The 57,671-nt window shown below is 47.3% G+C and carries 47 protein-coding genes (2 of these 47 cut by a window edge); 21 read left to right on the forward strand and 26 right to left on the reverse strand.

Annotated elements, in window-relative coordinates; all coding sequences use genetic code 11:
• From NDI33_RS04670 to NDI33_RS04680, 3 genes are all read right to left on the reverse strand, one after another.
• Positions 1-3,179, reverse strand: the 5' portion of a protein-coding gene (locus NDI33_RS04670) for a hypothetical protein (protein WP_190676900.1). It extends 253 nt beyond the left edge of the window; 3,179 of the gene's 3,432 nt are visible here — the first part of the coding sequence; it begins with the start codon at positions 3,177-3,179; its stop codon lies beyond the left edge, outside the window.
• 563 nt (positions 3,180-3,742) lie between these two features.
• Positions 3,743-4,864 (reverse strand): response regulator, encoded by a 1,122-nt coding sequence (locus tag NDI33_RS04675; protein WP_190676901.1) that lies wholly within the window; start codon positions 4,862-4,864, stop codon positions 3,743-3,745.
• Positions 4,842-7,790: a PAS domain S-box protein gene (locus NDI33_RS04680; protein ID WP_348245620.1), complete on the reverse strand. Its 2,949-nt coding sequence runs from the start codon at positions 7,788-7,790 to the stop codon at positions 4,842-4,844. Before NDI33_RS04680 ends, NDI33_RS04675 begins: the two co-directional genes overlap by 23 nt.
• A 395-nt stretch (positions 7,791-8,185) precedes the next feature.
• On the opposite strand from NDI33_RS04680, the gene NDI33_RS04685 reads away from it, so the two are divergent.
• A complete protein-coding gene (locus NDI33_RS04685) occupies positions 8,186-8,659 on the forward strand; it encodes a DUF4383 domain-containing protein (protein ID WP_190414619.1) in 474 nt (157 codons plus the stop codon).
• A gap of 277 nt (positions 8,660-8,936) precedes the next feature.
• Here the strand turns inward: NDI33_RS04685 and crtD are convergent, their stop codons facing one another.
• Positions 8,937-10,466 (reverse strand): C-3',4' desaturase CrtD, encoded by a 1,530-nt coding sequence (gene crtD / locus NDI33_RS04690; RefSeq protein WP_190676905.1) that lies wholly within the window; start codon positions 10,464-10,466, stop codon positions 8,937-8,939.
• Between the two features lie 48 nt (positions 10,467-10,514).
• Positions 10,515-12,194 (reverse strand): ATP-binding protein, encoded by a 1,680-nt coding sequence (locus NDI33_RS04695; protein ID WP_206753687.1) that lies wholly within the window; start codon positions 12,192-12,194, stop codon positions 10,515-10,517.
• A gap of 614 nt (positions 12,195-12,808) precedes the next feature.
• Here NDI33_RS04695 and NDI33_RS04700 point away from each other — a divergent pair.
• Both NDI33_RS04700 and NDI33_RS04705 read left to right on the forward strand, forming a co-directional pair.
• Positions 12,809-14,107 carry a pitrilysin family protein gene (locus NDI33_RS04700; protein ID WP_190676909.1) on the forward strand — a complete coding sequence of 433 codons (1,299 nt, stop codon included), beginning with the start codon at positions 12,809-12,811 and terminating at the stop codon, positions 14,105-14,107.
• A gap of 89 nt (positions 14,108-14,196) precedes the next feature.
• Positions 14,197-15,060: a fructosamine kinase family protein gene (locus tag NDI33_RS04705; protein WP_190676910.1), complete on the forward strand. Its 864-nt coding sequence runs from the start codon at positions 14,197-14,199 to the stop codon at positions 15,058-15,060.
• Positions 15,061-15,230: 170 nt separating this feature from the next.
• On the opposite strand, the gene NDI33_RS04710 is transcribed toward NDI33_RS04705, so the two are convergent.
• From NDI33_RS04710 to NDI33_RS04725, 4 genes are all read right to left on the reverse strand, one after another.
• Entirely contained in the window at positions 15,231-16,514 is a 1,284-nt protein-coding gene (locus tag NDI33_RS04710) for a S41 family peptidase (RefSeq protein WP_190676912.1), read from the reverse strand.
• A gap of 275 nt (positions 16,515-16,789) precedes the next feature.
• On the reverse strand, positions 16,790-17,395 hold the full coding sequence (locus NDI33_RS04715; RefSeq protein WP_190676914.1) for a glutathione S-transferase family protein: 606 nt from the start codon (positions 17,393-17,395) through the stop codon (positions 16,790-16,792).
• A 415-nt stretch (positions 17,396-17,810) separates the two neighbouring features.
• Positions 17,811-18,713 (reverse strand): S1 RNA-binding domain-containing protein, encoded by a 903-nt coding sequence (locus NDI33_RS04720; RefSeq protein WP_190676916.1) that lies wholly within the window; start codon positions 18,711-18,713, stop codon positions 17,811-17,813.
• Positions 18,714-18,776: 63 nt separating this feature from the next.
• On the reverse strand, positions 18,777-19,523 hold the full coding sequence (locus NDI33_RS04725; protein ID WP_190676918.1) for a dienelactone hydrolase family protein: 747 nt from the start codon (positions 19,521-19,523) through the stop codon (positions 18,777-18,779).
• 367 nt (positions 19,524-19,890) lie between these two features.
• Here NDI33_RS04725 and NDI33_RS04730 point away from each other — a divergent pair, with 367 nt between their 5' ends.
• The 6 genes from NDI33_RS04730 (at position 19,891) to argH (ending at position 26,531) form a co-directional block, all read left to right on the forward strand.
• Positions 19,891-21,045 carry a polysaccharide deacetylase family protein gene (locus NDI33_RS04730; protein WP_199291965.1) on the forward strand — a complete coding sequence of 385 codons (1,155 nt, stop codon included), beginning with the start codon at positions 19,891-19,893 and terminating at the stop codon, positions 21,043-21,045.
• A gap of 232 nt (positions 21,046-21,277) precedes the next feature.
• Positions 21,278-22,261 carry a GntR family transcriptional regulator gene (locus tag NDI33_RS04735; protein WP_190414628.1) on the forward strand — a complete coding sequence of 328 codons (984 nt, stop codon included), beginning with the start codon at positions 21,278-21,280 and terminating at the stop codon, positions 22,259-22,261.
• Positions 22,262-22,390: 129 nt separating this feature from the next.
• On the forward strand, positions 22,391-22,651 hold the full coding sequence (locus tag NDI33_RS04740) for a hypothetical protein (RefSeq protein WP_190676921.1): 261 nt from the start codon (positions 22,391-22,393) through the stop codon (positions 22,649-22,651).
• A 466-nt stretch (positions 22,652-23,117) separates the two neighbouring features.
• Positions 23,118-24,536 carry a PP2C family protein-serine/threonine phosphatase gene (locus NDI33_RS04745; RefSeq protein WP_190676923.1) on the forward strand — a complete coding sequence of 473 codons (1,419 nt, stop codon included), beginning with the start codon at positions 23,118-23,120 and terminating at the stop codon, positions 24,534-24,536.
• A 158-nt stretch (positions 24,537-24,694) separates the two neighbouring features.
• Positions 24,695-24,940, forward strand: a complete 246-nt coding sequence (locus tag NDI33_RS04750) for a hypothetical protein (protein ID WP_199300650.1) — start codon at positions 24,695-24,697, stop codon at positions 24,938-24,940.
• 205 nt (positions 24,941-25,145) lie between these two features.
• A complete protein-coding gene (argH, locus tag NDI33_RS04755; protein WP_190676925.1) occupies positions 25,146-26,531 on the forward strand; it encodes an argininosuccinate lyase in 1,386 nt (461 codons plus the stop codon).
• Positions 26,532-26,697: 166 nt separating this feature from the next.
• On the opposite strand, the gene NDI33_RS04760 is transcribed toward argH, so the two are convergent.
• The 3 genes from NDI33_RS04760 to NDI33_RS04770 form a co-directional block, all read right to left on the reverse strand.
• Positions 26,698-26,892 (reverse strand): hypothetical protein, encoded by a 195-nt coding sequence (locus tag NDI33_RS04760; protein WP_190414631.1) that lies wholly within the window; start codon positions 26,890-26,892, stop codon positions 26,698-26,700.
• Positions 26,893-26,894: 2 nt separating this feature from the next.
• Positions 26,895-27,290 (reverse strand): hypothetical protein, encoded by a 396-nt coding sequence (locus NDI33_RS04765; RefSeq protein WP_190434159.1) that lies wholly within the window; start codon positions 27,288-27,290, stop codon positions 26,895-26,897.
• A 282-nt stretch (positions 27,291-27,572) separates the two neighbouring features.
• Positions 27,573-27,866, reverse strand: a complete 294-nt coding sequence (locus NDI33_RS04770) for a hypothetical protein (RefSeq protein WP_190414633.1) — start codon at positions 27,864-27,866, stop codon at positions 27,573-27,575.
• Positions 27,867-28,012: 146 nt separating this feature from the next.
• Between NDI33_RS04770 and NDI33_RS04775 the strand changes: the two genes are divergently transcribed.
• Positions 28,013-28,468 (forward strand): NUDIX hydrolase, encoded by a 456-nt coding sequence (locus tag NDI33_RS04775; protein WP_190426228.1) that lies wholly within the window; start codon positions 28,013-28,015, stop codon positions 28,466-28,468.
• A 73-nt stretch (positions 28,469-28,541) separates the two neighbouring features.
• Entirely contained in the window at positions 28,542-29,381 is an 840-nt protein-coding gene (locus NDI33_RS04780) for an alpha/beta hydrolase (protein ID WP_190676927.1), read from the forward strand.
• A gap of 162 nt (positions 29,382-29,543) precedes the next feature.
• Here the strand turns inward: NDI33_RS04780 and NDI33_RS04785 are convergent, their stop codons facing one another.
• Positions 29,544-30,338 (reverse strand): pantothenate kinase, encoded by a 795-nt coding sequence (locus NDI33_RS04785; protein ID WP_190528111.1) that lies wholly within the window; start codon positions 30,336-30,338, stop codon positions 29,544-29,546.
• 141 nt (positions 30,339-30,479) lie between these two features.
• Here NDI33_RS04785 and NDI33_RS04790 point away from each other — a divergent pair, with 141 nt between their 5' ends.
• The 5 genes from NDI33_RS04790 to NDI33_RS04810 all read left to right on the forward strand — a co-directional run bounded on the left by NDI33_RS04790 (position 30,480) and on the right by NDI33_RS04810 (position 39,126).
• Complete coding sequence (locus NDI33_RS04790) at positions 30,480-32,198, forward strand: diflavin flavoprotein (protein WP_190414637.1); 1,719 nt, start codon at positions 30,480-30,482, stop codon at positions 32,196-32,198.
• Between the two features lie 108 nt (positions 32,199-32,306).
• Positions 32,307-34,076: a diflavin flavoprotein gene (locus tag NDI33_RS04795; protein ID WP_190677101.1), complete on the forward strand. Its 1,770-nt coding sequence runs from the start codon at positions 32,307-32,309 to the stop codon at positions 34,074-34,076.
• A gap of 315 nt (positions 34,077-34,391) precedes the next feature.
• Positions 34,392-36,428 (forward strand): CHASE3 domain-containing protein, encoded by a 2,037-nt coding sequence (locus tag NDI33_RS04800; protein ID WP_190676929.1) that lies wholly within the window; start codon positions 34,392-34,394, stop codon positions 36,426-36,428.
• Positions 36,422-36,877, forward strand: coding sequence for a response regulator (locus NDI33_RS04805; RefSeq protein ID WP_190414639.1), 456 nt, complete (start codon positions 36,422-36,424; stop codon positions 36,875-36,877). Before NDI33_RS04800 ends, NDI33_RS04805 begins: the two co-directional genes overlap by 7 nt.
• Before the next feature lie 71 nt (positions 36,878-36,948).
• The gene (locus NDI33_RS04810; RefSeq protein ID WP_190676931.1) at positions 36,949-39,126 is read left to right on the forward strand and encodes a response regulator; all 2,178 of its coding nucleotides are present in this window, start codon (positions 36,949-36,951) and stop codon (positions 39,124-39,126) included.
• 2 nt (positions 39,127-39,128) lie between these two features.
• Here NDI33_RS04810 and NDI33_RS04815 read toward each other — a convergent pair whose 3' ends face one another.
• The 5 genes from NDI33_RS04815 to NDI33_RS04835 all read right to left on the reverse strand — a co-directional run bounded on the left by NDI33_RS04815 (position 39,129) and on the right by NDI33_RS04835 (position 44,510).
• On the reverse strand, positions 39,129-39,668 hold the full coding sequence (locus tag NDI33_RS04815) for a phycobiliprotein lyase (RefSeq protein WP_190427680.1): 540 nt from the start codon (positions 39,666-39,668) through the stop codon (positions 39,129-39,131).
• A 683-nt stretch (positions 39,669-40,351) separates the two neighbouring features.
• Positions 40,352-42,046: a uroporphyrinogen-III C-methyltransferase gene (cobA, locus tag NDI33_RS04820; RefSeq protein WP_190676933.1), complete on the reverse strand. Its 1,695-nt coding sequence runs from the start codon at positions 42,044-42,046 to the stop codon at positions 40,352-40,354.
• Between the two features lie 30 nt (positions 42,047-42,076).
• Positions 42,077-42,538, reverse strand: a complete 462-nt coding sequence (locus tag NDI33_RS04825; protein WP_190676936.1) for a tetratricopeptide repeat protein — start codon at positions 42,536-42,538, stop codon at positions 42,077-42,079.
• A gap of 73 nt (positions 42,539-42,611) precedes the next feature.
• Positions 42,612-43,583, reverse strand: a complete 972-nt coding sequence (locus NDI33_RS04830) for a homogentisate phytyltransferase (protein ID WP_190676938.1) — start codon at positions 43,581-43,583, stop codon at positions 42,612-42,614.
• A 54-nt stretch (positions 43,584-43,637) separates the two neighbouring features.
• Entirely contained in the window at positions 43,638-44,510 is an 873-nt protein-coding gene (locus NDI33_RS04835) for a methyltransferase domain-containing protein (protein WP_190536554.1), read from the reverse strand.
• 92 nt (positions 44,511-44,602) lie between these two features.
• Here NDI33_RS04835 and NDI33_RS04840 point away from each other — a divergent pair, with 92 nt between their 5' ends.
• The gene (locus NDI33_RS04840) at positions 44,603-45,937 is read left to right on the forward strand and encodes a TrkH family potassium uptake protein (protein ID WP_190414646.1); all 1,335 of its coding nucleotides are present in this window, start codon (positions 44,603-44,605) and stop codon (positions 45,935-45,937) included.
• Positions 45,938-46,117: 180 nt separating this feature from the next.
• Complete coding sequence (locus NDI33_RS04845) at positions 46,118-46,816, forward strand: NAD-binding protein (RefSeq protein WP_190414647.1); 699 nt, start codon at positions 46,118-46,120, stop codon at positions 46,814-46,816.
• Between the two features lie 61 nt (positions 46,817-46,877).
• Here NDI33_RS04845 and NDI33_RS04850 read toward each other — a convergent pair whose 3' ends face one another.
• Both NDI33_RS04850 and queA read right to left on the reverse strand, forming a co-directional pair.
• A complete protein-coding gene (locus NDI33_RS04850) occupies positions 46,878-48,137 on the reverse strand; it encodes a tetratricopeptide repeat protein (protein WP_190676940.1) in 1,260 nt (419 codons plus the stop codon).
• 125 nt (positions 48,138-48,262) lie between these two features.
• Positions 48,263-49,498, reverse strand: coding sequence for a tRNA preQ1(34) S-adenosylmethionine ribosyltransferase-isomerase QueA (gene queA / locus NDI33_RS04855; protein ID WP_190676942.1), 1,236 nt, complete (start codon positions 49,496-49,498; stop codon positions 48,263-48,265).
• Between the two features lie 157 nt (positions 49,499-49,655).
• Between queA and NDI33_RS04860 the strand changes: the two genes are divergently transcribed.
• Positions 49,656-50,045, forward strand: a complete 390-nt coding sequence (locus NDI33_RS04860) for a hypothetical protein (protein ID WP_190414650.1) — start codon at positions 49,656-49,658, stop codon at positions 50,043-50,045.
• On the opposite strand, the gene NDI33_RS04865 is transcribed toward NDI33_RS04860, so the two are convergent.
• Positions 50,046-50,636 (reverse strand): YraN family protein, encoded by a 591-nt coding sequence (locus tag NDI33_RS04865; protein ID WP_190414651.1) that lies wholly within the window; start codon positions 50,634-50,636, stop codon positions 50,046-50,048. It lies immediately after the preceding gene.
• Positions 50,637-50,650: 14 nt separating this feature from the next.
• Here NDI33_RS04865 and NDI33_RS04870 point away from each other — a divergent pair, with 14 nt between their 5' ends.
• Positions 50,651-51,157: a pentapeptide repeat-containing protein gene (locus tag NDI33_RS04870; protein WP_190414652.1), complete on the forward strand. Its 507-nt coding sequence runs from the start codon at positions 50,651-50,653 to the stop codon at positions 51,155-51,157.
• A gap of 220 nt (positions 51,158-51,377) precedes the next feature.
• Here NDI33_RS04870 and NDI33_RS04875 read toward each other — a convergent pair whose 3' ends face one another.
• The 4 genes from NDI33_RS04875 to NDI33_RS04890 all read right to left on the reverse strand — a co-directional run bounded on the left by NDI33_RS04875 (position 51,378) and on the right by NDI33_RS04890 (position 55,100).
• On the reverse strand, positions 51,378-52,778 hold the full coding sequence (locus NDI33_RS04875; RefSeq protein WP_190676944.1) for an amidohydrolase family protein: 1,401 nt from the start codon (positions 52,776-52,778) through the stop codon (positions 51,378-51,380).
• Positions 52,779-52,906: 128 nt separating this feature from the next.
• Positions 52,907-53,230, reverse strand: coding sequence for an Mpo1-like protein (locus NDI33_RS04880; RefSeq protein ID WP_190434130.1), 324 nt, complete (start codon positions 53,228-53,230; stop codon positions 52,907-52,909).
• A 316-nt stretch (positions 53,231-53,546) separates the two neighbouring features.
• A complete protein-coding gene (locus tag NDI33_RS04885) occupies positions 53,547-54,047 on the reverse strand; it encodes a sterol desaturase family protein (RefSeq protein ID WP_190414655.1) in 501 nt (166 codons plus the stop codon).
• A gap of 78 nt (positions 54,048-54,125) precedes the next feature.
• Positions 54,126-55,100 (reverse strand): cupin-like domain-containing protein, encoded by a 975-nt coding sequence (locus NDI33_RS04890; RefSeq protein WP_190676946.1) that lies wholly within the window; start codon positions 55,098-55,100, stop codon positions 54,126-54,128.
• Between the two features lie 356 nt (positions 55,101-55,456).
• On the opposite strand from NDI33_RS04890, the gene NDI33_RS04895 reads away from it, so the two are divergent.
• Complete coding sequence (locus tag NDI33_RS04895; protein WP_190676948.1) at positions 55,457-57,142, forward strand: GH3 auxin-responsive promoter family protein; 1,686 nt, start codon at positions 55,457-55,459, stop codon at positions 57,140-57,142.
• Here NDI33_RS04895 and NDI33_RS04900 read toward each other — a convergent pair.
• Positions 57,117-57,671, reverse strand: partial view of an MFS transporter gene (locus NDI33_RS04900; RefSeq protein ID WP_190414658.1) — the 3' end only. The gene runs 627 nt beyond the window's last position; only the last 555 of its 1,182 coding nucleotides appear in the window; the start codon falls outside the window, past its right edge; its stop codon occupies positions 57,117-57,119. The two genes, NDI33_RS04895 and NDI33_RS04900, sit on opposite strands and share 26 nt — an antisense overlap.

A 57,671-nucleotide genomic window follows, 5' to 3' on the forward strand; every position in this document is an offset into this window, starting at 1 on the left:
CGTTCATAGTTCTTGGCGCGGTAGAAACAAGTTCCCGCACGGTAGAGCATCCCATTCCAGCCTTCTCCTAAAGCTTCGAGAACCTCTCCAAATCGCTGCCACTCATTCGGGTGGAGGTTTGTCCCGGCAATTAAAGTCCCAATTCCCGTCGCATATTCCTCCAAGGCTAGTTTCCACTGTCGGCTGTTGCGGTGAATCTCCAACTGGTTGCTTTTGATGCAGTATTGGAGGAAGTGAGTGAACTCCTTTAAAGAAGGTTGGCTCAATTTTTTGTCCATAAATTGGGCAATTTGCCGCTCTGATTCCCGACCTGGCGGAGCCTTGTCAAACTGCTTCAACAATGCTGACCAACACATCCCCTGCCAAAAACAATCCCAAGCGTCTTCTGTTTTGCCAAGCACAAGAAAACGTTGACCAGCTTCGCTAAATTTCTGCTCAAATTTGAGTGCCCAAGCTTCACAAATTTCTGCTTTTTTAGCGTAGGCGCGATCGCTGTAACACTGTCGGGCACGTCTCATGAAATCTGGATCTTCCGAGTTCATTCCCCGACTCTCGAACTCCTGTGCGATCGAGTACCAGTCATCTTCTTGCAGATCCCGTGCGCTTTCAGGTTTTCCTAAACGGATGGGTTGAACGTTTTCTCGCCAAGCAGGGTTTTGTGACTGCTGTAACAGCACTTCTAAATAAGTTTCTGTGACCCCCCAAAGCCGCTGGTCTCCGATTTGAGAATCAACAACAAATAGACGTTCTTTGGCTCTGGAAGCAGCTACGTAGAGTTTATTAAAGAAGAATTCAAATTCGTATAAACGATCTGCCAAAAGGTCTTTTGAGTCTTCCCGACGATTGACCAGATTCCAGACGGCTTTGTTACATTCCTCGCCAAATTTGTAGAGAACGACTCGTTTAAATTCCAATCCTTTAACTGCACTAGCACTCAATACATTTTTGAGCGGTTCTGACTCTGGAATTTCTGCCAAAATTTGAGAAAGAACCGCATCGTTTTGAGCATAGGCAAGCTCTCCTCCTTCCTCACAAGGCACGATAATAATCGTGTCTCTCAGGTAGCGTTTGAGTTGCTCAATTTGAATATTCCGACCAATAATAAATTTTTGTGGAGTGGGAAATTGACCTTGTTTCCAGGCAGTTTGCGGCTGAAGTGCCGGAATTTTAAACAGAACCTGACGACACAATTGGATTAGGTTAATCACTTGCACCACCGCAGTACAAGAGCGATAGTTAGACTTCAGCTCCGGGAAATTCATCCGCAGATTTAATCGCTGTGTGGGATCGAGTGCTGCGATCGCTTCATTGTAAAATGCTGCCTGTACGCTCTCCCAACGAAATCCCGTCGGGTTCAAGGTTTGGAAAGGATCTCCAGCAAAAGCAAAAGGCAAATTACGCATAGGCTGGTATCCCAGATCGCACTGAGAGAATGCAGACAGCCGCATAATTAACTGAAGCTCCAGCCGCGTAAAATCTTGCGCCTCATCGCAGAAAATAGCAGTGTACTCAGCACGGTAACACTTGAGTTCCAGCACCAATCTAATCAAGTCTTGATCGTCCCAGTACCCTAGCTCGGTTGTTAGCCGCTTATACCAACGTCCCCAGATGGTTTTATAAATTTCTTGGAACTGAGCGGCTGGAACAGTGCGTTCCTGAGTCGGCACTTCATCCTGGTAGTCTTCTGGAGTCATGTACCGGAGACTGTACCCCTTGATGAAAGTTCTAATAACGTGCCAGGAAAGTTCTGGGGAATACACCTGTGCTTGTGGCAGCTTTGAGTCTCGGTAAAGCTGTCGAAAGCGATGGAAAGAAATGTATTTCTGAGAATCGAAACGTTCCTGGAGTGTATGCCGGTAGCCGGTAGGGTTTCCCGCAGAGTAAGGTTGCTGGCTCATCCGGTTAGTCAGCGACGCATCGTCTGCTTCTAAAGGGAGTAAGTTTAAGAGAAATGTCCCAAACGGCTGAAAGAAGGCACTGACATCGGGGATTTCCGAACCTTCTGTTCGATCTGCAACAAAGCGGTGATGGAATGTATGCAGACAGCGCACGAACTCTTTCGCAACCTCTAATAGTCGCTTATTATAAGTTAGAAAAAGTGGCCTTCCAGGAAGTTCTTTTCCCGGCTCGTAATAATATTTTCGATAACAATAATCTGCAAACAAATACAATAGCATAGTAGATTTACCGCTGCCCGCCCGCCCATTTAAGAAAAGCGGCAGACAATTATTTCCCCGTGCTGATGTTGTTGACACAGAGTTAAGAATTGCCTCTTCTTCTGCTGAAAGAGCTAGATTTACTTCTGCGCCTCTTTGAATTGCAAGCCAACTTTGTTGATCTGTTACTAAGTAACTCGGATAAGACCGTCGCGCAAAGGGAGTGAGTTCATCCAGCGTTAAAGGCTTAGATAAAACATTTTTAGAACCATTAAATAAATTAGTTGCCTCCCCTATTTGGGCTATTTCTTCTGTAGAAGGTCGATGAGCAAAAGATGCTAGGAGAAATAATACTTTTCGAGGCGGTTTATCGGCGGTCTCAAGTTGGCTAAATAGCACATAGCAATTATTTTCACCGCACAAATACACACCAGGCCATGCAGCAATTTTCTCAGCGTTCCTCGATTTTTCTTCTATTCCAGAGATAATTTGATAGTAAATTTCCCAGTCTTCTCCGATTTCTGGACTCTTGAACTTGGCAATCCACTCATCACTTTCGTAGAGGATTGCCCAAGAGTCTTTATCCTTTTCTATCTCCCAGCCTGGAGGTTCTAGCCAGGGAAGCAAATCGTCTGGAAGCGGTTCGCGTCTTGAAGACACGTTGCTGGCTGACGGTTGCTGTTGTTGAAGCCAACCAGTTAGCGCTTCCTCATCTAATTGGCAGTCGAGATTCTTTTTGCCGTACTCTTCTGGGGTTCGCAGGAACTTTTTGTATTCTTTAGAGCCACGGAGAAAAATGTCTAGTAGACATAGCACCAGGTCGTCCTGTACGGGTCGAATTCTGGCAATGAGGCGTAAATTGTTTTCCCCTCTCCGCTTTAAGTAGGGATAAACCCTCTCAAAACGTGCCTGTGACTCATCAATACTCAAAGGCTCAAGTTCGTTGCATAATTTATCTACTTGAGCCTGAACACCATAGCACAGAGTCTTTCGGTTAAATTGGGAGGTGCGATAGACGTACATAAACTTGTCTGTAGCTGTTTCTGAAAAAAACAGGCTGAAGCCACTATTACTTATTGTTATGCAGTAGAGAAATTGCTGTGTAGAATTTTTGTTACATCTTACACAGAATCGCAGTTTTTGCCTCAAATAGTTCTAATTTGCCTATCCTTCCAGGTCGTGTCATTATCCACTTGTGTTGAAACTTGAGCTTTGTTTCAATCCCGCCAGAGAATAAAATTTCCCTTCTAATTGCTCAGAGAATGGTTTAAAAACTGAATTTTTCTAACATTAGTCTGTTTCAACTCACATTTTGCACCAGTCGCATTACCTGTCTGTAGTTCCAACCCCTTGCTAACAGAAACAAGTCTTCTCTTAGAAGACTAAGTAGAAATTTAAGTCCATTTCAATGAACTTAAGCTATGAGCTTTGGACTGAATTTCAAAGCAGACTCTCAGCTTCCTGCGAATGGTGCAATATGTCCTTATGCTTAAGGTAATGACAAACCTTCCAGGGTGAGCCAGGAAAGGAGAAATCACCGATATCCTAGTACCTATGTCAATTGGTATTTAATTACGTTTTTCTACTTAAGCACTTGTCTGAATGGGTAGTTGCACGGTAAATGTAGTCCATCCTTGTGTGCTTTGAGCCTGAATGGTTCCTCCTATTTTTTCGACCAAATTTTGCACTAAATATAGCCCTAATCCACTTCCTCCCTCTTTCCAGATATCACCATTAGGAATGCGGTAAAATTTTTCAAAAATTCGAGGTAATTCTGTATTTAAAATTTCTGCTTGATTGGTAATTTCAAAGCTTACTCTTGGATTTGAGTTTAAATTAATATTTATTGAATAACCCACATAGACACTAATGGATATTTCACCAAAAGATGGGGTATATTTACAAGCATTCCCAATCAACTCTATTAATATTTGCTCCAGACAAATCCGGTCTGAAATCAGTGGAGGAAGATCGGGAGAACAATCAATATTAAAAATTTGTTGTCGCTGAGCTATTCCTGGTTTAAATGGCTCAATTAAAGTCGGAAGCCAGTATTTTAGAATTAAAGTTTCTGGAGAAATTAATTTTTTTTCCGCTCCTAAACGATGCAAATCTAAGATATTATTAACTAGCTCTATTTCCCGAATACATTCAGCTTCTAATAGCGCTCTATAGTGTTGCTGTTGTTCTTCATTAGAAATGATTTCCAACATTTGGATAATCAGCTTCATGTTGGCTAGAGGGGTTCGCAAATCGTGAGAAGCTCTAGCAAGCAAATCATCTTTTTGAATATTGAGCTGCTGGAGTTCTTGGATTTTCCCTTGCAGGAGTGTCACAGCTTCTTGTTTTTTTAGCCGAGTAGCGATCGCGCCTAGCAATTCTGCTCTGGTAAACGGCTTCGTCAGATAATCATCGGCTCCCAGTTGCATCCCTTGGCGCAAGTCTTCTCTCTCCGTTTTAGCGGTGAGAAAAATGAACGGAATCATTGCCGTTATCTGGTCTTGGCGCAATTGAGTTAGCACGCTGTAACCATCAAAATTGGGCATCATGATATCACAAATAATTAAATCGGGTTCGTGTTCCCTCGCTAACTGCACTCCCACCAAACCGTTTTCCGCACCAATGGCATCAAACTCCTCAGCCTTGAGGAGTTTGAGAAGGTTGCTTCTAACTGCTGGCTCATCTTCAATCACCAGAATCTTTTTCACAGGTCTGACTCGTCAATCTGTTATTTAAAGGAAGAACGACTTTAAATGTCGTGCCAATCCCAATTTTACTGGCTAATACGATCCTACCCTGATGTAAGTCTACACACCTTTTAACAATTGCCAGTCCTAATCCCGTACCATTGATGTTACTAACATTTGTGCCCCGGTGAAACGGTTCAAACAATCGGGAGCGATCTGCTAGAGGAATCCCGATTCCTTCATCTTGTATTTCCAAAATAGCCTCTCCGTCTTGGGAAGTAACTTCAAAATAAATATTGCTGTTATTTGGTGAATAATTAATAGCGTTCGAGAGCAAATTATTTAAAATTTGTCGCAGCAACATTCTATCCATACCAACACTCAGAAATTGGTATCGACTGGTAAAGATAATCTTATGCCCACGGCTCGCGGTAAGTTGTATTTCGGCAATAATTGTCCGACAAAATTCAATTAGGTCAAGGGGTGCCGGATTAAAGTTTAATCTTGCTGCGTCGGCTCTCCCTAATGTCAGCACATCATTTAACAGATGGGTCATGTGGTTAACAGAGGATTGAATGAGATGAAGTTGTTCTAATCTTTCTTCTTGAGTCCAGCGATCGCCATAATATTCTAGTAATTCGGAAGAAGACAGAATAATGCTTAAAGGCGTGCGGAACTCGTGAGAAGTCATAGAGACAAAGCGAGATTTCAGTTCGCTCAGTTCTTTCTCTTTTGCCAAAGCATTCAAAATCTCTTCTTCTGCCTGTTTGCGCTCCGTAATATCTATGCACGAGCCGATGTAACCCGCAAAGCTGTCATCAGGTGTGAAGCGCGGAATCCCCGTATCTAAAACCCAGCGATAATTCCCATCTGCACGCTTGAGGCGGTATTCCACTCGCACTGGTTGGCGAGTATTGAAGGCTGATTTATAGGTGTCTAAACAACGTCGTAAATCATCAGGATGGACACTTTCTAACCAACCGTTGCCCAGTTCTTGTTCAAGGCTGCGTCCTGTAAAATCTAACCAAGCTTTGTTGAAAAATGTTCCCTTGTAATTAAGGTCTGACATCCAAATCAAGGCAGGCACGTTGTCAGCCATAATCCGGAAGCGGGTTTCGCTTTCCCGCAACGCTTCCTCCATCTGTTTGCGCTTAGTTACATCCAGAGTTAGAGACAGCACCGATACTAAATTGCCCGATTTATCTAGTAGTGCCGAGTTGTACCATTCGCAATAAACAACCGAACCATCCTTGGTGTAATTGCGGTTTCGGGAAACATTACGCTGTTCGCTGCTATCGATTAGCCGCTGAATAACGCTATCGACAGTTGGCACGTCTTCAGAAAAGACAAACTGCCACTCAGCGGGATGTTTGCCAATGACTTCCTCCGCTTTCCACCCGAAGATTTTTTCTGCTTCCGACGACCAACGCGACACCCGAAAATTACAATCCCACTCTATGACCGCTAGGGGTGAGTTTTCAAAATGAAAGTTTAGTCTCTGAAGTGCATCCCGGAGCGCTTCCTCTGTCTGCTTTTGCTCAGTAATGTCACGAGCGACACTTAACACAGACTCCACTGACCCATCTAAAGCAAATTCCGGGACGATACGAGCTTGATAGCATTTTCCGCTGACTGAGGACTTGCTTTCAAAAACGTGTGGCTGACCTGTTGTAAACACATCTTGAAGAATTTGTTGAAAAGGAATATAAATTTCTGGTTGGATTCCTAACTCTGGATGAGTTTTTCCGATAAAGATTTGTGGGGATATTCCGATTGCTCGTTCTACAGCGGAATTGACATATAAATGTTGCAATTGTTTGCCAAATCGGGAAATGATATCAGGGGAATTGTCAGCCAGTGCTTTAAACTCTTGTTCGCGGCGATGGAGTGCTTCCTCTGACTGCTTGCGCTCGGTGATATCGACTGCAATCCCGGTTGTTCCGATTACCTCCCCGGTGTTATTAAAAATTGGGGTTTTAATTGTTTCTGTCCATAGCATCTTTCCTTCTTGGTAGACTGCGGGTTCTTCGACACGCTTGCGCTTGCCGATTTTCATCACCTCTCGATCGTCCTCTCGATATCTTTCGGCTAAATCTGGATGCCAAATATCTAAATCTGTCTTCCCAATTAAGTCTTCTGGTTCGAGTCCGCAGGCTTTGCCAAATGCTTCGTTGACGGCAATGAATCTGCTTTCTTTGTCTTTTAACCAAGCTAAATGGGGAATATTATCGAGGATGGCTTTCTGCTGGCTGCGTTGCTGTGTTAGCTGTTCCTCTGCTTGCTGGCGTAGCGTAGCGTGTCGCAGGCTTTCACTAATGTCTTCTAAAATTCCAACATGACCGATAAATTCTCCTCGATCGGAGAACATCGGTGAAGACTGAACGCGAACCCAACGCACAATTCCTTCCTTAGTTTGAAAGCGAAACTCGTCAGAGTATTCTCTCCGTTCACGAGTATGTGTTAACCAATCTGCAAAGACGCGATCGCGATCGCTTGGATGAACAAACTGCAACCACCCTTCTTGCAAACTCTCCTCCAAGGTGAAGCCACAGATGGCTTGACAGCGGAGATTTGTGTAGATGCAGCACCCCTCCATATTTGCCAAAAAAATCCCCACTGGCGAGTAGCTACTCAAACAACGGAACCATTCTTCACTTTCTCGCAACGCATCCAAAGCTTTTTTGCCTTCGATAATTTCTTGCCGCAATTGCTTGTTGGTTTGTGTTAATGCAGTGGTACGTTCCTCGACTCGAATTTCTAAGGATTCGTTCGCTTGATTCAGTGCAGCTTCGGCAGCTTTGCGTTTGGTGGTATCGCGGGAATTAACAACAATGTCTGCGCTCAATGGGTTAGCCAGCAAATTATGATATTTGTGCAGTAGTTTAGCTTTTTCAGCTTTGAGTTGCCGGATTAATTGTGGTTTTAGCGCAGCCTGCACGGATCTCACTCGTCTTCCCAATCTACGCATATTCTTTTGACCTTCGGAGTAAGTTTAATTGTTGCCAGTGGTGATATTTTTACCTACCTTAACCGCCTCAATACCCAGAATTATCTAATTGTAGTGAAGGGTACACTGCTATCTAATTTGCGTTAATTAATTTCTAACAGCGCCTCTTTGTATTCATCGAATTTACAAATCTAATTTACAAACACTTACTTAAATTAAGACAAGCCAAGCGATCCGTGTAGGTTGGTAGTCTAAGTTGGCTACAGTTGTACGATCGGCTACATTCGCCTTTAACATAAACCCTTTCTCTGGGTAGATTCAAGACCTCTTCCTTAGGAAAGTCGAATGAGCTGATAATCCTGCTTAGATTAAATACAAATTTGTACGGGAATTTAATGATGAAAGGCATGAACCCAGCGCAAAAATTTGCGTTAATTATCGGCATTTTCTTTTTCCTTTGTGGTGTAATGGGATTTATTCCCGCCTTTGTGAAAGCGCCTACGGTTACGCCTGATATGGCGGGTCTTGGATACACAAGTGGATACGGTTACTTACTGGGGTTATTCCCCATCAATGTCTTACATAATGTTGTTCACCTTGTCGTAGGACTTCTGGGAATTTTTGCATCCATCGCCTTAGACAGTTCTCGTCTCTATAGTGGAGTTTTGGGAATTTTCTATGGGGTGCTAACGCTAATGGGGCTTTTTCCGGCTACCCAGTCAACCTTGGGCTTGATCCCAATCTTTGGCAACGATGTCTGGCTTCATGCAGTCACCGCCGCGATCGCAGTGTACTTTGGCTTTTTTGCTACACCGGATTTGTTGGAACTAAGCACGCCACAACAGGGCGGTACTCGTAACGAGGGCTAAAAAAGGGTAGCGTTTAATAGCGGGTCGATTGTCGAATCCGATTGAGTTTTACGTCGCTGATTGCCTTACAGAAAATCAGTATGCCTTTACCTTAGCCGAGGTATTCTGGTTTTCTGTAAGCTTTAAACGGAATTACCGCGCATATTAATAACACTTAGATCCAGTCCTAAATGATTCGTAAACGCGAGATCCCCGACTTCGAGAAAGAAGTCGGGGATCTGAAAGGCTGGCTCACAACTCAAATAGGATTGCTATATTTTTAACACTTGCATCTGAATCAATTCTTGGTATTTTCGATTTGGCGCACCACGGTGAGAGCGGAGTAGCTGACGCCTGCGGTTCCTTCGCCGGGATGGGTGGAATCTCCTACTAGCCACAAATGATTAACAGGTGTGCGATTGGCAAAGCCAAAGGGGCCAAAGGTAGAAACTCGCTGACCAATTCCGCCAACAATACCGCGATCGCGTGCTGTGAAGCGGGCAAAGGTGCGGGGTGTAGCGGCTTCTTGATGAACGATGGTTTCTGGTGTCAAGTGAAAAAATTGACTCAGGCGGGCGATCGCTTCCTCGGTATATTGTTGCTTTCGCTGTTCATAATCTTCCGATTGCCACCAATTCCGAGTGTCAACGAAGGAAGACGCAATGATAGTTGCTTTACCTTCTGGGGCGCGACCATCTTTAGGGTGGCTCACTGAGACAAATAGGGAGTTATTTTCTCCAATCGGGCCGTCATAATCGTAGAGAAACTGCAAATGAGGCGGACATCCTGAGGGAACCGCACTTCGATCGACACCGAGATACACCACAAATGCTCCCGACGATGGGGGAAGTTTATCGACTCGACGACGATAGCGATTTTGGGTTTTGGGTTGCGAACTAGGAATTCCCTCTGGTGTCTCTGCTTCCAAAAGTTGCACCAAATTTTGGGCGGTAACATTGGCAACAACATGGTCGGCGGGTTCCGTCCAGACAACGCCGGTTTTTTGATTGCGAATGACGACACCAGTGGCTTTGCCATTTGTGGTGTGGATACGTTCAACTGTGTGGCGCATCAACAGCTTGCCACCATCTCTCTCTAAAGAGGAGACTAGGCGATCGCTCAACACCTGCATACTGCCTTGAAGATGAAAGAGTCCCTGCGGCTCCTGGGAAACACTCAAAGCTGTTGCTGCATAGAGCAGAGCCGTTTCTTCAGCATCTACCTGAGAATAAAGCTTGAGCTGCAAATCGAGAAACGTCCTCAGACGCTGATTATCCCCCAATCCATATCCCCGCAAAGCGTCCCCCACTGTCAAAAAAGTGTAAGGCAAAGTAATCAAGGTATCGGGACGAACCGCCGATACCATCTGCCATAAGTCCCACAAATTTCGCGGCGGTAGCACCGGATCGCGCGATTGAAAAGCAAAGCTGGCTCGGAATAAAGTCGCCAATAGTTGCCAAAATGGTTCGCTTCCGGGAAACTGCCGAATTCGCTCCGCCTGCCACTTTTGGGGGTCGCGCCAGACGTTAATCGGTTCGGTTTCTCCCGGTAGATACACGGCACAAGCTGGATCGCAAGGCGTCGCTGCTGGGATTTCAATTTCTAGTTCCTGAAAAATCCGGTGATGAATCCCCCCCGGTTCCAGTCCAGCCACCTGAGTCGCTCCCACATCAAAGGTAAATCCTTTGCGTTTGAACGTGGAAGCACATCCCCCAGGCACCAGAGCTTGATCCAAAACTAAGACTGAGTAGCCTCGACGAGCGAGTAATGCCCCAGCCGTGAGACCACCAATTCCAGCACCGATAACGACAACATGACAGCTTGGCATGAATTGAGAACGAGGATTCCCTCTTCCGAGACTTAATATTACGTTACATTAAGTTTCGGCTTCCTGACAGGTTCGCGCTCGACGATGAACAACCGGGATTTCAATGTAAAACTCTGTTCCTTGTCCGGGTTCTGAGGAACACGTTAGAACCCCGCCGTGCTTCTCGACCACAATTTGATGGCTAATGGATAAACCCAAGCCTGTCCCCTTGCCAACAGGTTTAGTGGTGAAGAAAGGGTCAAATAGTCGTGTTATCGCCTCTGGGGGGATGCCAGAGCCATTATCTCGAATCCGAATCACCACCTGAGGACAGTCATTAATTTCGACAACCTCAGTGCGAATTCTAATCGAAGCAACTGGCACTTGAGTATTGGAAACGGGGGGAGTTTGGCCTAATTGAAGAGAGTGCGTATGCAAATTCTCGATGGTTGCGATCGCTAAGTGCTGATAGCTGTACGCCTCTAAAACATCAATCGCATTGTTGAGGATATTCATAAACACCTGGTTCATCTGTCCAGCATGACACTCCACAAGCGGAAGATCGCCGTACTCTTTGATCAGCTCAATTCCCTGATTTCCCCCTTTTGCTTTCATTCGATGCTGTAAAATCAGCAGCGTACTATCTAACCCCTCATGAATATCGACCGCCTTCATTTCTGCTTGATCGAGCCGAGAAAAATTCCGCAAACTCAGAACAATCTGGCGAATGCGGTCTGCTCCTAGCTTCATGGAAGAGAGTATCTTCGATAGGTCTTCTATGACAAAAGTTAGATCGATATTTTCCTTATACGCTTCGATTTCTGGGACTGGATCGGGATAATAACGCTGGTAAAGTTGTAGAAGATGCAGCAAATTTTGGGTGTATTGATCTGCGTAAGCGAGATTGCCGTAAATAAAGCTGACTGGATTATTAATTTCGTGAGCAATACCCGCAACTAACTGCCCCAGACTGGACATTTTCTCGTTCTGAACCAGTTGGGATTGACTGCTTTGCAACGTCTGCATCGCTTTTTTCATCTGGACTGCTTGTTGTTGCAGAGCTGCGATCGCGCTGCTTTGTGCAGCTTCCGATTCTCCTAAAGCCTCCAGCGCTTGCTTGCGCTCGGTGATATCTTCGGAAATGCCCAACAAATATTGGGGAGTTCCCGCTTCGTCGAAAATCGGGATTTTTTTAGTGTGCAGAATCCTCAAACCTTGATGTTTTGTCTGGATTGGCTCTTCCAGAATCTCCAGAAGTTTCCCAGATGCCAACACTTCGCGATCGCGACTTGTGAAGAAATCAGCTTGCTCTGGCGGGAAAATGCCATAGTCGTTCTTGCCTAACGCTTCTTCCTGAGAATAACCAGTGAGTTCCTCGTTGGCTTTGTTCCAGAATACAAATCGCAATTCATTCACTTCTTTAATAAAAATTCCAATTGGCAGATTTTCTACGATGGAATTCAATAAATTATGAGTATTTGCCGTTGCTTTTTGTGCCTGTTTGCGTTCAATTATTTCCCTTTCTAATTGTTGATTTGTCTGCAATAAGTTTTTAGCACGAGCTGCCAAAACTTCCAAATTGGCGTTCGCTCTTTCCAACTCAGCCTTAGCCTGAGCTAGTTGATTTTTAGTGTTATTTTGGATTCGGAAATTTTCAACTAGGAGCGAGAAATAACGCCTTAGCGCAATGAAAGCTCCCGCGACTAAAGCCATGAGTGGAACCATACCTCCCTGAATTGTCAGTATCATTGGGGAGCCGTTTTGCCCACCAAAGACTAATGTTAAAAGCTGCACTGAATGTTCTATAGCACAGCTCAAGAAGATTGCTACAGTTACGAGTACTAATGGATTGCTGAGTAGATGCTGCCCCCGGATAAAACCGCGATAAATCAAAAACGCAGTTGTATAATAACCAGCTGCAATGATGGTATTTGTACTTCCTGAAACTACACTCAGCATGAGTACAACTGACTCCAGTTAAATGAAGCTTCAGTCTGATCTACCCGACTAAACTATAGTATCTGTCTCTAGACTGATAAAGCCTTTTAAATTCTTAAATTTATATAAAAATACAGACTTTTTTCAAAGTTTTAAAAATTTAAAATGAATCTTTCATAAGAAAGGTATTTCACAATACATAAATAAACAAAGTTTAATCAACAAGCCAAATTTTAAAGAATGATTGAGTTTCTTAATTAACTTTGAAAAATGGCACGAAAAGGGAATATGTGTTAAAGCCGACAGGAGTGGGAAACTTTTTAAAAACATCGAGAGAGCGATCGCGCAATGCTGGGGAGCTGGCTGAGGAGACAGGTGCAGACTGAGTAAGATAAAAGGAGAAATAGTCCAGCGCCGAAGAACACATGACCTCAACTCTGCTCAAATCTACGCCACTCAATGCCCCGACTCTCCACCGCCTACCTAACGGTTTAACGATTGTGGCGGAGCAGATGCCCGTCGAAGCCGTTAACCTAAACGTGTGGATTAATGTCGGCTCATCCGATGAGCCAGACCCCATCAACGGCATGGCTCACTTTCTAGAACACATGGTGTTTAAGGGGACGCCAAGGCTCAACAGTGGAGAATTCGAGCGACTGATTGAAGAGCGGGGTGCCGTAACAAACGCAGCCACCAGTCAGGACTATACCCACTACTACATCACAACAGCTCCTAAAGATTTTGCCCATTTGGCACCATTGCAACTAGATGTGGTGCTAAATCCCAGCATTCCAGAGGATGCCTTTCAAAGAGAGCGATTGGTCGTTTTAGAAGAAATTCGCCGCTCGGAAGACAATCCTCGCCGCCGGACTTACCAGCGGGCGATGGAGGTGGCATTTGACACCCTGCCCTACCGGCGTCAGGTACTTGGGCCAGCAGCGGTGATTGAGCAGCTGACGGCGCAGCAGATGCGCGATTTCCACGCCAGTCAGTATCAACCCAAATCGATAACGGCGGCAGTTGTGGGCAATTTGCCTGTCGAGGAATTAATTGAAATTGTGGCACAGGGCTTGACGGAGATAGGCGTCAGCACTCAAGAGCCAGAAGCCACAACTCAAGAAGCGATCGCTTCAACCCTCACTCCCGAACCTGCTTTTAGGGAAATTGTCCGCCGCGAGTATGTTGATGAAAGCTTGCAGCAAGCGCGGTTAGTGATGATGTGGCGAGTGCCTGGAATGACGCACTTATCCGATACTTACGCGCTGGATGTGTTGAGCGTGATTCTGGGACAAGGTCGAATGTCGCGGCTGTTCCGAGATTTGCGGGAAGACAGGCACCTGGTGACAAATATTGGGGTGAGCAATATGAGCCACCGGCATCAAGGCGTCTTCTATATTGGGGCGCAGTTGCCGGTAGAGAATTTGGCAGAGGTAGAAGCGGCGATTCTGGCTCATATTCGCACCCTCCAGACAGAACCCGCGAGTGAGGCAGAGATTTCCCGCTTCCGGACGCAAGTAGCGAATCGGTTTGTCTTCGGGAATGAAACGCCGAGCGATCGCGCCAACTTATACGGCTACTATCAAACCATGATGGGTGATTTGGCTCCAGCCTTGAATTATCCGGCTCGGATTCAAGCCTTGGAAGCGGCGGATCTCCAGTCAGCGGCTCAACAGTATCTGTCTTGCGATGCTTATGGTGTGGTTGCGATCAAGCCAGCTAGCTAGTTTTTTTAACGCAAAGGTACGCAAAGGTACGCAAAGAAGTCAATCTTGTTTCGCGTACCTTCGCATGACTCTGGGTTAAAATTTCTCCCATGTGGACAGAAATAGACGCTCAAATCACTCGCCTAACGGGTGAAAAGTTTCAAAGTCAGCAGCGGCAGTCGGTGAGTGGTGGTTGCATCAATCAAGGCTATGCTGTCAGCGATGGGCAACGCACCTACTTCATCAAAATCAACCAAGCGTCTTTGGTTGATATGTTTGAGGCGGAGGCGCTGGGACTCCAGCAAATGCAGGAAACTCACACGATTCGGGTTCCAAAACCGATTGGCTGGGGCACCGGAGGGAATTCTGCCTATATCGTGCTGGAGTGGCTGGAAATGGGGCACGGCGACACCCATTCTTGGGAAGAAATGGGACGGAAGTTAGCGGCGATGCACAAATGGCCTGGAAAAGACGCCTTTGGCTGGGATAGAAATAACACGATTGGTTCTACGCCGCAAATCAATAATTGGACAGCAGATTGGGCGGAATTCTATGCCAAGCATCGTCTCGGCTATCAATTTCAGTTAGCAAAGCGTCGCGGCGGTCAATTTCCCCACCAGGAGCAATTACTGGCGGCAATTCCCGAACTGCTAGCGGATTATCACCCTCAACCATCCCTAGTTCACGGCGATTTGTGGGGAGGAAATGCAGGCTTTACGGCATCGGGAGAACCCGTCATTTTCGATCCGGCGGCGTATTATAGCGATCGCGAGGTTGATATCGCCATGACAGAACTTTTCGGCGGCTTCCCCGCAGCCTTTTATCGCGGCTATAACGAAGTATTTCCTCTAGATCCAGGCTACGAACGCCGGAAAACACTCTACAATCTTTATCACATCCTCAACCACTTTAATTTGTTTGGCGGCGGCTATAGTTCGCAAGCCAACGGGATGATTGAGCGTATTTTGAGATAGTAGAAAGAGATATAGCAATCCTAAATAAGTTGTAAACTCTCTCTTTCTATCTTTTCTTCGCGCTCTTGGCGTCTTTGCGGTTCGTTTAAAAAAATATGTTCGCAAATCAAATAGGATTGCTATAGTAGAAACGCGATTAATCTCGTCTCTACAAAAGGTTATCAATGCAATTATGCCCCTCGATTCTGATTCTTAACAGCTTCAGCCAGAACCTCTACAGCCTTCGCTTTTTGAGGGTCGCTTCCCTGAGCATATTCTAACTGGAACGGCACTTCAATATCTGGTTTCACGCCCTTGCCTTCTAAGCGTTCTCCATTCACATAAATATCAACGACCGCCAGATAAAGAAGGTTTCCATCTTTGAGCAAAAAAGGACGAGCCGCAACAACTGCTCCTGCTGTTTGACTACCAACGACTTTTCCAATTCCATACTGCTCAAAACCATAAGCTAAAATTTCTTTTCCACTTCTGGTTCCCTGATTCACCAGCATGACAACGGGTTTTCTCCACTGATAATCTAAGGTAGTTTTTATCCCGTCTCTGGGAATTTGGGTTAATACTGGAACTTTTTCGGAAAAAATACTTAGATAATTCGGAGTAGCTCCACCCCAGCCATCTCTTAGGTCTAAAATTAACCCATCCGCATCTTTAAGACGTCCATAAGCAATTTCTTCTTCCAGTAATTCCTGATATTGATCGCCAGCATACGACCAGATATGAACATAACCTAGTTTTCTTCCATTGCTTTCGATTATTTCGATACTCGACCGCATTGCATCTAAGAAAACTGTCGTAGGTTTTATTATTTTTGGAACTACAGTTACATTCTTATTGCTGTTGGCTTCGGGAGTTCGCTGAATTGATATACTGACTTGTTTCCCTGCTTTGTTAACAAAAGATTCGATTGGTTGATACCGATTGCCATCAACTGCTAATATTTGGTCGCCTACTTTGAGTCCCGCTTGAGCAGCCGAACTTTTATCGAGAATAGCAGTGATAAAGGTCTTCCCATTTATCTCTTTAGTGAAAGCTCCGATTCCCGTGTACTCTAAGCCCTTAGGAAATAACTTTTGTATTTTTTCTAAGAAATAACCTTGATTAAATATACCCAAAAGTTGGTAGTAAGCAGGTTGTGACTTCGGATAGAAGCCTATGTGAGAAGTATGTAACTCAGCTAGCATTTGATTAATGACAACGGATGCTTCATCAATAGATTTTGCCTGCTTGACTGAAGGCTTATACTTCTCTCGCATGGCTTTCCAGTCAACCCCATTGAATTTTGGGTCAAAAAAGTTGTCATTGACTGTTTGCCAAACTTCTTCAAATACAGCTAATGTTGGTGATTCTTGAAGTTTTGAACTAACGGGTAGAAAGAAAAATGATAAGACAAGAATCACTAAAACACTTAGGCTTAAATTAGCCAGAAATCGGTTAATTTTTTTAATTTTTATCATCGTTTTATTATTTAAATTTATCTTCAGCCAGTATAGCTTATCATCTACTTAAATCAGGGTAGAAACTATCCCATTTTCACAAAAATATGCTGGCGGTTAGAAACTCCGCCTATACAGACAAAACCCGCGTACGCGGGTTTCAAATTCATTACTAGATGTTGTAGGGTAGCGCTTTTAACCAATGGTTTTACAAATAGGTTCTTTAGGTACAGTTACCTAAATTACGGGAGGCAAAGGAAGCGATCGCTTATCCTACCTCTCCATACTGAACTCTATTATAATTGCGTGATAGTAATGTGCTGAGGCTGAGCTTTAACTCGTTCCAGCCAAGCTTGGATTGCTGGAAATCTTGTTAAATCAAATCCACCTTCATCTGCCACATGAGTGTAAGCAAACAACCCAATATCAGCAATCGTATAGCGTTCCCCTACAAAAAAATTACAATTTGTTAAATGTTTTTCCATAACGGTTAGCGCTGCATAACCGGGTTCGCGCTTTTGATTAAGTGCCTCCTTATATTCTTCCACCTTGCCAAGGATAGAAATCCAAAATCGGGAAGTAGCAAGATAAGGCTCATGGCTATACTGCTCGAAAAACAACCATTGCAACACTTTTGCGCGTTCAAAACGGTCGTTTGGCAATAAATCAGTTCCCTCGCTCAGATAAAAAAGAATTGCGTTGGATTCTGCCAGGAATCGACCTGATTCTGTTTCCAATACTGGAATTCGCCCATTGGGGTTTTTGCTTAAAAATTCAGGAGTCCGAGTTTCGCCTTTGAGAATATTCAGTTCTATACTCTCAAAGGGAATTTCTAGTTGAGTCAATAAAAGACGAATTTTGTAACAATTACCAGAAGAGAAAAATTGATACAATTTGAGCATATTTATACCTAGACTACTTCAATAGTAGATTTCGGGATGCGATCGCAAGTGCGCGAGCGTTAGCAATAAGTATTGTCACAGGCGAAGCTTGCCCGAAGCATAAGCTAGCACATATCACTTTTATCAGTAAAACCGATAGCCAGCCCTCCACACCCAGCACATAAATCGATAACGAAGGGTTCAGTTGCTCACTGTTGAAGGAGTCAAAGCTCTTTCTCGATAAAATCAAGGCAAGAAAGACGGTTGCTGAAGATTGTTGTCTTCATCAAATCAAGATTAAGGTGAGGAAACACTTAGGGCATATAATCGGGTGCTCGGAGATGCGTCTAGGCGCAGGGCGGCGATCGCATCCTTCAAATCAAAAGCGATCGCACTCTTGATTCCTAAGTGCGATCGCTTCTTATCTTCCGAACACCTATCGGGTGAGATTTTTTCTTGCCCGTTCAGAACGCGACTCAGCTGATTCCATGACCTCAGCCATATTTTCCAGCACTTCTCCTGGATGATTTTCTAAGACTCTGGTAGACAAAGAAACCCGACCTTTACCTTCATCGATATCAACAATCAACGCTTTGATTACTTGACCCACCTGAAACAATGATGCTAGAGATTCGATGTAGGTTTGGCTGACTTGTTTAATATGCAGCAAACCCGTAATCCCATCCAAATCAACAAACACACCGAAGGGCTTCACCCCAGTAATTTTCCCTTCGACTAACTGCCCAACTTCTATCTGAGTGATGGCAACAGAACGAGTCGCTTGCCGTTGAGAAAGCACCAATTTGTTAGTGTCAGCAGAAACCTCCAAAAAGCTAGCAGTTAGCTTCTCACCAACCAGCGATTCCAGGTTGTCGCGTTCCACCAAGTGCGATCGCGGAATAAACCCCCGCAACCCCTGCACCTCTACCGTAACGCCCCCCTTATTGATGCCAGTAACACGGGCTTGCACTGTTTGATTCGCTTCCTGCATATCAGCCAGGTTATCCCACGCCTGCTTGATCTCCATCTGCCGCACTGAAAGCGTCACCTGACCATCTGCATCTTGCTCTCGGATAATCAGGAAATCCCGTTCTTCCTGCAACGGCAGCACAATGGATAAATCTGTTACCCGTCTCAACGACGCCTCATCAACAGGTAAAAAAGCCAAAGACTTGCCGCCAATGTCTACATAGGCACCATCACTTTCGTGGGTTTCCACTTTACCGCGCACGACTTGCCCTTTGTGAAATTGGTAGTCGTGTTGTTCGAGAGCTTTGGCAAAATCGTCCATAGAAAATGACGATTTTGCATCTTGAGAAGAGGTCGATTTGGAATTCATGACAACTTAGTTGATTGAAAAAAAGTAATTCCCGACTCGCTGATTGCTAGTGTGGGAAAAAATTTATGCCGCTTGAAGTTTTTGTTCAAACAGCTGTTTTACCTGCTTCCAGGCATCGGCGGCTGTGGTGTCATTGTAACTGGCGCGATGGTCGCAGAAAAACCCATGTTCAGCTCCATCGTAGCGAAAGACACGATGGGGAATGTGGTGTTTCTCTAGCTCCGCTTCAATTTGATCTACCTGTTCGGCGGGGATGCTGGCGTCCTCCATGCCGAAAAAGGCGTAGAGCGTGCCTTTGATGTCTTTTGTGCGTGCGATCGTTGGTTCGCCGCCGCCAGGAGTGTTCGTAGCAACGCCAGCACCGTAGAATGACGCTGTGGCTTTGATATCGGGTAAAGTCGCGGCGAGGTAAGCAACGTGACCCCCAAAGCAGAAGCCGATGCAGCCAAAGACAGGTTTGACTTCGGGCAGGCTTTTGAGGTAATTAATTGCCGCCTGGATATCGCCCAGTAGTTCTGAGGCTTGAGTTTGATCCTTATACTGTCTGCCAATTTGAATGTCTTCCGGAGTGTAGCCGGTTTCAAAACCCGGTGCTTGGCGTTGAAAGATTGCAGGCGCGATCGCTACATAGCCTTCTTTGGCAATTCGTTCTGTTACCTCCCGGATGTGAGCATTCACTCCAAAAATTTCCTGCAACACCACAATGCCTGGAAAAGGCCCCTCCCCTTCCGGCATTGCCAGGTAAGCCGCAATTTCTAGATCGCCATTGGCAATTTTGAGGTGTTTTGTCCGAATCTTGCTCTCTGTCATGATAATTCTTCTGTATCCTCTGCCGTTTTTTTAGCAGATAGTGCTACTATTTTGTCTACCAGCAAATTACCCTATTTTTTACAGGAATAAAGTATTTAAAAGTTCATGACAGTGCTGCACAAATTATCGCATTTTTTTATAAAGAAAATTTATATAAATCAAACCATAACTTTTTTGTTTAAAATATTCCGATTTTTAAATAATTTGTAATGCTAGCTAGTTTTATTGTGTAGTTTTGTGCGGTTATTGAAGAGTTGCTGACTGCCGAGAAAAGGGATTTTTGGTTAAATGAGTCAAGAACGATAGCTGTTTTTTGTAATCATTAAAAACTCAAAAATTATCAAGGACTAAGGGAAGGAGTTCGACCTTGGCAGACTGGAGAGAAAAAGAAAAACCGACCGGATTATTCACTCGGCAACTTACCTTCATCGCTATCGTTACCTTAACAGCGCTTATCGTCAATAAAATCATCGAGCCGTCACCTCAACCTTCCCCTCAGCATCAGTTTGCGATAGAGGTTCGTCAGGACAAGCCGGAAGCTCAACAACTCCCCAGCGTCAAACCCGAAAATTCGCCACCGAGGGAAATAATACCGCCAGCGAGTAGCGCGATCGCTGACACGGCAGAGGCTTCTCCATCGCCAAGTGTATGGGCGATCGCACCATCTATCCCAGTTCAGCAGACACTCCCCATTGTCGAACCGGAAAATTTACCGAGTGAAACAACACCTTCAGCGATCGCTCTTTCACCCGCAGCCGAAAAAACCTTCCCAGTGCCTACCGAGTATCGGGGAAAAACCATTTATCAGGTAAAGCCGAAGAATCAGAAAAAAGTCATCGCCCTCACCTTTGATGATGGCCCTTGGGGGGAAACGACATTGCAAGTGCTGGACATCCTCAAGAAAAACGGCATCAAAGCCACATTTTTTTGGGTAGGAGAGCAACTGCAAAGTTATCCAGCCGTAGCGCGACGAGTGGTTGCTGAAGGTCACGCCATTGGCAACCATACCTGGCATCACTCCTATCGTCAGATGGACGAGGCTACGGCGGCAAAGGAAATAGATGATACAGCCGCACTCATCTACAAGACAACCGGAGTCACAACCGCTTACTTCCGCCCTCCCGGCGGCAACTTGCAAAATGGGTTAGCGGCTTACGCCCAAAAGAACAACTACGCCGTGATGATGTGGTCGATTAACTCAGCGGACAGCCGCCGCCACCGCCTCACCGCGCCCAAATTGGTCAAAAACATTCTCAAGAGTGCCTTCCCAGGTTCTATTGTGCTGATGCATGATGGTGGCGGCAACCATTCGACAACGGTTCAAGCTTTACCCCAGATCGTTGAAAAACTCAAAAAGCAGGGATATCAGTTTGTCACCTTGCCGGAACTACTAAAGAGGCAAGAGACAACAGACGCTACTGATTCCGTTTCTAGCGGGGAAGCAGAAACACAGATTCCCCCTCGATTAGAGGAATTTCCGCACTCCCCCGGAGAACAACCCGAACAGTATTTCCCTGGGTGAGAGCGTTTTAGACTTTTTTGGAGTTTAGATGCTGGCTTGTAGAAGACTTGCAGCAAGTAGCGCTAAGAGCGTATGTGCTGATGCGATCGCGTCTCTACTAGATAGAGCAAGTGAGAAGGAGGCAGAATCTTGAAAAACCAGGGCGATAACTCAGCTTCTGTAGCGCATTATGCTATTAAAGAATTGCCCTTCTCACGGCTTCATGAGAATCAGAGTCCTTGGAGGCTCGTAAATGGTTCAGTTTCATATTCAACCAGACAGTGAAATTCCAGCGTCAAAACAGCTATTTGACCAAATGCAGTTTGCGATCGCCTCGCGACAGTTTCCCCCAGGTCATCGATTGCCCAGCACTCGGCAGCTAGCAATGCAGACAGGTCTGCACCGGAATACCATTAGCAAGGTGTACCGGCAGCTAGAAGACACTGGATTAGTAGAATCCCAAGCTGGATCGGGAATTTATGTCAAAGCCCAAGGAAACGAGGGCGGCACTGGACATAGCGGCCCCATACACGAACAATATCCCCATGCCTACAAGCTGGTGCAGCACAGCCTGGATGAACTGCTCAACCAAGGTTGCACCCTCAACCAAGCCAGAGAACTATTTCTAGCAGAAGTTGACTGGCGCTTACGCTGTAGTGCGCGAGTGCTGGTCACGGTTCCGTCACGAGACATCGGTGCTGGGGAATTGATGGTTCAGGAACTGGAAAAATCTTTAGGGATACCCGTACAGTTGGTGCCGATGGAGGAACTCAGTAAAATACTCGATCAAACCCACTCCGGCACCGTGGTGACTAGCCGCTATTTTATTGGGGATGCGGAAGCGATCGCAGCCCCACGAGCGGTGCGCGTCATCCCCGTCGATATTTACGACTACGCTCAAGAACTCCAGCTGGTTCAACGCCTGCCTAAAGACAGCTGTATGGGTCTGGTGAGTCTCAGCTCAGGCATTCTTGGAGTTGCAGAAATTCTGATCCACAGCCTGCGCGGGGATGATTTGCTGGTGATGACAGCCCAGGTAAAAGACACCTACAAACTCAACGCGATCGTTCGCAGTGCCCAAACGATTGTTAGCGATCGCGCCAGTTTTGCCACCGTCAAAGCGGCAGTCGCCGCCGCCCGTGAAGACATTATTCGTCCTCCGGAGCTATTATGTAGCGAAAACTATATTGGCACCAAGTCAATTAACTTGCTCAAGCGCGAACTCGGTTTAGGTTAACAATTTTGGATTTTAGATTTCAACGATCAGATTTCAACGATCAGACAGTCTAGCTCATCCCATTTGACAGCCTAAAGTGCCGATTCAGGTGGGATTACCCACCTGCACCCTTCGGTTCAGGCTGAACTTTTGGACGATCCAGATGCTGTAGGGTCGTCATCAGAGATTCAAGTTTTTCACTCGGAAACCCCTTCTAAAATTGGCAATTCTCGGCTGAAAAATCGGCTAGAAGCAATCGGAGCAAAGATGACGATTCACACGAAACCTTCGATGGGTTTAAAAGATGCCATCGAAAAACACCGTGCTACTAAAGCTTTCCAACCCGCTCCTATTCCAAACTTTCTTTTGGAAGAAATCTTTACTTTAGGGATACACACGCCATCCGGTTAAAATTTACAGTCTTGGCTTGTAAAATCACTCCACAAGCATATGTATTGCTGTCTGCTACTCTTAGGCGATGCCGTCGATGAACTAATCAAACATAATAAGGGGCGCTTTGGTATAGATCGGGTTTACTATAGCGACAGTTATGGTGATTTCCGTCTATAGACTTATGCATAAGTTTTCAAAAAGCCCCTCTGGGTGATTGGCAGAACCTGCAATTAAGGGTATATTTACACCTCAAGAACAGCCAAGTCGGCTCCTTTTGTTTAGCGATCGCGTCCGGACGGCTAGCTGCAACTGGCAACTGTTGCGATAGTAATCGGGAACAATTTTGCTCTAACGCCTTCTTAATTTTTTTTAAATCAAAGGCGTTTTCCCCAAACCGTTGCCAAAAATGGCAATCTTTAAGCCAGAATCTGTGAAGATATCCTGACAGCTAAAACCTTCGTGCGGAACTCTGACTCCTGATGCTATGACTGCTGTGCCCCTTCCTCGCCAGCCATCTCCCTTGCCTGACGGCGGTACCACCGCCGACACGACGCCTGTTTTTGCGCTCAAAGAACTGGTGGCGCGTTTGCATCGAGAACAGCGAAAGATTCAAGACTTGCTCTCGTCGTTAGGGTTTGCCCTGCGTAGCTTCAATAACTTGAATCAGTTTTTGGAGTTGATTCCGCTGATGGCAACGCGGGTGACAGATGCCGATGGCGGCATTCTCATCCGGTTTTTGCCGAACGGTCAAGTGCGGCTAGAGCGCTTGCACTGTCAGGAAGGTCAGTCTTGTCAAGATATTCGCAAGGCGCTTAACTCGGCAACCCGTCAGGCGAGTAATCCCTCGACAACGGCAGAGGGGATCGCCGCGCCGCCATCATTGGATGCTCAACTGACTCGGTTTTTAGGGCCAGACATTCAGGTATTTGGCACTCCGATTCTGGTGAAAAATACAGAGCGGGGACGTCTTTATGTGTTCAGCCGCGATCCCAAATATATTTGGACAGACACCCGGCAGAAGTTGGTGCGCTTAGTTGCCGATCAAACAGCAGTTGCGATCGCAAACGATGAACTTACCGTCGAACTACGCCAAAAAGAACGCCTGGATAAAGAATTAGAAATTGGTGCCGATATCCAGCTGCGCCTACTACCGCGACAATGTCCGAATATTTATGGAGTCGAACTAGCGGCAAAGTGCCAAACGGCTAGTCGCGTCGGCGGAGATTACTATGATTTTATTCCCGCCAATTATGACCAGCTGCGCCCCCAAACAGACAGTGATTCGGAAGTGGAAACTGCCCGAAGAGGATCGGTTCCGTGGAGCCTGGTAATCGGGGATGTCATGGGCAAAGGCGTCCCAGCGGGTCTAATCATGACGATGACGCGGGGGATGCTGCGAGCCGAAGTGCTAAACAGGCACTCACCGGCGAAGATCCTGCAACATTTAAACCGGGTAATGTATGCCGATTTAGAAAACTCCCATCGGTTTGTCACCCTGTTTTATTCCGAATACGATCCGCAAACCCGGATTCTGTCTTACAGTAATGCCGCCCACCATCCTCCCTTGTTGTGGCAGGCATCAACCCGTTCCATCAAGCGCTTGGATACCTGGGGAATGCTGATTGGTCTAGATGCCGATTCCCAGTATGAAGATGCCCAAGTCCAGCTGTATCCTGGGGACACGATTATTTATTACACCGATGGTTTTACCGATGCGGCAAATCAAAATGGCGATCGCTTTGACGAAGAAAAGCTGAGCCGCACCTTCCAGTGGGCTTGCCAGCATTGCAACGGCACCCAAGCGATTTTAGATTACCTATTTGAGCAGGTACAGCAGTTTATTGGTCCATCCAGCCGGAACGGAGATGATATGACGCTAGTGGTGATGCAGGTCAAAAGTTAATCGGTAATGAGTCATGGGTCATTTCCTATACCCATCACGAATTACCCATCGCTGACTCCCCCACTAGCAAAGACATCAGCTTTGTGTTAATAACAATCTGAACGGATGCGCGAGCAACCTTTGCCAACATCTCTATTTGTTGTGAGGAGATCAGAGTCATGGTGCTTAATGAAATGCACGAAATAATCGGTTGGTTGCCCAACTTGACCCACAGTTACGATAGTGTATCGCTGTGGTTTTCGCACTCGCCAATCAATTGGCCCGTGTTGGCGCAGCAAATCAGAGACCCAAAAGTCTTAGACCAGATGCAAAATGCCTTTAACTACTTCATTAAATCAGGGCAAGTCTGGGCACTGTTAATTGGGCTGTTTTTTGGCTACCTGATTCGAGGGATTACAGCTTAGTGGATAGCGTTTGAAGGTTTAAAAAGTTAAAGGTCGAAGGTTGAAAGTTGAATGTTTGGATACAGCTTGCTCGTCCTGAAATTTGCTAAAGAGTAAGATGCTTGCCTTTGCAAGCTACAACCTTCTCGACGAGCCAACTTTCAACCTGCTCGCCTTTCAAGCTGCTCGCCTTTGAATCTGTTAATCCAACGTTACCAAGAAGCTCGTGACTCAACAAAAAACTTGGAGCCAACGGTTTGAATCGGCGTTGCATCCTGCGATCGCTCGCTTCAACGCTAGTATCGGCTTCGACATCGAACTCATCGAATACGACCTCACCGGCTCGATTGCCCATGCCAAAATGCTCGCTCACACCGGCATTATTTCAGAGTCGGAGGCACAACAGCTAGTCGCAGGCTTAGAACAAATCCGCCAAGAATACCGAGAAGGAAACTTCAATCCAGGGATAGATGCAGAAGACGTTCATTTTGCGGTGGAGCGTAGGCTGACAGAAATTACCGGAGATGTCGGCAAAAAACTGCACACGGCGCGATCTCGCAACGATCAAGTAGGCACTGACACCCGCCTCTACTTGCGAGATCAAATTTCCCAAATTCGCAGCCAGTTGCGCGAATTTCAGGGAGTTCTCCTCGACCTTGCCCAAAATTACGTCGAAACCCTAATTCCCGGCTATACGCACCTACAACGCGCCCAACCAGTCTCTTTAGCTCACCACCTCCTCGCCTACTTTCAAATGCTAGAACGGGACTGGGAGCGGCTAGGAGAAGTCTATGGGCGCGTCAATATCTCGCCTTTGGGGAGTGGCGCACTTGCCGGAACCACTTTCCCCATCGATCGACACTACACCGCCAAACTGCTCAACTTTGATGGGGTCTATGCCAACAGTATGGATGGCGTGAGCGATCGCGATTTTGCGATTGAATTTCTCTCTAGCGCCAGCCTGATCATGGTTCACCTCAGCCGTTTATCGGAGGAAGTCATCCTTTGGTCATCTCACGAATTCGGCTTTGTCACCCTCAAAGATAGCTGCGCCACCGGCTCCAGCATCATGCCCCAAAAGAAAAACCCCGACGTGCCTGAACTCGTGCGGGGTAAAACAGGTCGTGTTTTTGGGCATCTGCAAGGAATGCTAGTGCTGATGAAAGGGCTACCTTTGGCTTACAACAAAGACTTACAAGACGACAAAGAAAGCCTATTTGACAGTGTAAAGACCGTTAAAGGCTGCCTAGAAGCAATGACCATTTTGTTTCGCGAGGGGCTAGAATTTCGTACCGCTCGCCTTGCAGAAGCCGTCGCGGAAGATTTCTCCAACGCGACCGATGTTGCTGATTACCTAGCAGCGCGGGGTGTCCCCTTCCGGGAAGCTTACAATCTCGTGGGCAAGGTTGTAAAAACTTCCCTCGCTGCCGGTAAACTTCTCAAGGATTTGAGCTTGGAAGAATGGAAGGAATTGCACCCAGCTTTTGAGCCAGACATCTATGAAGCCATCTCTCCAAGACAAGTAGTTGCCGCTCGTAACAGCTACGGCGGTACCGGATTTGAGCAAGTGAGACAAGCGATTCAAGCTGCCCAGTCTCGGCTGAGTAGTTAGGACTGAGTAATTAGGACTGAGGACTGAGTAATCAAGACTGAGGGCTGAATAGGGGATTTCTCAATTTCGCAAAAGAGTTAGTAGCTGAGGAAAAATATTTTTCTTCCTCAGTCCTCAATCCTCAGTCCTCAGTCCTCAACCCTCAATCCTCAGCACCGAGCAATGGCTAACCCATCGCGCCGCCCATTGCTCCCATTCCTCCTCCCATCTTGTCTTCATCCTCCTCATTAGTTCTCTCTCCGGGCGATCTTTGACGCCGGAATTTAGAGAACCGACCCGTAGTTTGACGTTTACGAAACTTGCGGGCGTATGCTTGATTACGCTGCGCCTTTTCTTTCTTAGGGTTACGGCGCTTCGCCATGTTCACCTCTTTGATATACGACTAAAAAATGGTGCCTTTGGGTTTTCCCCCGCACCTGATGCTTGTTGGTGTTGCCAGTCACGCCCAAGGCTTGGAAAAGCAGGTGCTAGAATCTGCCAATCTGGCAATCTACCGCGATCGCCCTCTTTTCGAGGGTTCTCCTTCGGTCTGGCTTGGTTGATCTGCATCTGACGCCCCATCCATTTTGCACCATCCAGCACCGAAATAGCTGTCTTTTTTTGCGGAGCTTCCACCCTCTCTACGAAAGCAAAGCCCCGCACTTTGCCTGTCTTCCGGTCGCTTGGTATCGCCACACTTTTGGCTGAACCAGATGCAGAGACTTGTTTAAAGTCTTCTGGAGTAACCTGCGAAGACAGACTTTCGATGTAAATAGTCATCCAACAATATCCATCCGAACAGTTGATTCAGGTGAAAGCCGAGAGAGAGAAGAGCGACCTAGAAGCGCAAAATTAAAGCGTCTCTAGCAACTTCTCAGAACCTACTCTTGTCCAAGTGAATCTAGACAGAGAGTGTGTTGCTCTCCCAGAGCATTTTTTTGGCTCTGGAAGCCTCTGCCTTCAAACCTGTGGAAGAAACATCGAAACAGGCTAGCCTAAAAACGGCGGGTCGCAGACTGACGTGACCGAACTTGCATCTGTAACGTATATCATAACAGCCTGTCAGCAGCCTACTAAAAAGCGCTGACTTGCTGCGGTTGAAAACATCCCCATGTCCCTAAAACTCAGCGATACTGCTTCTTGGCTGGGTAAAATTGTCAGCCGTAACCGCAGCAAAAAGCTAAAAAATTCCGCACCAAGCAGTTGATACGCTTTCAGCGCTGCACATGAATGCGATCGGCTCGGATGGTAACATTGAGAAGATTTATCTTCAGGTGACTGAATCTCAAAAAGCGGAAATTCTCGCTGATTTAAAATTTTAATTTGTAGAGGTGGATGAATAAGCAATTCTGGCATCCCCAGAACTATGCGGATTCAGCCCTTGGGGAAACCCTCCTTTTGCAAAGTTTTAAATTTTATCTGGAATCGGAGAACTTCCTGCTCATAAATTGACTCTAAAAGTAAAAGTTCCTTTCTGCGTTGAAGTAAAGCTTCTTTTGCCTATGCGTCGGTCATGGCGATTTATACAAACAGTGCTAGGGATTATTTTCCGCCATCCCATTATCGGCACAACTATCATCCCGATTTTGCCAGATGGTCGAATTGTGTTCATTCGACGCGGAGACACAGGTGAATGGGGTTTTCCTGGCGGTATTGTTGATTGGGGTGAGGACATTCCGACATCAGCGCGGCGGGAGTTGGCGGAAGAAACTGGACTGGAGTTAGTAAAAATTCGCCGGTTAGTGGGAGTTTATTCTTCGCCAGACCGCGATCCCAGAATTCATTCGATTTGTGTAGCGCTAGAAGCAGAAGTGCAGGGAGAAATGCAGGTTCGGGATACGCTGGAAATTATGGAAGTCAAAGCTTTCTCAGTGACATCCTTGCCTCAAGGGAAACTCTGCCATGACCACGACCAGCAGTTGCAGGACTACTTGAACGGCTTGACAACCCTCGCATAAGCAGGATTTTCGATTTTGGATGAGTCAATCCATCGTCAATCTAGAATCTAAAATCTAAAATCTAAAATCTAGGATGACTCTACCGCTACGCAATTCTCGAATTAAGCTGTCTCAAGGACAAATCTTCTGGCGCGAAGTTGGTCAAGGGCCAGTTTTGGTTTTTTTACACGGATCGGCTCACGATAGCAGTCAATGGCTAGCTGTCATCGATTGTTTGAGTCGGGATTACCACTGCTTTGCCCCGGATTTACTCGGCTTTGGTGACTCCGAACGCCCGGATGTTCACTACTCAATTGAGTTGGAGATGGAATGTCTTGCTGAATTGTTAGAGGCATTGAATCAGCGAGAAGTTTTTTTAATTGGTCACTCGCTGGGAGGGTGGATTGCGGCGAGCTTCGCGCTGAAATATTTGGAACAGGTGCGCGGATTAGTGCTGTTAGCGCCAATTGGGGTGGAAGCGGAGGGATTAAGAACAGAGCGATCGCGCCCCTCTCTATTTACATCTCTATTTAAGCGGCTGTCTAAGGTGGTATCCTCCGGGTGGCGATCGCTCATAGATGCGATCGCTCGTGTCTCCAACAATCGCCTGTTTCCCCGCAAGCAGACTGGGCAAAAGAAGCGGCGACAAGAACAGCCGGTGCAGTTTCCCACTACCGACAAGCTATTATTTCAACGCCGCCGCGCCGAAATTCAAGCAGAATTATTGAAAGAAAGACTGGAGTGGCTGAAAGTCCCCGTTATGATTTTGCAAGGCGATCGCGACAGTCGTTCTAGAATTGCTGAAAGTCAAGCCTACGCCGACTTAACTCCATCAGCTCAGTTGGAAATTATTAGCTTTGCGGGAAACGATCTACCCGAAGCGCTTCCAGATGTCGTGGCTCAGCATATTCGAGATTTCGTTAGTAAGCATTAGGGGCGCATAGGCTGTGCGCTTTTACTGGAATTAATAAAAGAACCTCACCCCCAACCCCTCTCCGCTTGCGGAGAGGAGCCGGAGCCGCAGGTGGAGGCGGGGTAAGGTTTTTCTCAATTGTGGAGAATCAAGCGGATTTGATGTGAATCGCTTTATTAAGGACTAAGAACTAAGAACGACTGACCGCATTCCCATAAATATCAGATTCGGGTCGCTAATTATCTGACTGGCTATTTCAGGAAACTGGATTTGGAGATAAGCAAATAAAGTAGCGCGATCGCCTCCCGTCAAAATCACCCGACTACCTGGAAATTTCTGCCACCAAGCCTGGATAAAGTCTTTGATTCCAGCCAAGACAGTGTAGATAACGCCACTCTGAATCGCCTCCGGTGTGTTTACAGCAAAACGCGGCGGCATTTCCTGGGGCAATTCTATCGGTGGTAACGCAGCAGTTCTTTGGGTTAGAGACTGTAGCTGTAACCTTAACCCAGGCAAAATCGCCCCACCCACTAGCCGATGGTTGACATCTGCACTCGTAAATGTCAAAGCAGTTCCAGCGTCAATCACTAAAGAAGGCAAGCCCCAAACTTCGCCAGCACCCAACACCGCTAAAGCCCGGTCAATACCAAGAGTGGGATAAAGTCCTTCAAGGGGCAATTGGTCTAAAGTCATGACACGGATATCTGGGTAACTTTGCCAAAGTGCTGTTTGCTCTGGAACCACCGAAGCCAGATAAATCGGCAACTTTGATTGCTGATTGTGGATTTTGGATAGTGAATTGGTCGGACTGGGTGGCAAAATTTCCAGTGGAAATTTACCCGCTGCTAAGCGCTGCGCCAGACGATTCACAGTTGCCGCTGGCAGATAGTAGCTATCCCAGGCATCCTGAAGAATTTCTCCCACAAAGTACGCCCAGTGCAGCCGCGAATTCCCAATCGTTAAAGCTAGCCAATTCATCGTTCTCTGAGCCTGGAGCCGTTCGGCACTTTTAAAACTCTTAACTCACTCATAGGTTTTTTAATAAATCTTTACAAGAGACTCGTGGCAGAATGAAAGAAGAAAAAATACCTAATGGGTTGCAACAGAAGGAGACCAGAGATGGTAGCGCTCACCGACCGAACCCAAAAACGCCTCACCATGCAGACCGGCGAAATCGCCCCTGACACGACAACGATTCGCTCGCTTGACTGGGATCGCGATCGCTTCGACATTGAATTTGGGCTGCAAAACGGCACCACCTATAATTCCTTCATCATTCGGGGTGAGCAGACGGCTTTAGTGGATACCTCCCATGAAAAGTTCCGCCAGCTATATCTGGATGCATTACATGGACTCATCGACCCAAAAGAAATTGATTACCTGATTATCAGCCACACCGAGCCAGACCACAGCGGATTAGTCAAAGACATCTTGAAACTGGCTCCCCAGGTAACGGTGGTTGGGTCAAAAGTCGCAATCCAGTTTATCGAAGATTTTGTGCATCAGCCGTTTGAGCGGCGAATCGTCAAAAATGGCGACAAGTTGGATTTAGGCAACGGACACGAATTGGAATTCGTGATTGCTCCCAACTTGCACTGGCCCGACACGATTTTCACCTTCGACCACAAAACCCAAATCCTGTATACTTGCGACGCCTTTGGCTTGCACTATTGCTCGGATAGCACCTTCGATGAAGATTTAGCCGCCATCGAAGCCGATTATCGGTTTTACTACGAATGCCTGATGGCTCCGAATGCCCGTTCCGTGCTGTCTGCACTGAAACGGATGGGAGAACTGCCAGAAGTACACACCATCGCCACCGGACACGGCCCGCTGCTGCGCCACAACGTTGTGGAACTGACGGGACGTTATCGCCAGTGGAGTCAAGCTCAAACCAAGGGCGAGACGACAGTAGCGGTATTTTACGTCTCCGATTACGGGTATAGCGATCGCCTTTCCCAATCTCTCGCCAAAGGCATCACCAAAACAGGCGTCGCCGTCGAGACACTCGACCTGAAATCCGCCGATCCTCAGGAGGTGCAAGAACTGGTAGGGCGTTCATCCGGCTTAGTCATTGCCACACCCCCAGCCGCCTCTGCCGCCGCCCAAGCTGCGATTGGCACCGTTTTAGCCGCTGCTAAGGAAAAACAAGTAGTCGGGATTCTGGAGTCATACGGAGGAGATGACGAACCCGTCGATCCGCTGGTGAGTAAATTTAGAGAGTTAGGGCTGACAGTCGCATTTCCAGCAATTCGGATTAAAGATACACCCGGAGAAGCCACCTATCAGTTGTGTGAAGAAGCAGGTACAGACTTAGGACAATTGCTCACCCGCGATCGCAACATCAAACAGATTAAATCTCTTGATGCCGAATTAGAAAAAGCCCTGGGACGCATCAGCGGTGGATTGTACATCATCACTGCCAAAAAAGGCGAAGTCAAAGGTGCCATGTTAGCTTCCTGGGTGGCACAAGCCAGCTTCCAACCCCTAGGATTCACAATCGCTGTCGCAAAAGACCGGGCTATTGAGTCCATGATGCAAGTAGGCGATCGCTTTGTCCTCAACGTCTTAGAAGAAGGAAATTATCAAAATTTGATGCGGCACTTTTTAAAACGATTCCCCCCTGGCGCGGATCGATTTGCCGGGATCAAATCTCAGCCTGCGGAGAATGGTTCCCCAATTCTGACGGAAGCCCTCGCATACATGGAGTGTGAAGTCTCTAGCCGCATGGAATGCAGCGATCATTGGATAGTTTACAGCACCGTTCAATCCGGTCGCGTCTCCAAACCCGACGCCCTCACAGCGGTTCACCATCGCAAGATCGGAAATTATTATTAACGCTCTTGATGCGCCAAGGTTAGCGCTCTCGGTACGCAAAGAAGCAGCTTTAACTTTGCGTATGAGAGTGTACCTTTGCGTTTAAAAAAATTACCGTTTTAACTTATGATGACAGCCACAAAACCCCGCGATGTTCAGGTTCTCCCGATTGGTGCAGATACAACTGTGTTGCGATCGCGCACTTGGGACAGACTTAAGTTTGAAATCGAATATGCTCTACAACGGGGCACAACGGCGAATTCTTATGTGATTCAAGCGGATAAAACAGCGCTCATCGATCCGCCGGGAGAATCATTTACAGGCATTTTTCTGTCCGCTTTACAGCAGCGATTTGACTTAAAAAAGCTGGATTACGTGATTTTAGGACACGTCAACCCCAACCGAGTTTTTACGCTGAATGCTTTACTAAAACTGGCTCCTCAAATTACTTTTGTTTGCTCGAATCCAGGGTCAATTCTGCTGCGAAATCTTTTTGAAAACACTTTCCCAGAGACTTTACAAGAACACAATCTACAAATTGCCATAATGCGAGGGGAAGAAACCCTCGATTTAGGCAAAGGTCATCACTTACAATTTATCCCCACGCCTAGTCCCCGTTGGCCTGACGCCCTTTGCACCCACGACTCCCTAACCGAAATTTTGTATACGGATAAGCTTTTCGGGGCGCACGTTTGCGGCGATCAGGTGTTTGATGAAGGATGGACGGTGTTTAGCGAAGATCGGCGCTACTATTACGATTGTCTGATGGCTCCCCACGCTCGGCAAGTCGAAACAGCGCTAGACAAACTGACACAGGATTTGCCAGCCAGACTCTATGGGACGGGTCATGGCCCCTTGGTGCGCTACAGTCTGATCCCGCTCACTCAAGCTTATCGGCAATGGAACCAGCAGCAAAGGGCAACTGAAACGAGCGTGGCGCTGCTCTATGCTTCAGCTTATGGAAATACGGCGACCTTGGCGCAAGCGATCGCTAGTGGTATTACCAAAGCAGGCGTTGCTGTCGAATCAATTAACTGCGAATTTGCCGAACCCTCGGAAATTCAAGAAGCTGTAGAAAAATCAGATGGGTTTATCATGGGTTCTCCTACCCTCGGCGGTCATGCTCCCACGCCGATTCAAACTGCCTTGGGCATTGTCCTATCCAACGCGAGCAAAGGCAAGCTGGCGGGTGTTTTTGGTTCTTATGGCTGGAGTGGAGAAGCGATCGATCTACTAGAAGGCAAGTTAAAAGATGCTGGATATCGCTTTGGCTTCGACCCGATTCGAGTCAAATTTAAACCCACCGAGGTGACGCTGAAATATTGCGAAGAAGCCGGGACAGACTTCGCCCAAGCGTTGAAAAAAGCTAAAAAAGCCAAAATGGCTCGACAACAGTTAAGCGTGCAACCGATTTCACCTTCGCAATCTGCCAGGATCGAACAAGCGGTAGGGCATCTAGTTGGCTCTCTTTCCGTTGTAACAACGAAACAAGGCGAACTCAGCGGGGCGATGTTGGCTTCTTGGGTGTCTCAGGCAACTTTTAATCCCCCCGGTTTAACCATTGCTGTCGCCAAGGATCGAGCGATTGAATCGCTGATGCATTCTGGCGGAAAATTTGTTTTAAATATTTTGGGAGAAGGCAAGCACATCGGCTTGATGAAGCATTTTCTCAAACCTTTTGGTCCTGGTGAAGACCGATTTGCGGGTGTCGCTACGCAAGACGCCCAAAATGGTTGTCCGATTCTCACCGACGCCTTGGCTTATCTAGAATGTACTGCCCGCAACCGCATGGAATGTGGCGATCACTGGTTGGTTTACGCTGTGGTGGAAAATGGCAAGGTGTTACAGCAGGAAGGCGTCACCGCCGTTCATCACCGAAAATCGGGTAGCCATTATTAAATAACGCCCAGTGAATAACACCCAGTGCATAACGCCCAATGCAACTTTTTCTGAGCCAGCCATTTATCAGGAGTTTGGAGAGGGAAATGTTACTCGAAGAAATTCAGGAAGTTGCACAGAGTTTTAACTAATAACTAATTGGGGATTGCTATTGTGTTGTAAGTTGTTAGCTTGGAAGTAGGCGATCGCTATCTTTGGATCTGCTGGCTCAGTATTTTTTCAAAGTAAAGGAAACAACATAGCCGCTGCTGACGGCTTCCGCCGAGTGCGATCGCTAAAGCTTACTGCTAGAGCCGAAAGGCTTGAAGGGTTGAAATGGCGCTATTTGAGACTGCTCAAAACAACTTTCGACACAGGCTAACTCGTGCGATCGCGTTGCCGTTGATTTTGATGCTAGTGCTCTCGGGCATCTTATTTTTGCAGCTCAACCACCTACTTTCGGTGACGCGGTGGGTTGACCACACCGATCGAGTCATTGCCCAAGCAAACTATACTCAGAGACTGCTGTTAGATATGGAAAGCGGGATACGCGGGTATCTCGTCACCGGCAATCCGAGTTTTCTAGCGCCTTACCAAGCGTCAAGTTTGTTAATCGATCCTGCCTTTAATGACTTGCGTTCTTTAATTTCGGACAACCCGCGTCAAATTCAGCGCCTCAAAGAGTTGCGGGCAATTTATGAACAGTGGAATCGATATGCCCCCTCCCAGATCGCTCGCAAGCAGCGCAATAGCAATTATGAATTCTCTGTGTTTAACACTCGTAGACAGCTGATGGATGCGATGCGGGTTCAGCTTGCCTCGTTCATCAGAACCGAGGAGGTGCTGCGGGATGTTCGCACTGACAACGCTCAAAAAACAACCTATCTGACGATTGGCAGCACTCTCGGCTTAACGGTTGGGTTGGGAAGCCTGCTGGCATTGTTCACCAGCCGTCAGTTGATGGGAGTGGCAAAAACCTACAAACACGCCCTCGCGATCGCCCAAGAGCAAACAAACGCGCTGCGTCGATCTGCCCAACGGTTGGAAGCTTTGCATCAGATCGACCGGGCAATTCTGGAAGCGCATTCACCGGCAGAAGTTATCCGCGCCGCATTGTCGCGGATGCGGCGCTTAGTGCCCTGCCAGCAATCTTTTGTGGTGTTGTTTAACTTTGAAACTGGCGTTGCCCAGGTGATAGCCGGAAGTGTTAATGGAGATTTACCGTTCCAAGAAGGCGCTACGCTCCAAATTGACGATTTTGTGCCTGGATTTCTCTTAGGGCAACAGAGAACCTATTCTCTAGAGAACGCGGCACTCAATCGTTGTCCGCCTGCCATGAAGCGAATGGGGGAAGGGCAAAGCAGCTGCATGACTGTGCCCCTGCGGGTCGAAGAAAATCTGCTCGGCGAACTGATTCTAAGTGCCACGGAACCGGCAACGTTTAATCCGGAACACCAAGAGATTGCCACTGAGGTTGCCAACCAACTTGCCATCGCAATGCAGCAAGCTGAGTTACGAGAACAGCTCGAACAGAACAATGCACAACTAGAGCAGCGCGTTAGCGATCGCACTGTCCAATTGCAGGAAGCAAATGCTGAATTAGAAGCGTTTGCCTATTCCGTTTCTCACGACCTCCGTGCGCCATTGCGTGCTATGCAGGGTTTCAGTCACGCTTTGTTAGAAGACTATAGCGACTCCTTAGATGCCATCGGGCAAGATTATGCCCAGCGCATTATTACGGCTTCTCAGCGCATGGATACCTTAATCCAGGATCTGCTCGACTATAGTCGCCTCAGCCGCACGGAGATCCGTCTCCAGCCGATTTCCCTAGAAACGTTGGTGGTGGAAGTCCTCGCTCAACTAGAGCCAGAACTGCGGCAAAAACAAGTCCAAGTGACAGTAGAACCACTGCTGCCTCAAATCATCGGGCATCGCACCACCTTGATTCAAGTCTTGACAAATTTGCTAAATAATGCGATAAAATTCATCGCTCCTGGAGTCCAACCGCAGGTGCGAGTATGGGCAGAAGTTAGGGAGAGAGGGGAAGCCGAGAAACAGGGTATTGTAGAGACAAGAGCGATCGCGTCTACAGCCGAAGAGCCAGAGAGTAATCAACCTTCAGCAAGTTCCCAATTTTGGGTACGCTTGTGGATAGAAGACAACGGCATCGGCATTGCTCCAGAACATCAACAACGCATTTTTCGCGTCTTCGAGCGCCTACACGGAATTGAAAGTTACCCCGGCACTGGCATTGGGTTGGCAATTGTGCGGAAAGGGTTAGAACGCATGGGAGGTCATGCCGGAGTCGAGTCGCAAGCTGGTGAGGGAAGCAGATTTTGGATAGACCTGCCCAAGGCTAGAGACGAATGTTGAACGCGTCTAACTATACTATTTTGCTGGTGGAAGACGACTCCAATGACATTTTCCTGATCCAGCGAGCTTTTCGGAAAGCTAACCTGCTTAACCCATTGCAAGTGGTGGAAAATGGGGAGGCAGCCGTGTTTTACCTTGCGGGCGAACCGCCTTACACCGATCGCGATCGCTACCCCCTACCCGTTTTGATCCTGCTAGACCTGAAACTCCCTCGCAAGTCGGGTCTTGAGGTGCTGGAATGGTTACGGCAGCAGCCAGACCTGAAGCGCCTGCCGGTTGTTGTTCTAACTTCCTCCGAGGAAAATCGTGACATCAACCAAGCCTATGACCTGGGAGCCAACTCTTACTTGGTTAAACCAGTTGCTTTTGAAGCGTTGCTGGATATGGTGAAAACACTGAATTCATATTGGCTCATTTTCAACCAGAAGCCAAAATTAGAGGAGAGTTGAAAGTTGGAAAGACTTTGAAAGCTGAAAGCTTAAATCTTCAACCCTTTCAACCTTCCAACTAAATAGCGGATATGAGCCAGACCTTACGTATTTTACTGATCGATGACAACCCTGATGACCGCCTTCTAGCAGCTCGTCAGCTCAGCCGAGCCTTTTCCGATCTCCAAATTCAGGAGATTGCAGAAATCAATGGCTTAAACCAGGCGCTGGCGGCAGATGGCTTCGATGCCGTTGTCACTGACTATCAACTGCGCTGGAGTGATGGTCTACAGGTGTTGCGTGCCGTTAAAGATCGGTATCCTGACTGCCCCGTGGTGATGTTTACCAATACAGGCAGCGAAGAGATTGCTGTAGAAGCGATGAAGGCGGGGCTGTCCGACTACGTTCTGAAGTTGCCCAAATATTACAACCGTCTGCCCGCTGCGGTGCAGTTAGCCTTAGAACGAGCCGAAACTCAGCGAAGAGCCGCTCGTCTGGAAGCGCATCGGCAAGCTTTGAGCGAGGTATCGCGAGCTTTTGCTGAGAAAATTCCGGAATTTCAAGCAGTTCTAGAACTCGTCAGTCAGCAAATAGCGCAGCGACTGGGAAATCTGTGCGTAGTTCGCATCCTATCAGATGATGGAAAGTACCTCAACCCGGTAGCAATTTATCATCCAAACCCAGAAGCCCTCGCCTGCTTGCAAGAAACCCTCGCCACGGAGGCACACCGCGTTGATGAGGGTTTGACGGGTCGGGTCTTTAAAACAGGCGAGACGCTACTGATTCCAGTCGTGTCGCCAGAGGAGATACAACCTTTGCGCGAGTCAAAGTATTTGCCCTACTTAGAGCGCTTTGGGATGTACAGCATTTTGATCGCACCCTTAGAGGTACGAGGTCGGCGGATTGGGACTTTATTCGTTTCGCGCGATCGCCCCGGATACTCCTATACTCGTGATGACCAATTCTTTCTGCAAGACCTCGCGGATCGGGCTGCTTTGGCAATTGACAATGCCCGACTCTACCGGGAAGCACAGGAGGTAAATCGCCTCAAGGACGAGTTCCTGGCAACCCTGTCTCACGAACTCCGCACCCCCCTGAACTCTATCCTCGGATGGGCAACGCTACTCCGCAATCAGAAGCTAACTCCCACTGTTATCAGTCGTGCCCTTGAGAGTATTGAGCGCAACGCCAAGGCGCAGGTAAAACTCACCGATGAAATTCTAGATGTCTCGCGGATTATTCGGGGCAAGCTACACCTGAATATTCGCTCGATCGAGCTGATACCTATCATTGATGAAGCGATTAATATCTTGCGTCCGGCAGCGGATGCCAAGGGGATTCGAGTCAAGGCGGTACTAGACCGCTCAGTCGGCTTGGTCGCTGCCGATCCAGATCGCTTGCAGCAAGTCGTTTGGAATCTACTCTCCAACGCCATCAAGTTCACATCAGAAGGCGGGCAAATTGAGGTGCGGCTGGAGAGGGTTGAAGGAAAACTTGAAGAAAAAGTTGAAGTGCAACCCACGAACTCTCCACCTAATAACCCGCAACCTTCAACCTTCTTTGCCCAAATCCAAATTAGCGACACAGGCATGGGCATTAGCCCCGACTTTCTGCCCTATGCGTTTGACCGCTTTCGGCAAGCTGACGCGAGTACCACGCGATCGCATGGAGGATTAGGACTTGGATTAGCGATTGTGCGTCACTTGGTGGAATTGCACGGTGGCACCGTTCGTGCTGCTAGTCTCGGAATCGGGCAGGGAGCAACGTTTACAGTGCTTCTGCCACTTTTTGATAAAAGTCGAGAAACCGAGGGGCAGGAGCGCCAGGGGGCAGAGGAGCCGGGGAGCGGGGAAGCTAAGGAGAAGGTAGCACAAGCACCTCAACTCCTGAGCGGATTGCAGGTGCTAGTTGTGGATGATGATACGGATACACGCGAATTGATCGCCCTCGTGCTTGAAGAGTCTGGGGCGAAAGTGAAAGCGATCGCATCCGTAGCCGAGGCGTTAGAAGTCCTTCGTAGCTGGCAGCCCGATTTGCTGGTGAGTGATATTGGAATGCCAGAGGAAGATGGCTACACCCTCATCGGCAAGATGAGAACTCTGGAAGAAAAAACCGGAAAACAAATTCCAGCCCTAGCGCTGACCGCCTACGCTAGGGAGGAAGATAAAAACCGCGCCCTGAAGGCAGGGTTTCAAATGTATCAGTCTAAGCCCGTCGAGCCTGATGATTTAGTGGCGGCGGTGGCACTTCTGGCTGGGTGTGCAGGTTAAGTCTAGCTAAGGCGCTTTTCTAGATATTGACCGATCATTTGCTGTTCTCCGGCACGGGAGATGATCGTTTGCCGGGTGCGGTAGCTTCGACCAATCAGTTTTAATTCTTCTTCAAATGAAGAGTCTCTGTACTCTGTCCGCAAGCACAAAGTTTTGGGATTGGGGAAATAATACTCAGCCGTGACGGGTTTCGGAGTGGCAAAGCCGCGATCGCGATAGAGTGTGGTTCCTAATGCGCCAAATAGTGTCGAACCTTTGGACTCTTTGCGGTTTGTGACTGAGTTTGTGCTGTTCCACTCTACATAGGAACCACAAATCAGCGCTGCTGGATCTTCCAGCTGGTGTAACTCTGCCAAATGTAGCAATTCCGAGCTTCCCTGTTCCAGAAACCGGACGGTAATCAGACTCACCATCTCCTTGGTTTCTCCATCCGGCAGCGTATAGTAGCGTCTTTCAGAGTGCCATTTGCCCTCTGATTCCTGAAAAAACGCTGCAATTAAAGATTCTTCATTGGTTTGGGCAAGTTGTCTTAGTGTTGTCACCAGTACCAGTCCTCATATGAATTGAAAATAAAGTTCTTGCAAGCGTCAATTTTTGCTTGGTAGCTATGGGACTTATCACCCTTTTATTTGACCTTTATGCAAGCAATCTGATGAACGGTTGTGCAAGTCGCGGTTTCTAGTGACACCCGATCTGGGTACAGTTGAGCGCCACTATATCGGGTCAGCTATCTGGCACTTAGCTGACGTACCACCTTGGCTAGAGTGGTAAGCCTGCCAAAATGCAAGTTACTGTTAACAATCTTAATAATAATAGATGATAGCTAAAAATACTTACTAGCGGCTCTGTCATCCGGAAGAATCTTAGAACCGTCTATCCCATAAGGGCACGACGAAAGGTGGAAAAGCTTTCGAGAGAGATGATCGCGGTTTTCAGTTGAGTGTAATACTTGGAACCTCACCCCCAACCCCTCTCCGTGAACGGAGAGGGGAGAATATTAAACCCCTCCTCGTTTATGGGGAGGAGAATATGGAACCTCACCCCCAGCCCCTCTCCGTGAACGGAGAGGGGAGAATATTAAACCCCTCTTCGTTGACGGCGCGACACTAGCGGCAGCAAGGCGGGGCAGGCAGCGAGGAGAATCGGGAATATTAAACCCCTCCTCGTTTACGGGGAGGGGCAGGGGTGGGGTTAAAATGTACGGCATCCAATCGAGAATAGCTATCTAGCAATCTATATTTGAGTTGTGAGCCAAGCGATCGCGGACATTCGCCTCAGATGTCGCCCACTGGACGATCGCTTGGGTTAAGCCGTCTAGAGTGTATTCAGGGGCTTCTACATCCACTCGCCCCAGTAGAGAAAGACAGGTTTTAGAAGTTTGAGGGCCAATCGAGGCGATACAGACACCTTGTAAGGGCAATTTATCGATTTCACCGACTAATTGACCAAAAAATTGCACGGTTTTAGAACTTGCAAAAGTAATCACATCTACTGCTTGTCGCTGGAGGGCATCTAAGGCGGCGGGTGCGATCGCTTTCGGGCACTGAGATTGATAAGCCGCCACTTCGATTACTTCTGCACCTTGGGCGGTTAATTCCTTCACCAAGACTTCTCTTCCACCCGTTTCCACTCTGGGAAACAGAATTTTCTTGCCTCCTAACGATTCTGGAAAGTTTTCAACTAGCGAATCTGCAACAAAATCCGGGGGAATAAAATCGGGTTGTAAGCCTTGCTGCCTGAGACTCTGGGCGGTTTTCTTCCCGACGACGGCAATTTTGACCCCGGCTAAGGCACGGGCATCTTGATTTTGCGCTTCCAGCCGTTCAAAAAAGTAATCAACCCCGTTGCTGGAAGTGAGAATTAACCAGTCGAAATCCGATAAGTGCGCGATCGCATTATCCAATTCTTCCCAACTGGAAGGAGGAGTAATTTCCAGCGTCGGCATCTCAATCACCGTCGCGCCTTCTTCTTGGAGACGCAAGCAAAACTCACCCGATTGTCCAGCTGCGCGTGTCACTAAAATCGTTTTCCCAGCTAGCGATTGGGAAGAGTTTTGAGTCGTTAGAGACGAGGTTTTCTGAGAACTGTGGCTTCCCATAGGTATGTCTGATAAACTCACCCCTGCGGATTGGGTTGAAGATTCTGATGATTGTACGGGCGGATTTAGGCGTCGAGCTGAGACGACTGGTGCATCTGGCGATCGCAAGTATTCTCTCAAACCAACGACTTCCCCAATGGTAATGATGGCGGGAGAAAGAGATTCGCCCGTAGTTTGCTCAACGATAGTGCCCAGCGTAGCTGTCCAGACTTGTTGTTGAGGCGTTCCCGCCCAACGAATCGCGGCGACGGGAGTAGAAAGCGATCGCCCATATCGATGCAACTGATAGACAATTTCACCGAGATTGCGCCCACCCATCAAGATTACCAGCGTTTCCATCCGCGCCAGCGCCTCCCAGTCCAAAACCTCTGGCTCATGGGCAGTAATCACCGTAAAACCTCGGCTCATCACCGGATCTGTTAGCGGAATCCCCGCCAGCAACGGTGCTGCTAGTGCTGAAGAAATCCCCGGTACAACTTCAAAAGGACACCCAGCGGCAATTAATGCCTGAATTTCTGAAGTAGAACGCCCGAAAATGAACGGATCGCCACTTTTTAGCCGCACAACTTGCTTTCCCTGCTGACAGTGTTCTACCAGCAGTTGGTTAATTTCAGCTTGCGGTGTGCTGGGTTGTCCACCGCGTTTGCCCACATCCAACTTCAGGCAACTGTCTGGCACCAACTCCAACAACTGGGCATCTACGAGGGCATCGTAGACTAACACCTGTACCTCAACGAGTAGATGTTGCGCCCTGACGGTGAGGTAAGCAACATCTCCCGGCCCTGCCCCCACCAGATATACTTTTCCGGTACGCTCAGTCATGATTTGGCTGCGCTCAAATGAATTTGAAGCTTATTTCGGGGTGTCCATTTCCTGGATGAGTTGATCGAGTTGTTGTTGCTCTGTAGTACCCGCTTTATATAAGTTTCTAGCTTTTTGAAGAATTGCGATCGCTTCCTCGATTTTGTCTTGTTTAATCAGCGTGTCTCCCAACCTCAAATAAGCATCAACATTTTTGGGCGATCGCTCAATCAATTCCCGGAATATGGGTGTCGCCTCGTCAATCTTATCTTGCGCCATTAGCGCATTTCCCAACAGCAATCGAGCCATGTCATTGGTGCGGTGCCGCTCAATCACTTGGCGGAAAGCTGCCTCTGCACCCGCGTAATCTTTTTGTTTATAAAGTGTCACCCCTTTTTTAAAAAAGTTTGAAGCGACGAATGTCTTCCCCAAGAAAAAACCCAGGAGAGTCAGACTAATCCCGACAACAGCGACAGCCAGAAAATAAGTTAGTTGAGATGTTTCTGTTTCCACCCTTGGTAGCCCTCCGGCACTTCTAGCGGTTCTATTTTGCTTAAGCTTACCCTGACGATTGTTTTAACCTTTCTTACGCTAAAAGACAGGCGGCGGGGAAAATTAGATATTCTAAGAAAAAGAGTTTCCAAATAAATTGGTAAAAAGATGCGATCGCGCTCTTATCCTGCAAATCTACACTTCTACTTCGCCACCACAGCAACAAGAGTGCGAATACATGAGTAATTATCAAAAATGTGGAATTAACCGCACTTAGGGATAATATCCCAGCCACAATCATGCCCAGGTAGCAGACCGTAATCACCCAAAGAGAGAGATTAAAGACGGCTGGCTTACCGAGTTGAATCGTAAATGTGTTGATGTTGTACTGCTTATCGCCCTCCATGTCGGGGATGTCTTTAAAGATAGCGATCGCAAACGTAAACACCAACACAAACATCGTCAGCGCCCAGACTGATGCCGGAATTTCTTGACTTTTTTGCAATACCCAATTGAAGTGTAAAAACAGCCCTAAATTGACAATGACTCCGCGCACAGTGAAAATGCACAGCGCTGCCCAAAAGGGAAATCGTTTTAACCGAATCGGCGGCAGAGAATAGGCTGTGCCAATGGCTAAACTAACCCCCACCGTGAACAGTAAATATCGTCCCAGAAGAAGCGCCAACAGCAGCGCCACACTTCCACTAATGGCGACAATAATTTGAGCTTGCGCCCTAGAAAATTCACCAGCAGCGATGGGCAAATGGGGTTTGTTAATTTTGTCAATTTCCACATCTTCGAGCTGATTTAGCCCAACAATGTAAACATTTCCGCCCAGACAGGCAATCCATGCACCCAAAAACTGTTCGACGCTGGTGACGCCCCCGGAAGCTGTTGCAAGTGCGATCGCGTACAACGCCATCACGCTCAGGCTGGTGCCAATAATCGTATGAGGGCGGGAGAACTTCCATAAGGCGTAGAGCCAGGAACCAGTACGCCGCACCGGGTGGGACTCAGAAGGACTGGTTTTGGGAAGGGAAGACTTTTCAGGAGAAATCTGGCTCATGCGTGCCTGAATGAATACTCAGGCTTGATTTTAAGCAATTTTTGTTCCCAAACGTTATTTCTTAGTCGCACAGAGCAATCCGAATCGAATCAGTCCTTGCTCATAGCCCCGGCTCATTAATCCGAGTGAAAGCGCCGCTTGAATCGTTGTCCAGCCGGAGAAAAGCAAACCCAGAACCGCTCTGGGATCGAGCGTCGAATCAATCACGATATCCCAAAATGGGGCGACAGCTTTTGACCAATCTGCCGTGCGAATATTCTCGAAGGAAACTTTACGAGCCAGCGTTTCATATTCTGGCAGTGAAATCACGTAAGGCAAAGCATAGACGCGGTAGATTTCCGCCAGATGTTTCCGCTCATCATCTGTCAGCTGTCCATCTGCGCCCCCGACAGGACGATGACACCACGTTGCCATGAGAAAAGTTCCCCCCGGCTTTAGCACCCGGTAGCACTCCTGCAAGAACTTCTGCTTATTGGGCATATGTTCGCCACTTTCGAGCGACCATACAAAGTCAAAGGAATCGTCAGCGAAGGGCATATTCAGGGCGTCTGCCACCTGGAACGATGTGCGATCGCTTAATCCAGCAATGGCTGCCCGTTCTTTGGCTCTAGTCGCCTGGACGGGACTCAGGGTGATTCCCGTTGCTGCTGCGTTAAATTTTTGCGCCAAGTAAAGAGAACTGCCGCCAATCCCGCAGCCGACATCAAGGATATTGGCGGGGGAGGGTTTTAAACCCCCCTCTAGCGGCACTTCAGCCCACTTGAGCAATTCTTCAATTAAGTCAATTTGCGCTTGCCGCCGGTCTTTTTTCAGAGTACCATCAGCACCATAGTATCCGTGGTGCATATGTTCGCCCCAAATCCGTTCCCACAGACCGGATGAAGCGTCGTAGAACTGCTGAATTTGCTGATAAAGAGTTGAAGTCATGAAATTTTCAGGCGGTGTTGCTGAAAATTAGCCTACCAGAACTCGGAAAGCAGTAAGCTCTAAAAAGACTTTTCCTGATAGACCCCTAGACCATGACTGTTGCCCGAACTATTTGCTTGGGATTTCTTGCCCTCGTCACTTTGGGAACGATTTTACTGATGCTGCCGTTTTCAACCAGTGACGGCAGTTGGAGCAATCCGATAATCGCGCTATTTACTGCCACGTCTGCGGTCTGCGTAACTGGTTTATCGGTGGTCGATGTGGGGAAATTTTATTCGTTTTGGGGACAATTGTTCCTTGTCTTGCTGGTTCAGGTAGGCGGATTGGGCTACATGACGGCAACGACGTGCCTGTTGCTGTTGCTAGGACGCAAGTTTGGACTACGAGACAAGATAGCGATTCAACAATCGCTCGACAAGCCAGGATTAGCTGGTGTGGTGGACTTGGTACGCTCAATCATTGCCACAACGCTGATTATTGAAATTACTGGCATCTTTTTACTGATGCTGGTGTTTGTACCCGACTACGGGTTGGATCGCGGTCTTTGGCTATCGATTTTTCATAGTGTGAATGCTTTTAATAATGCAGGCTTTGGCTTGTTTTCAGATAATTTGATGCAATATGTGCGATCGCCTTTGCTCAACCTGATTGTCACTGCCTTGATTATTTTGGGTGGGATTGGCTATGAAGTGATTATGGAAGCGTATTTATGGACGCGCGATCGCTTATCCAAAAGTCAAGCTTGTGTAGTCTTTTCTCTCAACTTTAAGATTGCTACCACGACCACTCTCTTTCTCCTCATCCTGGGAACAATTCTCTTTTTGTTTACAGAATTCAACAATCCCCAAACCTTTGGCCCACTTAGTTTCCCTGAGAAGCTTATGGCGGCTTGGTTTCAATCGGTAACACCTCGAACGGCTGGTTTTAATACCATTGATATCGGGAAATTGACCGAAGCGTCTCTTTTTATTACCGTTGCCTTAATGTTTATTGGGACAAATCCTGGCAGTACCGGCGGCGGAATTAAAACCACGACAACAAGGGTCTTACTGAGTTCTACTTTTTCAGCATTACAAGGGAAGGAAGAAGTAGTTTCTTACCAGCGCCAAATCCCGAAGGCGCTAATTGTGAAAGCGACTGGGGTGACAGTTGGTTCGCTTCTGGTGGTCATTGGTTCCACCACTTTAATTGCGATAAGCGATCCACAATTGGCGTTTATCCAAATTTTATTGGAGGTTGTTTCAGCCTTCGCTACTGTTGGACTTTCTACTGGGATTACAGCGAGCATTTCAGTTTTCGCCAAACTGGTATTGATTGCCACCATGTACATCGGTCGGGTGGGAGTTTTGCTCCTGATGTCAGCGATTCTGGGAAATCCCAGCCCCAGCATTATCCGCTATCCGGAGGAGAATTTGTTGGTCGGATAGCGATCGCATTCCCGATGCTTGATAAGCTAGAACCTGAGTAATCTTTAAGCTTTTTGTCAGTTGTTTGTGACCCAATTGCAGCTTGTAGATTAAAAGGTTGAAAGTTAAAAGGTCGGTTTAAACCGACAATTGTTTTCGACGAATGATCCCTAACTCAATGAGTCAGTTCGGAGTTTATTTGTGAACTTATCATCTTTAAACTTTTTTCGCAGTCTCAGCACTAATACCAAGAATCAATTCGCAGTCATTGGGTTAGGTCGTTTTGGTCGTGGCGTCTGCTCGACCTTACACCATCTGGGCTACGAAGTGCTGGGTATTGACGCCGAGGAAAAGAGAGTCGCCCAAGTTTTGACCGATCAAATCGCTTCCCATGCCTTGCAGCTGGACTCGACTGAACCCGCTGCCCTTAAAGAGGGAGGAATTTTTGATTTTGATACGGTGATTGTGGCGATTGGGAATTATCTCGAAGCTAGCGTGGTAACGACCCTGAATCTGAAGGAAGGCGGGGTGACTCATGTGGTAGCAAAAGCATCCTCGGAAATCCATATGAAACTCCTGACAAAAGTCGGGGCAGATCATGTGGTATTTCCAGAGCATGAAATGGGGTGTACGTTAGCGCGATCGCTGACTAAACCAGCTATTTTAGATCGATTCGATCTGGACGTTGATAACAGTATTGTAGAAATTATTATTCCAGACGATTTTCACGGCAAAACCATCTCTGAACTACAACTTCGCAGCCGCTATGGTTTAAATCTGCTAGCAGTCAGTCACAATGGCAAGTTTGAAATTAATCCCAATCCCAACCATCGACTCTATAAGGGAGCCGCAATGGTTGTGATTGGTTCCAACAAAGACATTAATCGCCTACCTATTTAAGAAATTAAAAATTAAAAATTAATCAAGATATTTTTTTAATTTTTAATTTTTAATTTTTAATTCAAGAAGCCCCTAACTGCTGTAGAAACTGGTTAATCTGGTCAATTTTGTCTGCATTCCCCTGCTGATTGAATAGCGTTTTAGCTTGGAAAAGAAAGGGGATTGCCTCTTCGCGTCGTCCAGTTTGTTGCAGCGTTACTCCCAAGTTAAAAAAGGCATCTGCTAGGGTGGAATTGAGGACAATCGCTTCTTGGTAATTCGCGATCGCTTCCGCTAGCAGACCTTGCCGTTGCAGAGCCACGCCCAGATTATAAAGAGTCACGGCATCATTTGGGTTGAGGCGCTTGGCTTCCCTCAATGCCGCAGCTGCATCTTTGACCTGGTTCTCCTTTAACAGCATTGCTCCCAATTGTTGATAAGCGTCGCCATCATTGGGATTGAGACGCACCGCCTGCTTGAATCGATTGGCTGCCGCTTTGGAGTTACCTTGCTGGACAAAAATCAGCCCCATTTGGTACTGAGCCTCTGCCAAGTTCGGATTCTTAGAAGCCGCTGCATTCAGAGCGTTAATTGCTTGTGTCGGCTGATTTTGCTGCGCGTAAAGTAACCCCAGTTGATATTGAGCATCGGCAAGCGTTGGGTCAAGTTCAACTGCTTTTTGAAACTGAGCCATCGCGGCTTCATTTTGATTTTGGTTGACTAACAGCAGTCCCAGATTATAGTAAGCGACTGCATATTTCGGGTCATTCTGAATCGCCTGCTGATAGGCAGCGATCGCTTCTTGTGTTTGACCTTTTGCCTCCATCGCCAAGCCCACATTATAGTAAGCATCTGCCAACTTGGGATTTAAACTTAGCGCTCGTTCATACGCAGTCAGTGCAGCATCGGGTTGCCCTTGCTTATATAAAGCAACTCCCAAATTGTAGTAAGCTTCTCCCAAATTGGGGTCGAGACGAAGCGCTTGCAGGTACTCATTCGTTGCCTTATCAAGCTGTCCTTGCTCGGCTAGGGAATTCCCCAACAGATAATAAGCCATCGCAATGCTGGAATCGAATTCAAGCGCTTTGCGAAGAGCTAGCTCTGCCCCCCGATAGTCTCCGCGATTATACCGCGTCACTCCTTGTTGGAAGTAAGTCGCTGCCTCAAAATCTTGAGTGTATAGACCTTCGACCATCTGCTTAGTGAGTACGGGCGACTCAAAAGAAGTTGTCTTTTGTCGCCCAGCCCGCGATTCACCGGCAAAGGCAGTGCTGGCAGTCGTCAAACCAAGACCGATCAAAGCAGCCGCAAGGAGATAAATTCGTTTGTGGTTTTTAAGCATATCTAGAACCCCGCACCACTCGCTATTTAGGAAAAAGGTAATTGGGAAGGTAATTAGTTGTCAGTTGCAATTTACCACTGACCAGCGATGATTGACATTCCTCATTACCTTAACTTGTCCCATCGTCATCTGATTGTGGCTTCCGGCAAGATTAGCATCGCGTCCCCAAAAGAATAGAAGCGATACCGATGCTTTGTCGCCACTTGGTACAATTCCAGCAACCGCTGACGCCCGATTAAAGCACCCACCAACATCAGCAAACTCGAACGGGGTAAGTGGAAATTGGTAATTAACCCCTCCACTACCCGCCACTGGTAGCCGGGATAGATAAATAACTCCGTCTTGCCCCTAAAGGGGTGTAATTCCCCACTCGCAGCAGCTGACTCAAGCGATCGCACCACCGTTGTCCCCACGGCAATAATCCGACCCCCCCTCGCCTTGGTTTCCCGAATTTGTTCCACCGTAGACTGGGGGACTTCTACCCACTCCCCATGCATTTTGTGGGTGGTAATATCCTCTACTTCCACTGGGCGAAACGTCCCGACCCCGACGTGCAGCGTCACCGAAGCCTGCTGAATGCCTCGTTCTTGCAAGCGCTGGAGTAACTCTGGGGTAAAGTGTAGCCCAGCCGTGGGAGCAGCGATCGCTCCTTGAGCCTGGGCATACACAGTTTGGTACTGTTCCGCCTGGGATTGGGAATCTGTAATGTAAGGAGGTAGCGGCACTTGACCGTATTCCTCCAACAAATCTTCAAACCGACTCCCCGCTGGAACATCAAACTGCAACACCCGCCCCCCCGTCGCCTCATCCCTAGACAAAATCGTCGCACTCAATTGATTCGGGCTTGAGGCTGGGTTCAATTTTTCCTCAGCCCCTAGTTTCTGTGGTTCAAAGAATATCTGTGCCCCCGGTTGCAGACGTCGCCCTGGTTTCACCAAAGCTAGCCAGCAGTTGTTCTGCTGTTCCTCCAGCAGCAACACCTCCACGGGGGCACCCGTAGATTTACGACCCCGGAGGCGGGCAGGGATGACACGAGTATTATTTAATACTAGTAAATCTCCGGACTGGAGGAAGTCGGGTAAATCCCGAAAAATGGCGTGGCTGGGATGATCTGGGGATACCACCAGCAAACGCGCACTATCCCTTGGCACAGATGGATTCTGGGCAATCAGTTCTGCCGGGAGTTCATAGTCATAACTGGCGATTAACCGATCGATATCTATATCATCCCCGCTGGGTGCTTCAGCTTGAAACCGTAAGGATTCGGGGCTGTCTATCTTTAATCTTCTTGCCCCACTAACGGCTTTTGACTCTCCCAACCGGGGATCGCTGATGTGACTGTCTTCGTTAAATTCTGTCATGCCGTTAGTTTACTGATAAGGAATCGATCAATTTAACTTTGCAGATTGGGTAAATACCCCCAGATAAGAACGGGGGCTTCTCCCCTATCGCAGACTATCTTACTCATGGAGAATGAGAGTTATAGAACCAGCACGACCTAGACACTAAGAACTTCTCATGGAATACGTCTACTTTCTGGCCAATGCCAGCCTGACACTACGGGTGGTTGAGTATTTACACACAATGCCCCAGTTGCCCGTTCGTTTAATGACGGTGATTCATCAGATTGATGGCTGGGTGATCAAGGTCAAAATGAGTAACCATCTAAACGCGCAGCAAGATGGTGACTTCCGGGCGTTCATGAACGAACTGGGTATTCCCTACGAACCGGCTATTCGCCTCCAGATGGCGCTTTGGAGTCTGGAAACTGGACAGTCCCCCATCGATGTGATGCGTCGCTACCAAGTTGCTGTGGTTTCTCATGGTAGTCCCGATCGGAGCGATATTGAAGCCTTTCGCCAGCAGTTCACAAAAGGGCTGGGATATTGCCCGGAAACTCTAGCTTAATTAACTTAACGGCTCATCGAAAGCGGACTGAATATAGTCTTGTAGACTCAACTGATATTCTCCCACAGCTAAATTTCTAGGTTCTGGTAAAGAAATCAAAGGGAGCTTTTCAGGTTCTGGTAGCAGAACAGTATTGGTCTTAGGACGCTGACATCTGACCAAAGCGACATCAAACCGGCAAGGAAGATTTACTAAATCTGGACGCTCTGCCAAAAAAATCTCTGCTGTGCGCCAGAGTTTAGCTTGCTTTTGCGGTGTAATCGCTAGCATTCCATCCGCATCCCAATTTCCCCGGCTGCGAGTTTTGACCTCGACAAAGATTAAGCAAGAGGACAGGGTAATGGGGCAATGGGGAACGGGTGATGGGTAATGGGTAGTGGGAAACTCTTCCTCCCGCTGTCTTCCTGTCTTTCTGTCTCCCCCTCCCTTACCTTCATCTGGGCGTTGTCGCGCAATTATATCAATTTCTCCCCAGCGGCAACGCCACCGGCGCTCAAGGATTTCCCAGGCTTGGGAAATCAACCATTGAGCAACTAGGTCTTCTCCTAAAACACCGATATCGGGATAATGAGATAGACGACGGTTTTCCATCAAATGGAACCAGCATGAAGTGTAGGCTAGATAATCGGATTTCGACAATTTTACTCGGTTTATTGCTTGTGGCGATCGCCATTGCCTCTTTTGGCGCGATCGCATCTCCCGCCTGGGCGAACGACTACAACAAAGAATTTTTGATTGGTGTAGATTTCTCCGGCAAAGAGCTGACCGACTCCAGCTTTACTAAAGCCAATCTCCGCAGTAGTAACCTGAGTCATACGAATTTGCGGGGTGTCAGTTTTTTTGGGGCTAATCTGGAAAGCGTCAATTTAGAAGGAGCCGATCTCAGAAACGCAACTCTGGACACAGCCCGCTTGACCAAAGCGAACTTAAAGAACGCGGTTTTGGAAGGGGCGTTTGCCTTTAACACTAAGTTTGAAGGTGCGATTATTGATGGAGCTGATTTTACAGATGTGCTGCTTCGTCGGGATGTGCAACAACAGTTGTGTAAAATAGCGTCCGGTACCAATCCCACTACTGGGCGCGAAACCCGCGAAACTTTGTTTTGCCCCTAATCCTTTTTGAGCGCTCTGAGGAGGTTCTCGATGAGCGTGCAATACAAATCCTCTCCGGGACACGGCATTACCATGCCCCGGAGAGTGTTATCTATACAACTGAGAATTGCGATATTTCTCAATGAATTGAGAACGGCAATATAAGGATTCTGTCTTAACTGCCAGAAAAAACAGAATCCTTATCTGGTGAGGTTTCCAGATTTGCCTCTAACCAAAAGGGCTAATTAACCGTAGTGTTGATGGGTGCATCAGCGATTGTAGCCGCAGATTGGCGTAAGCGATCACCGTAAAGAGCTAGCGCATTGCCGCTAAGCAATAGTTCTAAATGCTCCCGGTCATAATCGGCAACAGTTGCAGCATCCTTGACACAGTCATGGAGTACCCCATCCCAGTGCCCATAATCCCCAGAGAAGCAAGCCAGATGTTTGCCAATTTCTCCCATCGCAATGTGAAGATAAGCAGGGCCTGGATCGTCTGATTCAAAGGAAGTAAAGATTTGACCCCGCTCGAAATAGTCTAAGGGATCTCGATGGCGGAGATCGTAATGCTCATAAAGACTTGCATCCTCAATCTGAGACGGGTCATGCTGAGCATTCCACAGCAGATCGAAGAGGTTTTTTGCCTGACTAATCAGGTTGATATTGTTGTGGGTGCCTCTTTCCTGAATCATCAGCTTGGTGAATTCCATCAGGGAAGGACGATAGGGATGTTTGGGGTCAAAGTCACGAATGCGTTTTTCCCAATGCTCGTGGAAAGCATGGGCAAGATCCGGCACCCAGCCACAACCGCCTTCTAAAAAGCCAACGCGCAGGGAGGGGAATTGTTCAAACGCGCCATCAAAAACCATCCTTGCCAAAGCCAATTGTTGCTGGTTTCGCTGCACAAAAATGTGCGTCAGGACAAAGGTTTCCACATGATCGGAAATCCCCCCCACCATGTACGATCCCGGCCCTCCGTGAATGCCCAGACCAATATCCAAATCGGCTGCTGCTTGCAGGATCGGGCGGAAGTCAGGATGGCTAATCGCTTTACAGGTACGGATATCGGGGAAAGCTTGAGGCGCTTTCGGATGGGGAATCGGGAGGTTTGGGGCAACGGCGACGCTAATCATGCCCAGTTCGTTGACGCAACGGTGCATTTCCGCAACCGCGGCATCTACATCCTGTAGAGGCAATACACCAATCGGTTTAAGCCGGTTATCGTAACCCCGGCAGTCGTCGGCAATGTAATTGTTGTAAGCACGACACAGCGCGATCGCAAAGTCCTTATCCAATAAGCTCGAAAAGACTAAGTTGAGCGTGCCGTAAATTACCTGGACATCAATGCCTTCTTTATCCATGTGTTCAATCCGCACGCGATTGAACATTGCTCCTAAGGTTGTATCGGGGTGCAGGTTGCGAAAGCCACCTTTCCCCAGTCCCTGAGGCTGCGGGAACATCCGCATAAAGTCGTTTTTACCCGTTGCCGGATTAAAGTCTACGATTCTCGCCCGTTGGTCGCCCAGACTATCAATCGCTAAACCGATGCGATCGCGATACTCTGGCTCTAGATAATCCCGCATTACTAAAGGATTTTCTATTTTATGGGCATCTGCATCAATTACCAGTAGACCTTGATACATGAAAACTCCTTAATTAATTGCTCAATCGTTACCTGCAAATAAATTCCAGGTTTTCAGGGCGTCGGATAGAAGCCTGCCCCGATGAAGACACAATGTTTTTAATTGAATACTCGCCTTGCGGCTGAAATTTAATTCAACGCTTTCTGCTTGCGATGCAAGTATGTCCAAACTTGGCGCAGTCCAAACCAGTTCTCAAAAGACCACATGAGGGAAACTAGGATGGTAATGCCGGGGTACTTGACAAAAGCCGGGTGATTCTTCTCGAAGACAGCATGACCGCCCAAGGCGAATACTTGGGTGAGGACTAAACACACGAGCGTTAACCGCCAATCATAAAACAGAAAGACCACAGCGGCGATCGCTAGCATATTAGTCAAGTGGTGCAGAAACTGGTTGATGGGATGCTGATGACTCGCAACAAAGTGGGCTTTAGCCTCCTGGAAGTAGCTCAAAGTAATTCTCCTGCGGTTGAAACCCGAATTTGTCAAACTCAAAGCGTTGTAGGAACGATATCACTAAGTCTCTTGCGAAAGGGAGAGAAATTAGAATTTTTTTAGGTTGCTTTAACCCAGTTTGGACATTTTACCCTTGGGATGGCAGCGAGGAGAATGTCATTAAGTCAGCCCTAAACTAAAGTTTGGGCTTAAAGCTAAAACCCGTTCAAACGGGTTCAATCGCTTACCCCAGTAAGCTTTAGCTTACTTTAGCTTTAAGCCGGAAATTTATTTCCCGGCTACCTGCGTCAATCCCATTCCAGCTAGGACACGCCTACCGCCACCGGAGTTGCAAATAACCCCGTGATTGACTCAGTTCCTCTTCGCCCAGCCATTCTACAGGCTTGTAAGTGCCAAAAACCCGATCCCACCAATCCACCCCCAAACCAAAATTGTGATGCCACATTCCATATTTGTGATGCACGTAGTGAACCGGCATCTTCATCCAGAAGCACTTGGTTGGGTTTTCGTGCTGTAGCTGATGGGCATAGGCTGAAAATGCAGCATAGAATAAGCCACCAAGGAACCAACCGATTCCAGCCTCCCACGAGTAGAAAAACATCAAACACATTACTAGCAAACTGCCTCTAACATAGTCTCGAAACTCCCACAACACCCCCTGTCCTTCGTTACGACGGTGATGATCTCGATGACGTTCGCCAATCCGAGGCGAGACGTGCATCAAGCGATGTAGCCAATATTCCACTAGACTTGCCAAGACAAACGCCACACAAAAAAAAGCCATTCCTACAGAAAGTTTTGCTAATAAGGTCATAAACTCCCATTCCTCACACTTTTTCTGTATATCAACACACCTGAAGCCTTTTTTATTCGATTTGATTAGCTAGGACGGTTATATCCTATGGGAAATCTTACTAATTTTTTGTTTTCTATTGCTGCTGCCGAGAGCGATCGCGAAATTCAAAAAAGTATAGGGTAAGGCAAATATAATTCCACAAGCTGCACGCCATCGACTCCAAGAGAACACGGCTCGTGATGTAGGATATATCCTCCAGAAACGATTGACTGCACACACCATTTCATCGCCCAATCCGATGACTTCATGCCACCAACCGGCAGGAATATAAAGTGTTTCACCTTGCTCAAGGATTACTTCGCATTTATGCTGGAGTGCCTGCTTGAATTTTGGCATTGTTTTAAAGTCAGGGTTTTCCAGATCCACCTGACTAAACCAAGAACGCAATTTCAATCCGTGGCGCAAATGAATATACACCGGAAATGGATAGAGATTGTATGTCTCTGAGGGTGGAAAAAACACTATTTTTTTAGCACCATGCAGTTGCATCAGCGTGCCGTCCACTGAGTCATAATGTAAGCCTGAGCGATGACCTCCCGGAGCTACATAAATGTTCAGTTCGCTCGCAGGTTTCGTTAAACCTAGCCGAGAGCCAATGATTTTTAAAGACTGGGTATTAGCAAGCGGGGTATTTTTGAGGGGACATTTTCCTAGGTTAATGTCATTTTCATGAGCCTTATGGTTACGCAACATCTCTGCATATTCTGTGAATGGCATACTTTGCAGATTTACGCCACTGCCGATGCTTTTCCATTTGCGCTTTTCCTGCTTTTCCCTTTCCCGCCCTGGATTTCGGAAGATTAACTCTTGGCTGCCAAACTTTTCACATAAATAGTCTAAATTCCAGTCACCTTCACTTTCCAATAAGCCCGTAATGATAACAGGATTTCCGGTTTTTTGATATTTTTCAAAAAATGTTTCTGGTGTTATCGATGAAATATCCACTCGTTCGATTGGCTTGACCCGCTTTTCCAAGTCTAAGTTTATGACATTTTCCGATTTGGTTTCCATACCTATCTCCTCACCTATTTTGAGTCAATAATAGTTGGATATATAATCATAATTCATTTATGAAAGCTTAGATATCTCTTTTCTCTCTTCCTTAGCGCTCTTGGCGTCTAAGCGCTATCGCTAACGCGAGGCTAATGCCAACGCGCAGGCTTCGCCAACGCAGTTCATAAAATTTACAACTCCTATAGAACTGCTATAACTGTCCCCAAAAAGCTTCGTTTTCATCGCTCATCAGTCCTTAATAAAGACATTATGAAGAATAACTACTAGCGAAGTTTAGCATTTAGTTTGAAGAAAAAGAAAAAATCTGCTTTAATCGACATCTAGTTATTCTTGCTAATGGATCTAATGCACTAATGGCAAATCTATTGCTACCAGTTTTGACAACGATTGCTGAACGTGCCAGGGCGAATTTTGTGAAAAAAACTCGCCGGACTTCTGCTGTACAGGAGCAGTTATTAAAGGAGCTATTGCAAGCTCATAAAGATACCGAATTAGGTCGCAAATATGGACTGAGAGATATCAGAACAATCGAGCAATTTCAACAACAGATTCCGATTCTGCCTTACAGCAGCTATGAACCCTATACTGAACGCATTGCCCAAGGTGAAAAAAATATTTTAACGCCAGATCCGGTCGTTTATCTCAATACGACCAGTGGCTCGACGGGAAATCAGAAATTAATCCCGGTGACTCAGCGATTTCAGAACTCGTTGGGATGGGCGAATCTGACTTGCATCGGCTTTTTAGGTGAGGCGCTGCGTTCGCAAGATCGAAAATTTGGCAAACTGTTAGTCACCAACACCGCCCAAATAACGGGACGCACCAGTGGCGGGATTGAATATGGGCCGGGAGGTACAGGCGTCCTCCGCATGGGCAAATTTCTCTACGAACAACTCTTTGCCCATCCTTACGAAACCCTACAAGCAGCGGATAGTATCACCCGCCATTATCTTTGCTTCTTATTTGCCCTGCGCGATCGCTCGATGCGCGGAATCGGAGCCAATTTTCCCATGCTCATCCTGCGAATCTGCAACTATTTAGAACGCTACGCGGAAGATTTGATCCGAGACATCGAAACCGGAACCATTGCCAGTTGGTTAACACTCGAACCCGAACTTCGAGCCAAATTGGAACGGCAATGGTCAGCAAATCCAGGTCGCGCCGCTCAATTGCGTGAAATCTTAAAATCAGAGGGACGGCTTACCCCAAAACTAGCATGGCCTGAGCTATCTTTTACCGCCACTGCACGGGGAGGAACCTCAGATTTTTACTTTGAGCGATTTCCCACCTACTTTGACGACATCCCTAGCTTTGGTGCCGTTTTCGCCTCCGCTGAAGGCACCTTTAGTATTTACCACGACCTCAACAACGATGGCAGCATCTTAGCTATTGAAGCAGGCTTTTTTGAATTTATCCCGCAAGACCAGTGGGAAGTAGAGCATCCCAAAACCTTACTTGCCACGGAAGTGAAGGCGGGAGAACTTTACCGGATTCTGATGACCAACTATAGCGGCTTCTACCGTTACGATATTGGTGATGTTGTCGAAGTTCTAGGCTTTTACGAGCAGGCTCCTCTGATTGTATTCCGTCACCGTCGAGGCGGGATCTTGTCTTCCACGACGGAGAAAACGACTGAATTTCATGCCACTCAAGTGATGCAAAGCCTGCAACAAGAATTTGGCTTGCCATTAGAGGATTTTTGTATCACTTTGTCCGAAAATGAGTTCCCCGCCCATTATCTCGTGAATATTGAACTCGTTAATGGTCATATTTTGAGCGATCGCCTTGCTTTTTTAGCCAGCTTTGACCGTAAACTCAAGGAAACTAACGTTTACTATCAATCCAAACGCAAGGATCAGGTGCCTCCTCCCCGACTGCGAATTCTGGCTCCTGGCAGCTTTGCCAAAGTTCGCCAACGTCAAGTAGAAAGGGGAATTCCGGATTCTCAACTAAAATTTCCCCATATTAGCGAAGATCGGAATTTTCTAGCTGGACTGAAAGTGGAGCAAGAGGTTAGACTTCCAGAGGATCGCGATTAAATTTGTCTTTGCTACCAAAGAAAAGCAGCAATCCTGCCACCATCGAGACACTCGCTGCCCCATAAAAGACCCCTGGCAAGCCGCCATAATTGATCGCTGGCCCTAGGAGAATCGGGGAGAGGAACTGTCCGAGGAAACCGGCACCCGTTCCGATTGCCAGCACGCTAGACCGGAGTTGTGAGGGGGCGAGATCGGCTAAAGCGCTATAGAGGTTGGGTAGCACAATCCCAAATCCCACCCCGAAGAGTACCGCTGTTATCAAAATCCAGAGGAGTTGGGACAGCAGTGGGATGGTTGCCAAGGTTAATGCCATCAGGGCAAATCCGGTTGCGGTGGCTCGATTTAAACCGAGTCGCTTGGCGAGTCCCTTCGCAGCAAAAGCGGAGACAGCCGCTGCCCCAACTGCCCGCGATGCCAGGACAATCCCATTGAGAGATGCTCCTGCCCCTATCGTTGCCTTGAGGTAAAGGGGTGCGTAAATAACGACAGCATACATTGCCACTGAGGCTAAGCAAAGGGTCAGTAACAA

This window comes from Trichocoleus sp. DQ-A1 (genome assembly GCF_039961955.1).
Taxonomy (GTDB): domain Bacteria; phylum Cyanobacteriota; class Cyanobacteriia; order Cyanobacteriales; family FACHB-T130; genus FACHB-T130.

Bases quoted from the DNA above. Each gene is read 5' to 3' on its own strand.
- NDI33_RS04850 (WP_190676940.1), bottom strand. From the start codon at position 48,137: ATGCTTAAAAACCACAAACGAATTTATCTCCTTGCGGCTGCTTTGATC.
- NDI33_RS04875 (WP_190676944.1), bottom strand. From the start codon at position 52,778: ATGTATCAAGGTCTACTGGTAATTGATGCAGATGCCCATAAAATAGAA.
- NDI33_RS04840 (WP_190414646.1), top strand. From the start codon at position 44,603: ATGACTGTTGCCCGAACTATTTGCTTGGGATTTCTTGCCCTCGTCACT.
- NDI33_RS04770 (WP_190414633.1), bottom strand. From the start codon at position 27,866: ATGCCAGAATTGCTTATTCATCCACCTCTACAAATTAAAATTTTAAAT.
- NDI33_RS04780 (WP_190676927.1), top strand. From the start codon at position 28,542: ATGACTCTACCGCTACGCAATTCTCGAATTAAGCTGTCTCAAGGACAA.
- NDI33_RS04870 (WP_190414652.1), top strand. From the start codon at position 50,651: ATGAAGTGTAGGCTAGATAATCGGATTTCGACAATTTTACTCGGTTTA.
- NDI33_RS04710 (WP_190676912.1), bottom strand. From the start codon at position 16,514: ATGATAAAAATTAAAAAAATTAACCGATTTCTGGCTAATTTAAGCCTA.
- NDI33_RS04785 (WP_190528111.1), bottom strand. From the start codon at position 30,338: ATGAATTGGCTAGCTTTAACGATTGGGAATTCGCGGCTGCACTGGGCG.
- NDI33_RS04765 (WP_190434159.1), bottom strand. From the start codon at position 27,290: ATGACTATTTACATCGAAAGTCTGTCTTCGCAGGTTACTCCAGAAGAC.
- NDI33_RS04695 (WP_206753687.1), bottom strand. From the start codon at position 12,194: ATGATACTGACAATTCAGGGAGGTATGGTTCCACTCATGGCTTTAGTC.
- NDI33_RS04800 (WP_190676929.1), top strand. From the start codon at position 34,392: ATGGCGCTATTTGAGACTGCTCAAAACAACTTTCGACACAGGCTAACT.
- NDI33_RS04685 (WP_190414619.1), top strand. From the start codon at position 8,186: ATGATGAAAGGCATGAACCCAGCGCAAAAATTTGCGTTAATTATCGGC.
- NDI33_RS04720 (WP_190676916.1), bottom strand. From the start codon at position 18,713: ATGAATTCCAAATCGACCTCTTCTCAAGATGCAAAATCGTCATTTTCT.
- NDI33_RS04760 (WP_190414631.1), bottom strand. From the start codon at position 26,892: ATGGCGAAGCGCCGTAACCCTAAGAAAGAAAAGGCGCAGCGTAATCAA.
- crtD (WP_190676905.1), bottom strand. From the start codon at position 10,466: ATGCCAAGCTGTCATGTTGTCGTTATCGGTGCTGGAATTGGTGGTCTC.
- NDI33_RS04735 (WP_190414628.1), top strand. From the start codon at position 21,278: ATGGTTCAGTTTCATATTCAACCAGACAGTGAAATTCCAGCGTCAAAA.
- NDI33_RS04790 (WP_190414637.1), top strand. From the start codon at position 30,480: ATGGTAGCGCTCACCGACCGAACCCAAAAACGCCTCACCATGCAGACC.
- NDI33_RS04865 (WP_190414651.1), bottom strand. From the start codon at position 50,636: ATGGAAAACCGTCGTCTATCTCATTATCCCGATATCGGTGTTTTAGGA.
- cobA (WP_190676933.1), bottom strand. From the start codon at position 42,046: ATGACTGAGCGTACCGGAAAAGTATATCTGGTGGGGGCAGGGCCGGGA.
- NDI33_RS04830 (WP_190676938.1), bottom strand. From the start codon at position 43,583: ATGAGCCAGATTTCTCCTGAAAAGTCTTCCCTTCCCAAAACCAGTCCT.
- NDI33_RS04805 (WP_190414639.1), top strand. From the start codon at position 36,422: ATGTTGAACGCGTCTAACTATACTATTTTGCTGGTGGAAGACGACTCC.
- NDI33_RS04860 (WP_190414650.1), top strand. From the start codon at position 49,656: ATGGAATACGTCTACTTTCTGGCCAATGCCAGCCTGACACTACGGGTG.
- NDI33_RS04715 (WP_190676914.1), bottom strand. From the start codon at position 17,395: ATGCTCAAATTGTATCAATTTTTCTCTTCTGGTAATTGTTACAAAATT.
- NDI33_RS04700 (WP_190676909.1), top strand. From the start codon at position 12,809: ATGACCTCAACTCTGCTCAAATCTACGCCACTCAATGCCCCGACTCTC.
- NDI33_RS04895 (WP_190676948.1), top strand. From the start codon at position 55,457: ATGGCAAATCTATTGCTACCAGTTTTGACAACGATTGCTGAACGTGCC.
- NDI33_RS04745 (WP_190676923.1), top strand. From the start codon at position 23,118: ATGACTGCTGTGCCCCTTCCTCGCCAGCCATCTCCCTTGCCTGACGGC.
- NDI33_RS04775 (WP_190426228.1), top strand. From the start codon at position 28,013: ATGCGTCGGTCATGGCGATTTATACAAACAGTGCTAGGGATTATTTTC.
- NDI33_RS04885 (WP_190414655.1), bottom strand. From the start codon at position 54,047: ATGACCTTATTAGCAAAACTTTCTGTAGGAATGGCTTTTTTTTGTGTG.
- NDI33_RS04890 (WP_190676946.1), bottom strand. From the start codon at position 55,100: ATGGAAACCAAATCGGAAAATGTCATAAACTTAGACTTGGAAAAGCGG.
- NDI33_RS04725 (WP_190676918.1), bottom strand. From the start codon at position 19,523: ATGACAGAGAGCAAGATTCGGACAAAACACCTCAAAATTGCCAATGGC.
- NDI33_RS04795 (WP_190677101.1), top strand. From the start codon at position 32,307: ATGACAGCCACAAAACCCCGCGATGTTCAGGTTCTCCCGATTGGTGCA.
- NDI33_RS04750 (WP_199300650.1), top strand. From the start codon at position 24,695: ATGGTGCTTAATGAAATGCACGAAATAATCGGTTGGTTGCCCAACTTG.
- NDI33_RS04810 (WP_190676931.1), top strand. From the start codon at position 36,949: ATGAGCCAGACCTTACGTATTTTACTGATCGATGACAACCCTGATGAC.
- NDI33_RS04835 (WP_190536554.1), bottom strand. From the start codon at position 44,510: ATGACTTCAACTCTTTATCAGCAAATTCAGCAGTTCTACGACGCTTCA.
- NDI33_RS04705 (WP_190676910.1), top strand. From the start codon at position 14,197: ATGTGGACAGAAATAGACGCTCAAATCACTCGCCTAACGGGTGAAAAG.
- queA (WP_190676942.1), bottom strand. From the start codon at position 49,498: ATGACAGAATTTAACGAAGACAGTCACATCAGCGATCCCCGGTTGGGA.